Source organism: Streptomyces sp. NPDC048018 (assembly GCF_043202995.1).
Classification (GTDB): domain Bacteria; phylum Actinomycetota; class Actinomycetes; order Streptomycetales; family Streptomycetaceae; genus Streptomyces.
Genome location: NZ_JBIDBK010000009.1, coordinates 225,423 through 272,057, shown reverse-complemented (window position 1 = coordinate 272,057; position 46,635 = coordinate 225,423). Strand labels below are relative to the sequence as shown.

General features: G+C 72.6%; 44 protein-coding genes (1 of these 44 cut by a window edge). 8 read left to right on the top strand and 36 right to left on the bottom strand.

Annotated elements, in window-relative coordinates; translation table 11 throughout:
* The 7 genes from ACGF1Z_RS30110 to ACGF1Z_RS30080 all read right to left on the bottom strand — a co-directional run.
* Positions 1-1,901 (bottom strand): homocysteine S-methyltransferase family protein (locus ACGF1Z_RS30110; protein ID WP_393009172.1); only part of this gene is annotated, 1,901 nt, incomplete at its 3' end.
* Entirely contained in the window at positions 1,898-2,935 is a 1,038-nt protein-coding gene (locus ACGF1Z_RS30105) for a carbohydrate kinase family protein (RefSeq protein WP_393009171.1), read from the bottom strand. The genes ACGF1Z_RS30110 and ACGF1Z_RS30105, both read right to left, overlap by 4 nt.
* 88 nt (positions 2,936-3,023) lie before the next feature.
* Complete coding sequence (metK, locus tag ACGF1Z_RS30100) at positions 3,024-4,247, bottom strand: methionine adenosyltransferase (protein WP_393009170.1); 1,224 nt, start codon at positions 4,245-4,247, stop codon at positions 3,024-3,026.
* A gap of 70 nt (positions 4,248-4,317) precedes the next feature.
* On the bottom strand, positions 4,318-4,560 hold the full coding sequence (locus tag ACGF1Z_RS30095; RefSeq protein ID WP_393009169.1) for a hypothetical protein: 243 nt from the start codon (positions 4,558-4,560) through the stop codon (positions 4,318-4,320).
* Positions 4,561-4,618: 58 nt separating this feature from the next.
* Positions 4,619-5,551, bottom strand: a complete 933-nt coding sequence (locus ACGF1Z_RS30090) for an alpha/beta hydrolase (protein ID WP_393009168.1) — start codon at positions 5,549-5,551, stop codon at positions 4,619-4,621.
* A 267-nt stretch (positions 5,552-5,818) separates the two neighbouring features.
* Entirely contained in the window at positions 5,819-6,115 is a 297-nt protein-coding gene (locus ACGF1Z_RS30085; protein ID WP_393009167.1) for an acyl-CoA carboxylase epsilon subunit, read from the bottom strand.
* A 172-nt stretch (positions 6,116-6,287) separates the two neighbouring features.
* Complete coding sequence (locus ACGF1Z_RS30080) at positions 6,288-7,385, bottom strand: NAD(P)/FAD-dependent oxidoreductase (protein WP_393009166.1); 1,098 nt, start codon at positions 7,383-7,385, stop codon at positions 6,288-6,290.
* A gap of 193 nt (positions 7,386-7,578) precedes the next feature.
* Here ACGF1Z_RS30080 and ACGF1Z_RS30075 point away from each other — a divergent pair, with 193 nt between their 5' ends.
* A complete protein-coding gene (locus ACGF1Z_RS30075) occupies positions 7,579-8,034 on the top strand; it encodes a MarR family winged helix-turn-helix transcriptional regulator (RefSeq protein ID WP_393009187.1) in 456 nt (151 codons plus the stop codon).
* 196 nt (positions 8,035-8,230) lie between these two features.
* Here the strand turns inward: ACGF1Z_RS30075 and ACGF1Z_RS30070 are convergent, their stop codons facing one another.
* The 23 genes from ACGF1Z_RS30070 to ACGF1Z_RS29960 all read right to left on the bottom strand — a co-directional run bounded on the left by ACGF1Z_RS30070 (position 8,231) and on the right by ACGF1Z_RS29960 (position 30,893).
* A complete protein-coding gene (locus ACGF1Z_RS30070) occupies positions 8,231-9,364 on the bottom strand; it encodes an acyl-CoA dehydrogenase family protein (protein WP_393009165.1) in 1,134 nt (377 codons plus the stop codon).
* Positions 9,361-9,993, bottom strand: coding sequence for an antibiotic biosynthesis monooxygenase (locus ACGF1Z_RS30065; protein ID WP_393009164.1), 633 nt, complete (start codon positions 9,991-9,993; stop codon positions 9,361-9,363). The genes ACGF1Z_RS30070 and ACGF1Z_RS30065 overlap by 4 nt, the downstream gene beginning before the upstream one ends.
* Before the next feature lie 14 nt (positions 9,994-10,007).
* Positions 10,008-10,589, bottom strand: a complete 582-nt coding sequence (locus ACGF1Z_RS30060; RefSeq protein ID WP_365350543.1) for an NAD(P)H-dependent oxidoreductase — start codon at positions 10,587-10,589, stop codon at positions 10,008-10,010.
* Between the two features lie 100 nt (positions 10,590-10,689).
* Complete coding sequence (locus tag ACGF1Z_RS30055; protein ID WP_393009163.1) at positions 10,690-11,478, bottom strand: SDR family oxidoreductase; 789 nt, start codon at positions 11,476-11,478, stop codon at positions 10,690-10,692.
* A 1-nt stretch (position 11,479) separates the two neighbouring features.
* Positions 11,480-12,160 (bottom strand): antibiotic biosynthesis monooxygenase, encoded by a 681-nt coding sequence (locus tag ACGF1Z_RS30050; protein ID WP_393009162.1) that lies wholly within the window; start codon positions 12,158-12,160, stop codon positions 11,480-11,482.
* A 12-nt stretch (positions 12,161-12,172) separates the two neighbouring features.
* A complete protein-coding gene (locus ACGF1Z_RS30045; RefSeq protein ID WP_393009161.1) occupies positions 12,173-12,943 on the bottom strand; it encodes an SDR family NAD(P)-dependent oxidoreductase in 771 nt (256 codons plus the stop codon).
* Positions 12,944-13,003: 60 nt separating this feature from the next.
* Positions 13,004-13,945, bottom strand: a complete 942-nt coding sequence (locus tag ACGF1Z_RS30040) for an LLM class flavin-dependent oxidoreductase (protein ID WP_393009160.1) — start codon at positions 13,943-13,945, stop codon at positions 13,004-13,006.
* A 42-nt stretch (positions 13,946-13,987) separates the two neighbouring features.
* On the bottom strand, positions 13,988-14,662 hold the full coding sequence (locus ACGF1Z_RS30035) for a hypothetical protein (RefSeq protein ID WP_393009159.1): 675 nt from the start codon (positions 14,660-14,662) through the stop codon (positions 13,988-13,990).
* 31 nt (positions 14,663-14,693) lie between these two features.
* The gene (locus tag ACGF1Z_RS30030; RefSeq protein ID WP_393009158.1) at positions 14,694-15,719 is read right to left on the bottom strand and encodes a methyltransferase; all 1,026 of its coding nucleotides are present in this window, start codon (positions 15,717-15,719) and stop codon (positions 14,694-14,696) included.
* A 65-nt stretch (positions 15,720-15,784) separates the two neighbouring features.
* Positions 15,785-16,993 (bottom strand): MFS transporter, encoded by a 1,209-nt coding sequence (locus tag ACGF1Z_RS30025; protein WP_393009157.1) that lies wholly within the window; start codon positions 16,991-16,993, stop codon positions 15,785-15,787.
* The gene (locus ACGF1Z_RS30020; protein ID WP_393009156.1) at positions 16,990-17,757 is read right to left on the bottom strand and encodes an SDR family oxidoreductase; all 768 of its coding nucleotides are present in this window, start codon (positions 17,755-17,757) and stop codon (positions 16,990-16,992) included. The genes ACGF1Z_RS30025 and ACGF1Z_RS30020 overlap by 4 nt, the downstream gene beginning before the upstream one ends.
* Before the next feature lie 48 nt (positions 17,758-17,805).
* A complete protein-coding gene (locus ACGF1Z_RS30015; protein WP_393009155.1) occupies positions 17,806-19,791 on the bottom strand; it encodes an SDR family oxidoreductase in 1,986 nt (661 codons plus the stop codon).
* Entirely contained in the window at positions 19,788-21,266 is a 1,479-nt protein-coding gene (locus ACGF1Z_RS30010) for an FAD-dependent monooxygenase (protein WP_393009154.1), read from the bottom strand. The genes ACGF1Z_RS30015 and ACGF1Z_RS30010 overlap by 4 nt, the downstream gene beginning before the upstream one ends.
* On the bottom strand, positions 21,221-22,102 hold the full coding sequence (locus tag ACGF1Z_RS30005) for a 4'-phosphopantetheinyl transferase family protein (protein WP_393009153.1): 882 nt from the start codon (positions 22,100-22,102) through the stop codon (positions 21,221-21,223). Before ACGF1Z_RS30005 ends, ACGF1Z_RS30010 begins: the two co-directional genes overlap by 46 nt.
* Positions 22,083-23,024: an aromatase/cyclase gene (locus tag ACGF1Z_RS30000; RefSeq protein WP_393009152.1), complete on the bottom strand. Its 942-nt coding sequence runs from the start codon at positions 23,022-23,024 to the stop codon at positions 22,083-22,085. Before ACGF1Z_RS30000 ends, ACGF1Z_RS30005 begins: the two co-directional genes overlap by 20 nt.
* Positions 23,025-23,044: 20 nt before the next feature.
* Positions 23,045-23,830, bottom strand: a complete 786-nt coding sequence (gene fabG, locus ACGF1Z_RS29995; RefSeq protein ID WP_393009151.1) for a 3-oxoacyl-ACP reductase FabG — start codon at positions 23,828-23,830, stop codon at positions 23,045-23,047.
* Positions 23,831-23,939: 109 nt separating this feature from the next.
* Positions 23,940-24,203, bottom strand: coding sequence for an acyl carrier protein (locus ACGF1Z_RS29990; RefSeq protein WP_345487417.1), 264 nt, complete (start codon positions 24,201-24,203; stop codon positions 23,940-23,942).
* Between the two features lie 50 nt (positions 24,204-24,253).
* A complete protein-coding gene (locus tag ACGF1Z_RS29985) occupies positions 24,254-25,468 on the bottom strand; it encodes a ketosynthase chain-length factor (RefSeq protein WP_393009150.1) in 1,215 nt (404 codons plus the stop codon).
* Positions 25,465-26,736: a beta-ketoacyl-[acyl-carrier-protein] synthase family protein gene (locus ACGF1Z_RS29980; RefSeq protein WP_393009149.1), complete on the bottom strand. Its 1,272-nt coding sequence runs from the start codon at positions 26,734-26,736 to the stop codon at positions 25,465-25,467. Before ACGF1Z_RS29980 ends, ACGF1Z_RS29985 begins: the two co-directional genes overlap by 4 nt.
* Positions 26,733-27,062, bottom strand: coding sequence for a TcmI family type II polyketide cyclase (locus tag ACGF1Z_RS29975; RefSeq protein WP_376638411.1), 330 nt, complete (start codon positions 27,060-27,062; stop codon positions 26,733-26,735). The genes ACGF1Z_RS29980 and ACGF1Z_RS29975 overlap by 4 nt, the downstream gene beginning before the upstream one ends.
* A 263-nt stretch (positions 27,063-27,325) precedes the next feature.
* Positions 27,326-28,900 (bottom strand): acyl-CoA carboxylase subunit beta, encoded by a 1,575-nt coding sequence (locus ACGF1Z_RS29970; RefSeq protein WP_393009148.1) that lies wholly within the window; start codon positions 28,898-28,900, stop codon positions 27,326-27,328.
* Positions 28,901-28,972: 72 nt separating this feature from the next.
* Entirely contained in the window at positions 28,973-29,632 is a 660-nt protein-coding gene (locus tag ACGF1Z_RS29965; RefSeq protein WP_393009147.1) for a TetR/AcrR family transcriptional regulator, read from the bottom strand.
* Positions 29,535-30,893 carry an MFS transporter gene (locus tag ACGF1Z_RS29960; RefSeq protein ID WP_393009146.1) on the bottom strand — a complete coding sequence of 453 codons (1,359 nt, stop codon included), beginning with the start codon at positions 30,891-30,893 and terminating at the stop codon, positions 29,535-29,537. The genes ACGF1Z_RS29965 and ACGF1Z_RS29960 overlap by 98 nt, the downstream gene beginning before the upstream one ends.
* 317 nt (positions 30,894-31,210) lie before the next feature.
* Here ACGF1Z_RS29960 and ACGF1Z_RS29955 point away from each other — a divergent pair, with 317 nt between their 5' ends.
* Complete coding sequence (locus tag ACGF1Z_RS29955) at positions 31,211-32,110, top strand: hypothetical protein (protein WP_393009145.1); 900 nt, start codon at positions 31,211-31,213, stop codon at positions 32,108-32,110.
* Between the two features lie 72 nt (positions 32,111-32,182).
* Here the strand turns inward: ACGF1Z_RS29955 and ACGF1Z_RS29950 are convergent, their stop codons facing one another.
* The 4 genes from ACGF1Z_RS29950 to ACGF1Z_RS29935 form a co-directional block, all read right to left on the bottom strand.
* Positions 32,183-33,937, bottom strand: a complete 1,755-nt coding sequence (locus ACGF1Z_RS29950) for an acetyl/propionyl/methylcrotonyl-CoA carboxylase subunit alpha (RefSeq protein ID WP_393009144.1) — start codon at positions 33,935-33,937, stop codon at positions 32,183-32,185.
* A gap of 166 nt (positions 33,938-34,103) precedes the next feature.
* A complete protein-coding gene (locus ACGF1Z_RS29945) occupies positions 34,104-35,096 on the bottom strand; it encodes an aldo/keto reductase (RefSeq protein WP_393009143.1) in 993 nt (330 codons plus the stop codon).
* 116 nt (positions 35,097-35,212) lie between these two features.
* Complete coding sequence (locus tag ACGF1Z_RS29940) at positions 35,213-36,145, bottom strand: NAD-dependent epimerase/dehydratase family protein (protein ID WP_393009142.1); 933 nt, start codon at positions 36,143-36,145, stop codon at positions 35,213-35,215.
* A 31-nt stretch (positions 36,146-36,176) separates the two neighbouring features.
* Complete coding sequence (locus ACGF1Z_RS29935) at positions 36,177-37,100, bottom strand: ScbA/BarX family gamma-butyrolactone biosynthesis protein (protein WP_393009141.1); 924 nt, start codon at positions 37,098-37,100, stop codon at positions 36,177-36,179.
* Between the two features lie 457 nt (positions 37,101-37,557).
* Here ACGF1Z_RS29935 and ACGF1Z_RS29930 point away from each other — a divergent pair, with 457 nt between their 5' ends.
* On the top strand, positions 37,558-38,328 hold the full coding sequence (locus ACGF1Z_RS29930; RefSeq protein WP_393009140.1) for a response regulator transcription factor: 771 nt from the start codon (positions 37,558-37,560) through the stop codon (positions 38,326-38,328).
* A gap of 173 nt (positions 38,329-38,501) precedes the next feature.
* Positions 38,502-39,188 (top strand): ScbR family autoregulator-binding transcription factor, encoded by a 687-nt coding sequence (locus ACGF1Z_RS29925; RefSeq protein ID WP_393009139.1) that lies wholly within the window; start codon positions 38,502-38,504, stop codon positions 39,186-39,188.
* 291 nt (positions 39,189-39,479) lie between these two features.
* On the opposite strand, the gene ACGF1Z_RS29920 is transcribed toward ACGF1Z_RS29925, so the two are convergent.
* Both ACGF1Z_RS29920 and ACGF1Z_RS29915 read right to left on the bottom strand, forming a co-directional pair.
* Positions 39,480-39,983, bottom strand: a complete 504-nt coding sequence (locus ACGF1Z_RS29920; RefSeq protein WP_393009138.1) for a TetR family transcriptional regulator — start codon at positions 39,981-39,983, stop codon at positions 39,480-39,482.
* Positions 39,984-40,302: 319 nt separating this feature from the next.
* A complete protein-coding gene (locus ACGF1Z_RS29915) occupies positions 40,303-42,135 on the bottom strand; it encodes an acyl-CoA dehydrogenase (protein ID WP_393009137.1) in 1,833 nt (610 codons plus the stop codon).
* A 289-nt stretch (positions 42,136-42,424) separates the two neighbouring features.
* Between ACGF1Z_RS29915 and ACGF1Z_RS29910 the strand changes: the two genes are divergently transcribed.
* From ACGF1Z_RS29910 to ACGF1Z_RS29895, 4 genes are all read left to right on the top strand, one after another.
* A complete protein-coding gene (locus tag ACGF1Z_RS29910) occupies positions 42,425-43,111 on the top strand; it encodes a ScbR family autoregulator-binding transcription factor (RefSeq protein ID WP_393009136.1) in 687 nt (228 codons plus the stop codon).
* Positions 43,112-43,223: 112 nt separating this feature from the next.
* Positions 43,224-44,468, top strand: a complete 1,245-nt coding sequence (locus ACGF1Z_RS29905) for a cytochrome P450 (RefSeq protein WP_393009135.1) — start codon at positions 43,224-43,226, stop codon at positions 44,466-44,468.
* A 90-nt stretch (positions 44,469-44,558) separates the two neighbouring features.
* Positions 44,559-45,239 (top strand): ScbR family autoregulator-binding transcription factor, encoded by a 681-nt coding sequence (locus ACGF1Z_RS29900; RefSeq protein WP_393009134.1) that lies wholly within the window; start codon positions 44,559-44,561, stop codon positions 45,237-45,239.
* Positions 45,240-45,333: 94 nt separating this feature from the next.
* Positions 45,334-46,635, top strand: partial view of a class I adenylate-forming enzyme family protein gene (locus tag ACGF1Z_RS29895; RefSeq protein WP_393009133.1) — the 5' portion only. Its footprint extends 336 nt past the window's final position; the window shows 1,302 of its 1,638 coding nt (coding positions 1-1,302); it begins with the start codon at positions 45,334-45,336; its stop codon lies off the right edge, out of view.

Sequence of the window (46,635 nt, the reverse complement as noted above, 5' to 3'; positions counted from 1 at the left end):
AGCGCGGCGAGCTCCTGCGCCTTGCCGGCCTTCAGCGACTTCGTCGTGGCGCCCTCGAACAGGGCCATCAGCTTCTGCAGCGGGTCATAACCCTCCGCCCGCCGGTCGTAGATCAGGTCGAGCGCCGTCCGCACCTGCTCCTCGTCGAACCGGGCGATCGGCAGGATCTTCGACGCGTGCACGATCGCCGAGTCCAGACCCGCCTTCACACACTCGTCCAGGAACACCGAGTTCAGCAGGATCCGGGCAGCCGGGTTCAGGCCGAAGGAGATGTTCGACAACCCCAGCGTCGTCTGCACCTGCGGGTGCCGGCGCTTCAGCTCGCGGATCGCCTCGATCGTCGCGATGCCGTCCTTGCGGGACTCCTCCTGACCCGTGCAGATCGTGAAGGTCAGGGTGTCGATGAGGATGTCGGACTCCAGGATGCCCCAGTTGCCCGTCAGATCCGCGATCAGCCGCTCGGCGATGGCGACCTTGTGCTCGACCGTCCGGGCCTGGCCCTCCTCGTCGATGGTCAGCGCGATCAGCGCCGCACCGTGCTCCCGGGCCAGCGCCGTGACCTTCGCGAACCGGGACTCCGGCCCGTCACCGTCCTCGTAGTTGACCGAGTTGATGACCGCCCGGCCACCCAGCTTCTCCAGACCGGCGCGGATGACCTCGACCTCGGTGGAGTCCAGGACGATCGGCAGCGTCGACGCGGTCGCGAACCGCCCCGCCAGCTCCTCCATGTCCGCCACACCGTCACGGCCCACGTAGTCCACACACAGGTCCAGCATGTGCGCGCCCTCACGGATCTGATCGCGCGCCATCTCCACACAGTCGTCCCAGCGCGCCTCCAGCATCGCCTCACGGAACTTCTTCGACCCGTTCGCGTTCGTCCGCTCACCGATCGCCAGGAACGCCGCATCCTGACGGAACGGCACATGGCCGTACAGGGACGCCGCGCCCGGCTCCGGACGGGGCTCCCGTGGCGGCGGGGCGATGCCGCGGACGCGCTCCACGATCCTGCCCAGGTGCTCCGGCGTCGTGCCGCAGCAGCCGCCCACGAGGCTCAGGCCGTACTCGGCCACGAACGTCTCGTGCGCGTCCGCCAACTCCCCCGCCGACAGCGGGTAGTGGGCGCCGTCGGAGGTGAGGACCGGCAGGCCCGCGTTGGGCATGCAGGACAGCGGGATGCGCGAGTGGCGGGCGAGGTAGCGCAGGTGCTCGCTCATCTCGGCCGGGCCGGTGGCGCAGTTCAGCCCGATCATGTCGATGCCGAGCGGCTCCAGCGCCGTCAGCGCCGCCCCGATCTCCGAACCCAGCAGCATCGTGCCCGTCGTCTCCACCGTGACCGAGCAGATCAGCGGCACGTTCACGCCCAGCGCGTCCATGGCCCGGCGGGCGCCGATGACCGACGCCTTCGTCTGCAGCAGGTCCTGCGTGGTCTCGACGAGCAGGGCGTCCGAGCCGCCGGCGAGCAGGCCCTCGGCGTTCTGCTGGTAGGCGTCCCGCAGGGCGGTGTACGGGGCGTGGCCCAGCGTGGGGAGCTTGGTGCCCGGGCCCATCGAGCCGAGGACCCAGCGCTGCTGCCCGGTGCTCGCGGTGAACTCGTCCGCGACCTCACGCGCGATCCGCGCACCGGCCTCGGACAGCTCGTGGACCCGCTCCGGGATGTCGTACTCACCCAGCGCGGCGAAGTTGGCGCCGAAGGTGTTGGTCTCCACACAGTCCACGCCGACCGCGAAGTAGGCCTCGTGGACCGAACGGACGATGTCGGGCCGGGTGACGTTCAGGATCTCGTTGCAGCCTTCCAGCTGCTGGAAGTCCTCGAGGGTGGGGTCCTGCGCCTGGAGCATGGTGCCCATGGCGCCGTCGGCGACGACGACTCGGGTGGCGAGTGCTTCGCGGAGGTCTGTCATGAGGTGCCGTCCAAGCCGTTCGGGGCGTCGAGGGGGTGCGGGGCGTCCGGGTCGAGCAGGGCGTCGAGCGCGGGGCCGAGCTCCGCGGCCGCGGCCGCGCCGTACGCGCGTTCCGCCGTTGCCAGGAGCTGCCGGCGGTCGAGGCGGTACGCCTGGGAGCCGACCGCGGCCAGGGCCGCCGAGGCGACCACGCAGCCCAGGCGGGCGGCGGCGGGCAGCGGCAGCGCGTGGCTGAGGGCCGCGAGGAAGCCGGCCCGGAAGGCGTCGCCCACCCCGGTGGGGTCGGTGACGGGCGCGTCGGGGACGGCGCCGACGACGATCGGGTCGTGGCCCGCGCGGTCGATGCGGACGCCGTCGCCGCCCAGGGTGGTGACCCAGGCGCCGACCCCGGCGAGGACCTCGTCGCGGTCCCGGCCGGTGCGTTCGAGGAGCAGCGCGGCCTCGTACTCGTTGGTGAAGAGCCAGCGGGCGCCGTCCACCAGCTCGCGCACCTGCGGGCCGTCGAGGCGGGCGAGCTGCTGGGAGGGGTCGGCGGCGAAGGGCAGGCCGAGGTCCCGGCACTCGCGGGTGTGCCGGAGCATCGCCTCGGGGTCGTTCGGGCCGACGAGGACCAGGTCGGGGCGCGGGCGCCCGTAGAGGGAGTGCGCCAGGTCGATGTCCCGGGCCTCCTGCATCGCGCCGGCGTAGAACGCGGCGATCTGGTTGGCGTCCTCGTCGGTGATGCACATGAAGCGGGCCGTGCCGCGCTCGGCGGAGACGTGGACGGCGCCGGTGTCGACGCCGTGCTCCTTGAGCCACACCTCGTACTCGGCGAAGTCGGCGCCCACGGCCCCGACGAGGAGGGGGTCGAGGCCGAGGCGGCCGAGGCCGAAGGCGATGTTGGCGGCGACGCCGCCGCGGCGCACCTCGAGGGCGTCGACCAGGAAGGACAGGGAGACGTGGGCGAGTTGGTCGGGGATGAGCTGGTCCGAGAACCGCCCGGGGAAGACCATCAGATGGTCCGTGGCAATGGATCCTGTCACCGCGATACGCACGTGAACTCCTGCACTCCTGTCGGTGGCCGGCGCCGGCCGGGCGGCCGGCCGGTCGCCCGGCCGCCCTGGGATCGGATTCCTGGGGTCGTCAGTGGGCCGCGGCGGCCTTGAGCGCCTCGGCGCGGTCGGTGCGCTCCCAGGTGAAGTCGGGCAGCTCGCGGCCGAAGTGCCCGTACGCGGCGGTCTGGGCGTAGATGGGCCGCTTCAGGTCCAGGTCGCGGATGATGGCGGCCGGGCGCAGGTCGAAGACCTGGGCGATGGCCTGCTCGATGCGCTCCTGGGAGACGGTCCCGGTGCCGAAGGTCTCGACGAAGAGGCCGACGGGCTCGGCCTTGCCGATGGCGTACGCGACCTGGACCTCGCAGCGGCGGGCGAGCCCGGCCGCGACGACGTTCTTGGCGACCCAGCGCATGGCGTAGGCGGCGGAGCGGTCGACCTTGGACGGGTCCTTGCCGGAGAAGGCGCCGCCGCCGTGGCGGGCGTAGCCGCCGTACGTGTCGATGATGATCTTGCGGCCGGTGAGACCGGCGTCGCCCATGGGGCCGCCGATCTCGAAGCGGCCGGTGGGGTTCACGAGGAGGCGGTAGCCCTCGGTCTCCAGCTTGATGCCGTCCTCGGCGAGCTGGGCCAGGACGTGCTCGACGACGTGCCGGCGCACGTCCGGGACGAGCAGGCCGTCCAGGTCGATGCCGGCGGCGTGCTGGGAGGAGACGACGACGGTGTCCAGGCGGACCGGGTGGCTGCCCAGGTACTCGATGGTGACCTGGGTCTTGCCGTCGGGGCGCAGGTACGGCACGGTGCCGTCCTTGCGGACCTCGGTGAGGCGGCGCGAGAGGCGGTGGGCCAGCTCGATCGGCAGCGGCATCAGGTTCGGGGTCTCGTCCGACGCGTAGCCGAACATGATGCCCTGGTCGCCGGCGCCCTGGGCGGACAGCTCGGCGTCCTCTCCCGTACGGGGCGCGCCCTCCACCCGGGCCTCGTAGGCCGTGTCGACGCCCTGCGCGATGTCCGGCGACTGGGCGCCGATGGAGACGGAGACGCCGCAGGAGGCGCCGTCGAAGCCCTTCGCCGAGGAGTCGTAGCCGATCTCGAGGATCTTGTCGCGGACGAGGGTGGCGATGTCCGCGTACGCGGCCGTCGTCACCTCGCCGGCGATGTGGACCTGGCCGGTGGTGATCAGGGTCTCCACGGCGACGCGCGAGGCCGGGTCCTGGGCGAGCAGGGCGTCCAGGACGGTGTCGCTGATCTGGTCGGCGATCTTGTCGGGGTGGCCCTCGGTCACGGATTCCGAGGTGAACAGGCGGCGGGACATGTCTCTCCAGGAAGGTGGGTGGTGACGGCGGATCGGTGGACGGGTGCGCGCGGCGCTGCGCGCGGTGGGGTCAGTCGGTGCCGCGGAAGATCCACGGGTCCGGGGCCTCGTGCTCCTCGCCGGCGAGCAGCGCCGGCCGTACGACGGCCGGGGGAGCGGGGGCGTCCGCGGCGGGCGCGGGGTGACCGCAGGCCGGGACGGCCGGGTGGGCGCACGAGGCGGCCTCGTGGTGCTCACGCGCCGGTACGACGAGGGGGCCGCGGGCCAGGACGTGCTCGGCGTTCTCACGAGTGTCCAGCGTGTCGATGCTCATCTCTGCCTGTCTCTCGGTGGCTTCGGCGGCTTCGGTGGCTCGTGTCTCCGATCGGGGTTCACGGCACGGGGACCGGCAGGCTCACGGGCGGCCGGGCGGCGGGCCGGGCCGGCGCCGCGTCCTTGGCGAGCAGGCAGTCCTCAAGGAAGCCGAGTGCCTTGAGGTGGTAGGTGCGCGCCGCCCAGCCGAGGCTCAGGTTGTGCCCGGCGTCCGGCTGGTGGGCGATCACGGTGGTGGGGGCGCCCAGGGGGCGTCGCAGTTCGGCCAGGGCCTCGTCGTCGAACAGCCACCACTGCTCCTGCTCGGCGAAGGTGAAGCGGACCGGGATCCGCACCCGTCGGGCGATCGCCGGGTACATGCCGGGCCACAAGGGCCCCTCCCGTGCCTCCGTCTCGGGCACCGGGGAGACCAGGTGCCGGCCCTGCCGGAAGGCGTCCGGCGGGTAGAGCCGCAGCGAGCCCCAGTGGCGGCGCCAGTCCCCGTGCCCGTTCTGCCCGGGGAGCTGGTCGGTGGCGACGGCGAGCCGGCTGCCGAGCCCGGAGATGTCCAGGCCGAGCAGGCCGTCCCCGCGTTCCTCGGCGGCCGCGGCCAGGGCGAGTTTGCCGCCGTTGGAGTGGGCGACGACGAAGACGCCGGCGCCGGTGTCATGGGCGGCGGCGAAGTCGGCGAGGCCGTCGTGCAGCGTCGCCGCCTGCCGCATCAGGGACTGGCCGCGCGGCAGCCAGGCGGCCGAGGCTCCGTAGCCGGGGCGGTCGACGGCGAGGACCGTGTAGCCGAGGTCGGCGCCGAGGGCGAGCAGCGAGAGTCCGGGGCGGGCCCGGCTGTCGAAGTAGCCCGCGCGCATGCCGCCGCCGTGCACCGCGACCACGAGGGCCCTCGGGCGCCCGTCCCGCGGCTCGGCGAGCAGCCCCGAGAGGGGGATGCCGGCGGCGTCGAGGGTGATCTCGCGGGTCCCGGACGGAGCGGCATCGGTGTTCAGCGGGTCTGGCATGGGGTCAACTCCGGGCGGTAGGTGTTCTCCGGGTGCTCCCGGTGCCCCGGGTGCTCCGCGCGTCCCGGGTGCCGCCCTCGGTGCGCGTGCCGCCTCATTTCCTGACCGTGGCCAGGCACCGGGTGAGGCGGCGGCGTACCAGGCGGCGCACCAGGTGGTGGACGGGGACGCCGGGCTCACCCGGGTACGGCGGCGCGGTGCGCGCCGCGGTGCCCCGGGGTGCGCTCATGACGCCGGGCGCGGGTGCGCCCGCGCCGTACGCGCGCATCAGCGGCGCGTGTCGTCGCGCCAGCTGCGCGGCGTGCCGGCGCGGGTGCGGCGTTCCAGCCGCCGCCAGCGGGCGGTGCGGCGAGAGCGCGGGTCCGGGCCCTCCCCCGGCGCGGCGCCGGCCTCGGCGCCCGGACCGGACAGGGCGGCCGTGCGGGCGAGCAGCACGGCGGTGAGCGCGGCGAGTTCGGTGGCGTCCGGGTTGCCCTTCTCGATGCGCAGGAAGGTGTCGGCGGGGCCGGCCGCGGGTGCGCCGGCCGCGGGTGCGCCGGGCGTGGTGTCGGCGGATGCCGTCATGGGCGTCGTCTCCGTGGTCGTAGGAACGGATCGGGAAACGCGAACGCCGCGCGTGCTCGCCGGTCCGTGGCGGGGGATCCAGGTGGACCGGCGAGCTCGCGCGGCGAGCTCGGGTGGTGCGGTGGTGCTATGGGGTTGTGGTGTGGAGCGCCGGCCGGGGTCCGGCCGGGTGTCAGCCGGCCGTGGGGCCCAGGGTGCCGACGAAGCGGCCGGTGAAGAGGTCCTGGCCCTTGTACTGGGAGACCATCTCGGCCGGGGCGACGAACGGGCCCTCGGGCGAGGGCAGCTGGCCGACGCCGCCCTTGGTGCCGAGCGGCAGGAGGATCATCGGGAAGCCGAGCGGCTGGTAGGTCTCGGTCGGCTCCTCGCCCTTGAGCTGGGCGATGATGTTCTTGGCGACGACCTCGGCGTGCTGCATCGCGTAGCCGGCCATCTTGGCCTCGGCGACGTCGGTGATGTCGCCGACCGCGTAGACGTGGTCGTGACCCTTGACGTTCAGCTTCTCGGTCACCTCGACCTGGCCCTGCGCGGTGAGGGCGGTGAGCTTGCCGTCCGCGAGGTAGTCGTTGTTGATCGTGGTGCCGAAGGCGCGGTACCAGACGTCGGCGGAGATCTCGTCGCCGGCGGTGGTGGTGACCGTGAAGGCGCCGGCCTGGCCGGACTGGGTGCCGGGCTCGGCGGTCAGGGCGGTGCCGAGGCGGACCTCGACGCCCAGCTCGGCGAGCTGCTTGTGCAGCTCCTCGACGACCTCCGGCTTGAAGCCGGGGAGCAGCTCGGTGGCCGGGTCGACGATGGTGACGTGCTTGTCCGGCCAGACCTCCTTGATCTCACCGGCGAGCTCGAGGCCGACCGGGCCGGCGCCGAGGATCAGCACCTTGCCGGCCTGGAGGAGCTCCTTGTGCGAGGTGCGGAAGTCCTCCAGCGCCTCGCTGGTGTTGGGCGCGGCCGGGTTGGCCGGGTAGGCGTAGTTCGAGCCGGTGGCCAGGACCACGTAGTCGGCGTCGACGCGCTTGCCGGAGGCCAGGGTGACGCCGGCCGGGTCGACCGAGACGGCGCGGTCCTGGATGACCGTGCCCTTCGTGACCAGGGTCTTGAACGGGAAGAACATGTTGGGCGCCCACTCGGGCTGGGCCAGCGCACGCAGCGAGCCCGCCACGTTGGCGAAGGCGTCACGCGGGTCGATCAGGACGACCTCGGCCTCGGTCTCGAGGGCCTTGGCCACCGCGGCGCCCCCGTAGCCTCCACCCACAACGGCGACAGTACGACTCATGATTCACACTCCACAAACCTATGAAATTGCGTCGGGTTCTGATGAAAGACGCTAGTGGTTCGCACTGCGAACCACAACACATGAGAACTTCAAGAACTACAGATCTTTGTTAAGAACTGGAAGTTCCTGCTACGAACTTTCGATATTCGCGTGCTACGCTGTGCGCGTGGCCAAGCATGAAGACGACGGCAGGATGGGGCTCGCGGCCGCACTGGTGCGGTCCTCGTTCCTCGTGAACGCCGTGTATGCCCAGGCGGGCCGTGAGCACGGCCTCACGCCGCAGCAGGGCCAATTGCTGTGCGTATTGATGGCGCAGCCGTACGGCATGGGCGCATTGTGCTCGATGCTCGGGCTCGCCAAATCGAGTCTCACCGGACTCGTGGACCGCACCGAGAACAACGGCCTCGTGCGTCGTGAACCGGACCCGCACGACAGCCGGGCGGTCCGGGTGGCGCTCACCTCGCGGGGCGCCCGGCTCGCCGACCGGTTCTACACCGACGCCTGCCGGCGCATCGAGGAACTCCCGGCCGGCCTCGACCCGGCGGAGCGCGACGCGCTCACCGGCCTGCTCGCCCGGGTCGTCCTGGACAACGACGGCCCCGTGGTCTTCGTGGAACCGGACCACGGGGCTGCCGCCGCCCGCGGCTGACGGGCCCGCACGCCCTCACCGCCGCACGTCCCCGGGACCCGCACGCCCCGGGGACCGTCCCACCGCGCCGTCACGCGGCCACCCGCCGCGAGCCGCCGCCCGGCCGCTCACGCCTCCGCGCCGCCACCGCCGTCAAGGCCGCGACGGGCCGCGCTCAGGCCCCGACGGGCCCAGGCCGCGACGGGCCGCGACGGGCTCAGGCCGCGACGAGGCGCTGCGTGAACGCGAGCGCGGCCGGTTCGAACTGGAGGGCCGCGTGCGAGCCCGCCGCGTGGACGTCCCGCCAGATCCGCTGCATCGGGGAGGTCGTCGCCTGCCCCCGGGTGCCGCTCACCTTGAACAGCCGGTCCACCGCGCCGACCAGGATCTCCACGGCGAGCGTGGCGTCCCGGTGGCTGCGGAAGGCCGCGCCGTCCTCGGCCAGCCCGCCCAGGTCGGCGGTCTCCGCGACCCGCGCGAGCAGCAGCGCCGCCGCGTCGATCTCGCCCGCCGCGCGGGTGTACGCGATCCGGGCCGAGTCCCGCGACGCCGCCCGGGCGCCGCTCGGCGGGGTGGCCAGCTGCTCCTCGACCAGCCGCAGGGCCGCGCGGGCGGCGCCGAGGATGGGCGCCGCGAAGGTGAGCCCGTTCACCGCGAACAGCGGCGCGCCGTGCACGGCGGAACCGGTCTCCGAGGGCAGGACGCCCTGCCGCATGTCGTCCCAGACGAACGAGCGGTACTCCGGCACGAAGGCCCGCTCGACGAGCAGGGTGTGGCTGCCCGTGGCGCGCATGCCGAGCGTCGCCCAGGACACCTCGTGCGTGAACGAGTCCTTCGGCACGGCGAACACCCGGATGGAGCGGTCGCCCTCGCGCGGCGGCGCCGAGCTGAGCAGCGCCCAGTCGGCGAACTCGACCCCGCTGACGTAGAGCCACCTGCCGGACAGCTCCCAGCCGCCCTCCGCCGGCTCCGCCCGGACACCGGCCGCGACCATCGAGCTGACCACGCGGGTGTCGGGGCCCTTCGCCCAGACCTCCTGGCGTCCCTCGTCCGGCAGGAATCCGGTGAAGCGCCCGTTGTACGCCCACAGGGAGGCGAGCCAGGCGGCGGACGTGCAGCCCTCCCCGATCGCGGCGACCGCCTGGGTCACGGCGCCGAAGGTGGCGGTCGTGGCGCTCGTGCCGTCCGGGCGGACCGGCGCGAACGCGCTGGTGAACCCGGCCGCGGCCAGCGCCTCCACGGTTCCCTCGGCGAGCCGTCCGGCCGTGTCCGCGCCGTGGGCGCAGTGGCCCGCGGTGCCGGCCGCCGTCTCCAGCGCCTCGGCGTCCTGCCATGTCCCGTCGCGGCTCACACGCGCTCCCTGATGTACTCGATCTCGCTGAAGTAGAGCTCGACGGTGACGCCGTCGAGCCCGTCGAGCCCGGACGGCCCCTTCGGCCGCGCGAGGAAGGCGCGGAAGCTCTCCTCGTCCTCCCACTGCGCGTACTTGACGACGTGCTCCCCGGACAGACCGCGGTGCACGGCGTGGGACACGTAGCCCGGCGTGCTCGCCAGCTCCGGCGGGTCGTAGGTCATCTCCTTGAGCACCTCGGCCTGGTCCTCCGGCCTCGACCCGACCACGATGACCACGGTGAAGCGGGGCTCGGCGAGGGAGATGCTGGGCTCGGGGTGCCAGGTGTGGACCACCTCGCACGGGATGTTGTCCAGGCGGGAGACGTTCAGGGCGCTGCCGAGCCGGCCCTTCGTGGCGCGCTCGCTCATGAAGGCGTCGTACGCCTCCCGGCTCTCCCACTGCGCGTAGTTGACGACGGACCGGCCGTCCAGGCCCCGGTGGAAGTTGCCCGAGACCAGGCCGGGCTGCACGTTCGCCGGCGGCAGGCTCCGCCACTGGTCGAACAGCACCTGCTGCCCCGCCGGGTCCTCGGTGTGGAAGATGTTGAACAGCGTGAAGTAGCCGTCCTTCACCCTGATGGAACTCATGGCACTCCCTGGTCTCAGGCGGCGTACGGGCGGGCGGTGCGGGCGTCCTTGAGGGCGGACGCCCACCACTGGAGCTTTTCGAGCATGACCTTCGCCGGCACCGCGGCGTCCGGCGCGCGCAGCACGCCGTCCTCGCCGATGTGCTGCCACACGCCGTGGAAGCTGACCGTGTCCCGGATGGTGGCGGCGTGCAGCTCGGCGAAGACCAGGCGCAGCTGCTCGACGGCCCGCAGTCCGCCGGACAGCCCGCCGTAGGAGACGAAGCCGATCGGCTTGGCCGACCACTCGGCGCGGTGCCAGTCGATCAGGTTCTTCATCGGGGCGGTGAAGCTGTGGTTGTACTCGGGGGTGATCACGACGAACGCGTCCGCCGAGTCGAGCCGTTCGGCGACGGAGGCGAGCAGCACGGCCGATTCGGCCCCGGGCTCCTGCGTCAGCGACAACGGCAGTTCCACGTCGGCCAGATCGAGCACGTCGACGTCGAACATCGCGCAGGACTCGGCCTCTTCGACGAACCAGCGCGCGACGGCCGGACCGGTGCGGCCCACGCGGGACGAACCGATGATCACGGCAAGGCGCAGTGTTTCCTCGGACATGTTTTTCCTTCCTGTGAGCCAGTACCGGGCACGGCGAGGGGAACGGGGGACGGGTGCGGGGCGCGCGGGGGCGGCGCCCCGCACCCGGGGGGACGCTCCGTCAGGGACGGGCGCCGTGCCGGATCGCCTGCATCTGGCCCACCCACACGTCGGCGTCGGCGGCCCGCTGCCGGAAGGACTCGGCCGAGCCCTGGTGCGTGAACACGTGGATCCGGTTCTCCTCGATGGCCTCAACGGCGGCCTTGGCCACCTGCTCGGGCTCCAGGACCTCGGAGACCTCCTTCAGCTTCGCCAGCTGCTCGTTGCTGCTGACGCTGGCGGCCAGCATCGGGGTGTTGACCGCCTGGGGCATCAGGCACGAGACGCCGAGCCCGCGGTGGCCGTACTCGACGGCGAGGTACTCGGCGAAGGCGACGGCGCCCATCTTGGCGACGGAGTACGGCGCCGCGCCGAACGCGGTGAGCACGCCGCAGGCCGCGATCGTCTGCACCAGGTGCCCCCGGCCGGCCTCCAGCATGGCCGGCACCACGGCACGGGCCGCCCACACGTGGGACATCATGTTGACGTCCAGGGCGCGCTTCCACTCCTCGTCCGAGGCCTCGTAGCTGCCCGTGACGGTGAGGCCCGCGTTGGACACGAAGATGTCGACCGAGCCGAAGCGTTCCCGGGTCCGGTCCACGAGCGCGCGGATCGACGCCTCGTCGGCGACGTCCGCCTGCACCGCGAGCGCCTTGGCCCCGATGCCGGCCGCCACCTGCTCGGCGCCGGCGGCGTCGATGTCGGAGACGACGACACCCCGGGCGCCGGCGGCGACCAGGGCTTCCGCGATGGCCTTGCCGATGCCGCTGGCGGCACCGGTGACCACGGCGACACTGCCTTCGACCTTCATGTCACAGACTCCCGAACGGGTTGGTGATCACGTAACGCCACTCGCCACGGGCGTTCTTCTTGAGGACGTCGAGACCGCGGCCGGTGCCGGTCATCTCGGGCATCGAGGGGACCTCGATGCTCCAGTCGATGACGAGCGCGGCGGTGTCGCCGACGATGTAGCGCTCGGCGACCTTCGCCGACAGGCGGGGCTCCAGCTTCAGGAACTCGACGACGGCGGCACGGTGCTCGGCGCCGCTGACGGCCTTGCCGGGCTCCCACACGGCCGCCGCGCCGGGCGCGTAGACGCCCATGATCGCGTCGATGTCGCGGGCGGCGTAGGCGTCCAGGTACCGCTGGTTCATCTCGGCCGGGTCGGCCGGCTCCGACACGGCGCCGGGGACGGATCCGGTCAGCGTCAGCTGCCGCACCTCCAGCTCCTTCGCCAGGTAGGCCTCGCGGCCCGCCAGGAACTCCTGCATGTACGCCTGCGCGAGGTGCCGGTCCAGGTCCTCGCGGGTCGCCCAGATCTCGTAGAACACGAAGAGGGCCGGGTCCTGCGCGTCCTGGTTGATCCAACTGCCGATGCAGCCGGGCTCGTTGCGGGAGCGCTCGGCGAAGGAGACGAGCAGCGCGCCCAGTTCCTCCGCCTTCTCCGGCTTGGCGTGGGCGAAGCCCACCGCCGACTGGATCTCGTTCTGCATGGTGGGGGCTCCTCAGCCGAGAAGGGTGCCGCCGGTGGCGTCGACGAACGAACCGGTCATCCAGCGGGCCTCGTCGGAAGAGACGAACGCGACGATGTCGGCGACCTCGTCCACCGTGCCGACCCGGTTGAAGGCCGACAGCGCGGACATCTGCTTCAGCGCCTCGGGGTCCTGGAACACCGGGTCGCCGTTGTCGGTGACGCCCGGGGCGACCGTGTTGATGGTGATGTTGCGCGGGGCCAGGACCGGGGCCATGTGCAGGGTGATCTGCTCCAGGGCGCCCTTGCTCATCGCGTACGCGATCTGGATCGGGAACGCGGAGTGGGTCACGCCGGAGGAGACGTTGACGATGTGGCCGCCGTCCGGGATCAGCTCCAGCGCCTTCTGGATGAGCAGGAACGGCGCCTTGGCGTTGATGTTGTAGCAGTTGTCGAGGATCTCCTCGGTGACCGAGGCCGGGCCCGCGCCGGCGAAGCCGGTGGCCGCGGCGTTGTTCACCAGGATGTCGAGCCGGTCCGAGCCGGTGAGCTCGACCAGGCCGGCCCTGGTGCCGTCGAGCAGCTGCTCGATCGCGCCGGGCTGCCCCAGGCTCGCCTGCACGGTGAAGGCGCGGCCGCCGGCCTCCTCGATGAGCGCCACGGTCTCCTTGGCGGCGGTCTCGTTGCCCGAGTAGTTCACGGCGACGACGGCACCGTCCTGTGCGAGGCGCAGGGCGATGGCGCGACCGATGCCCCGGCTGGCGCCGGTGACGAGCGCCGTCTTGTTCTCAAGCCTGTTGCTCATGGAAGAACCCTTCGAATGGGAAAGTCTGCGGAAACGCGGTGGGGCGGAGGACGGGCCGGGTCAGCCGGCGTGCTTCGCGACGGCCTCGCGCACGGCCGGCGCGATCTGACCGGCCCAGCGGCCGAGGGACGCCAGGTCGGGGGTCCCGCCCCGGGGGGAGAAGAGCATGAAGCCGGACGCGCCGTGCTCGACGACGGCGCCGGTCAGTTCCTCGACCCACTGGTCGACGTCGCCGCCGAGCCAGCGCCCGTCCCGGTCGCGGGTCGCGGCCAGCGGGCGGTCGGTGATCTGACCGGGGAAGTTGAAGATGGTGCGCACCTCGCGCGGGTCGCGGCCCACGGAGCGGGCGGCCTCGTCGACGACCGGCCGGGACGCGCGGTAGCGGGGGCTGAGCCAGTCCGCCGCGTGCCCCGGGATCCAGCCGTCGGCCACCCGGCCGGTGGCGGCCAGGGACTTGGGGCCGACCGAGCCGGTCCACACCGGCGGGGCGGGGACCGGCGCCGGGTCGATCTGGTTGACCCGGTAGTGGCGGCCCTGGAAGGTGACCGGCGGACCCCCGCCGGACAGCCTCTTCGTGAGGACGATCGCCTCCTCGAAGGCCTCCACGGCCTCGGCCGGGGAGAGCGGCTCGACGCCCATGTCGGCGATCCGCTCCCACAGCCCGCCGGCGCCCATGCCGAGCACGACCCGGCCGCCGGAGAGCGCGGACAGCGTCGTCACGGTGCGCGCCAGCATGGCGGGCGGCCGCGTCGGCAGGTTGCTGACGTTGGCGAATCCCGCGAGGTGCTGGGTGCGGCCGATGACGAAGCCGACGGTGGCGTACGCGTCCAGGCGCTGCCCCACGTAGGGGTGGTCCGACAGGGAGAAGAGGTCGAGCTTCTCCCGGTCCGCGAGGTGGGCCATCTCGAGCAGCGCCGGGGTGTCGCCGATGACGCTGTGGGCGCCGAAGCCGAAGACGACGTCGCGCGAGGTGGGTGCGGACCAGGTTGACGGTGTTGCCAAGGGGAATCGCCCTTCACTTCTGTACGGCCCGGGCCGTACGGGTCACTTGGTGCGGGTGGTGTGGAACTCGTAGCGGCGGCCCGCCCCGGCCTCGGCCTGCCCCATGTACTCCAGGAGCGGCTCGATCTCGGCCTTGATGTGGACGAGGGCCTCCGCCTCGGACGCCCACTCGGACAGCAGGAAGATCCCGTCGTCGGCCGTGGAGACGTGGAAGTTGGCGGCGATCGCCCCCGGGTAGGAGCGGTCCTCGCCGACGGTCTCCTCCTCCTGCCCGAGGAGGCCGTCGACCCAGGCGCGCGCGGTCTCGCCGGGACGCATGGCGAAGAACGCGGCCGGGTAGCAGCCGACCTCGGGGAGCGGGTCGGGCAGCACGGTGGGCTGCACGCGGCGGTAGAGCGCGAAGGCGGCCGGCTCGCCCGGCTCGTAGCCGAGGGCGCGCCAGTCCGGACGCAGGGCGTCGAAGGCCGTGACGACGGCCTCCTCGTCCCCGGCGTCCGCCGCCCACTGGGCGTAGGTCAGCAGCGACGTACCGTCGGTGCCGTAGAACAGGGACAGGGTCTCCAGGCCCCGGGGCCACTCGGTGGACTCCCACCGTGCGACGACCGCGGCGCCCGCCTCCCGCAGGCGCCCGGGGTCGCCGGCGGTGACCTCCTCGACCAGGGCGATGGTGATGTCCGGGCGGCCTATCTCGGGCCGGACGTCCGACGTGCTCGGCATCGTCGACTCCTCACGTTTCCTCGGGCCGGGGTCAGCCGCGCTTGCGGCCGATGACCAGGACGTCCTCGTGCAGCCCCTCGACCTCGACGGTCTCGGGCTGGAAGCCGGCCTCGCGCAGCCAGCCGTGCAGCTCGTCGGCGGAGTACTCGTGGCCGCCGCGCGACCAGACGAGCATGGTGAGACCGGCCAGGGCGCCGTGCATCGACGGCTGCTCGCCGCCCGCCATCGGGTCGTAGACGAAGACGGCGCCGCCCGGCTCCAGCGCGTCGTAGGCGCGCTTAAGAAGGGCGATGCGGTCCTCGACGCCCCAGTTGTGCAGGACGTGACCGAAGACGAGGACGTCGGCCTTGGGCAGGTCGTCCTTGAAGAAGTCGCCGCCGTGGAAGGTGAGGTCGGAGTCGCCGAGCCGGGCCATGTGCCGGTCGAAGGCGGACCGCAGCGGCGGCAGGTCGAAGACCGCCCCCTTCAGGTGCGGGTTGTGCTGGACGACCTCGTGGGCGAAGTTGCCGCGGGCGCCGCCGACGTCGACGAAGGAGGTGTAGCCGCTCCAGTCGACGCGGCTCAGGGCCTGCGCGATCGGCGCGCTGAGCAGGTCCATGCTGTCGAGGAAGCCGTCGGTGGCGTCGGCGTCCGCGTACAGGCTGTCGTACGGGTTGCCGGCGACCGCGGCCTGGTTCTGCGGCTTGCCGGTGCGCAGCGAGTCGGCGAGGCCGTTCCATGCGGGGTTGAGCTCCTGCTCGCAGAAGTGCAGGTAGCCGCCGAGGTAGGCGGGGCGGCCCTTGACCAGGAACGCGTCGCTGACCGGGGCGTTGGTGAAGTGTCCGTCGGCCGTCTCCAGCAGGCCGAGGTGGACGAGACCGGCGAGCAGGTCGTTGGTGCCGCGCTCGACCAGGCCGAGCCGTTCGGCCAGCTCGGCGGTGGTCGCCGGGCCCTTGGACAGTTCGGTGAAGAGGTCGTACTCGACGGCCGCGAGCAGGATCCGCGACTGCCAGGAGCCGAGGATCAGGCCCATGATCGGGCCGGGGTTCACGGAGCTGTCGGGAGTGTCGACTGCCATGGCGGAGAGCCTCCTTGAGGTGATGACACGAGGGGTGGAGCGGATGGGTGCGGCGGGTCGCCGGATCAGGGAGCGGTACGGGCCGGCCGGCGCGCGAGCGCGGCGACGAGGCCGAGCGCCCCGACCGCGGTGACGAGCGCCGCCGCCGGGCGCGGTCCGCCGTAGGTGAGCAGCAGGGCGACCAGCGGCAGCAGCACCGCGGCGCCGAGCTGGACGGCCGCCTGGTAGAGCGACACGGCCGGGCCGCGGTCGGCCGGGTCGAGTCCGACCGTCGCCCGGGCGTTCAGGGCGACGAACGCGCAGCAGAAGCCGGCCTCGACGAGCAGCAGGACCGGCAGCGTCCCGAGGGCGTACGAGCCGCTGCCGGGGCGGGCCAGGTAGAGCGCGTAGCCGAGGAGCGGGAAGAGCGCGCCGAGCGTGACGAGCCGGCGGGCCCCGTAGCGGGCGATGAACCGGCCCGCGAAGGGCACGCTCAGCGCCAGCGGCACGCAGGCGGGCAGCAGCGCGAGCGCCGACTGCCAGGGCGACCAGCCGAAGCCCCCGGACAGCTGGAAGACGACCAGGACGAGCAGCGCCTGGTAGGTGCCGTTGAGAGAGGCGGCGCCCAGCGCGGACCGGGGCAGGGCGCCCCGCTTCAGCAGGCCGGGCCGGGGCAGCCGGGCCGGGCCGCCGTCCTGCCCGCGCGGCAGCACGTAGGCGCCCGCGACGAGCAGCACCAGGGCCACCGGCGCCGGGAAGACGAAGACCCAGCGCCAGTCGGCCTCCAGCAGGCCGCCCGCGAGGAGCAGTCCGGCGGTGAAGCCGGCCGCGCCGAACAGCGAGTACACCGACAGGGCCCGGCGCCGCTCGGGGCCCTCCGGGAACAGGTCGTTGATGATGGCCAGGCCGGTCGGCGCGGTCAGGGCCGCGCAGCAGCCCTTGACGAAGCGGACCGCGATCAGCAGCGCCGGCCCGCCGGCGAGTCCGCCCGCGAGGGAGGCCAGGCCGAACAGCAGCATCGCGCCCAGGTAGGCCCGGCGGCGCCCGATGCGGGCGCACAGCACGGGCCCGAGCAGCAGCAGGGCGGCGAAGCCGATCGCGAAGCCGCTCATCAGCCACTGCGCGCCCCACGGCGTCAGGTCGAACCGCGCGGCCAGCGTGGGCAGGGCGATGAGGATGACGGACACCTCGATCGCGTCCAGCAGCATGTTGCCGGAGAGCACGAGGAGCCGGGACCACTGGCGGGCGTCCCAGCTCACCCTCGCCTCCGGCACGGGGACGGCGGTCGCGGTCACCAGTCCAGCACCTGGCCCTCGGGCGTGCCGTCCTCGCCGAGGAACAGGGCGGTGGGCCCGTCGTCGGGCAGGGTGGCGAGCAGCACCGGGACGTGCGCGCCCTGCTCGGTGGTGAGCCGGCCGTGGTGCCCGTTGATGTCGGTGGCCACGAAGCCGGGGGAGGCCGCGTTGACGAGGATGCCGGTGCCGCGCAGCTCGTTCGCGTACGCGAGGGTGACCGCGTTCAGTGCGGTCTTGGACGACGCGTACGAGAGCAGCATGACCGGGAACTCGCCGGGCGGGTGCTCCCCGGTCTGGTCGTGGTTCTCGGCGGCCGACTTCAGCGAGCCGATGGCGCTGCTGACGTTGACGATCCGCGCCGAGGGGGCCTTGCGCAGCAGCGGGAGCAGGGCGTTGGTGACGGTGACGACGCCGAAGACGTTCGTCTCGTAGACCGTGCGGATCTGCTCCGCGGGCGTCTCGCTGGGGAGCTGCATGGGCCCGCCGACGCCGGCGTTGTTGACCAGGACGTGCAGGACGCCCGCCTCCTCCGCAAGGCGCGTCGCGGCGGCCGCGACGGAGGTCTCGTCCGTGACGTCGAGCTGCAGGAAACGCACGTCGAGGCCGTCGGCGGACAGGGCGGCGGCGGTCTCGCGGCCGCGCCGCTCGTCCCGGGCCCCCAGGTAGACGGTGTGGCCGCGCTCGGCGAGCTGCCGGGCGATCTCGCGGCCGATCCCCTTGTTGGCTCCGGTGACGACGGCGACGCGCGCGGGGTGGGCGGACATGGCTTGCCTCTCACATGGGTGGACGGTGGTGGGCGCGGGCGGTGCTGCTCAGCCGAGGAGGGTGCCGCCGGTCGCGTCGATGAAGGCGCCGGTGATCCAGCGGGCCTCGTCGGTGGTGAGGAAGGTGATGACGTCGGCGACGTCGCCGGCGTCGCCGACCCGGTTGAAGGCGGAGAACTTCGACATCGCCTCGACCGCCTGCGCGTTGTCGAAGATCGCGCCGCCGTTGTTGGTGATGCCGGGGGCGACGCTGTTGATGGTGATGCCGCGCGGCGCGAGGATCCGGGCCAGCTGGAAGGTCAGCTGCTCGATCGCGCCCTTGGTCATCGCGTAGGCGACCTGGTCGGGCACGGAGGTGCGGGTGACGCCGGTGGTGAGGTTGATGATCCGGCCGCCGCTGGGCATCTGGCCGACGGCCCGCTGGACGAGGAAGTACGGGGCCTTCGCGTTGACGGCGAAGTAGCGGTCGAACTCCTCGGGCGTGAGGTCCTCGGGTGCCGAACCCGTCGACGTGACGGCCGCGTTGTTGACCAGGATGTCGAGACGGGTGTCGCCGGTGCGCTCCTTCAGGCCGCGCTCCAGGCCGAGGAACAGCTCGTGCACGTCGCCGGGCACGCCGAGTTCGGCGCGCACGGTGAAGGCGCTGCCGCCCTCCTTCTCGATGAGCTCGACGGTGTCGTTCGCCGCCTGCTCGTTGGAGGCGTAGTGCACGGCCACGAGCGCGCCCTCGCGGGCGAGCCGGATCGCGGTCGCCCTTCCGATGCCGCGACTCGAACCGGTCACGAGGGCCGTCTTGTCGGTGAGCCTGTCCACGGTTGACCTTCCGGGTTGGTGGGTGTGCGAGCGGTGCGGCGCGGATCGCGCCGGCCGCGGGGCCCGGGCGGGGGCCTCGGGGCGGGGCCGTTCCGTCACGTCGAGGGCGCTGATCATGCGGGCCACATGACGCCGGGCGGGGGCCAGTTCGAGCAGTTCGCCGAAGACGTCGCGCAGCGCGAGGACCTCGTCCGTGCCGAACAGCAGCCGGGCCTGCGCCTCGATGTTGGCCAGGGTGCGCGCCCCGGCCGGGTGCCGCTCGGCGTGGTAGGTGTCGAGCAGCTCCGGCCGGTCCGCGCCGGTGACGACCCGGGCCAGCTTCCAGCCCAGGTTCGCCGCGTCCTGCAGGCCGAGGTTGACGGCCTGGCCGCCGACCGGCATCTGGCTGTGCGCGGCGTCGCCGGCCAGCAGCAGCCGGCCCCGGACGTATGCGGTGGCCTGCCGGGAGACGGTGCCGAAGCGGTTGAGCCAGCGCGGTTCGCCGTGCCCGATGTCCTCGCCGGTCACGGCGGCCCAGGCGGACACCACCTGCGCGAAGGTCACCTCGCCGGCGGGCTGTTCGCCGAACCGGTGGACCATGAGGCGGGTGGTGCCGTCGGGCCTGCGGTAGGCGGTGGCGATCCCGCCGGGGAAGCGCTGCAGCCGCCGGTTGTCGATCTCGATGCCGGCCACGTCGGCGCGGAGCATCACCTTGTCGGCGTCGTGCCCGGCGAAGGTGAAGCCGCCGAGCTCCCGCACGGTGCTGTGCTCGCCGTCGCAGCCGACGACGTAGTCCGCCTCGACGGTGTACGGGTCGCCGCCGGGCCCGCGGACCTCGACGCCGACCCGGGCGCCGGTCTCCGACAGCCCGGTCACCGTGTGACCGCGCCGGACCTCGGCGCCCAGCTCGAGCGCGTACGCCTCAAGCTCGGTCTCCAGGTGGTGCTGGAGGCACTCCCACTGCCCGGCGTACGGGTGGTCCGGATCGGCCTCGGCGAGGTCCAGGCGCAGACCGCCGAAGTGTCCGGGGCCGACCGGGGGAAGCTCGCCGAGGCGGGGCAGGAAGCCCCGGTCGGCGAAGATCTCCATGGTCCGCGCGTGCAGGATCGAGGCCCGCGACTCGCCGGTGGGCTCCGTCAGGCGCTCCAGGACGATCACGTCGGCGCCGCCCGCCCGCAGCTCGGCCGCGAGGAACAGACCGACCGGCCCGGCGCCGACGACGAGCACGTCGGTGCGGGTCATCGGCGTCCGAGCCCCGGTCCGAACCAGCGGGCCAGCGAGCCGGCCAGATCGCGGTGGCTGCCGGGCGCGGCCCAGGCGACGTAGCCGTCGGGGCGCAGCAGCACCGCGGCGACGCCCGCGAGCGGGCTGCCGGCGGGCACGGCGTCGGCGGTCGCCGTGACGACGTCGACGCGGTCGCGCCACGGCTGGGCGCGGCGGCGCAGCACGGCGTTGTCGTCGAGGTCGAGGAGGATCCCGCGGCCCGTGCGCAGCAGCTCGGTGCTGCTGGTGCGCCGGCCGTCGGCCGTCACCGTCAGGTGCGGGAGCCGCCGGCCGAGCAGCGGGCTGGACCCGCCGCCGACCTCGTAACGGATGTCGAGACCGCTGACCTTGGCGGCCAGGTGCCGGTCGACCCCGGGGATCCGGACCAGCTCGGCCAGGACGTCCCGCAGCGGCACCGACTCCTCGCCGCCGAGGATCAGCAGGCTCTGCGCGCGGGTGTTGGCGAGCAGTCCGCGGCCCACCTCGTGACGCTCGGAGTGGTAGGTGTCGAGCAGTTCCTCGGGGGCGTCGCCGCGCAGCACCGCCGCCAGCTTCCAGCCCAGGTTGTGGGAGTCCTGGACGCTGGTGTTCATGCCCTGGCCGCCCGCGGGCAGGTGCACGTGGGCGGAGTCGCCGGCCAGCAGCACCCGGCCCCGCCGGTACTCGCTGACCTGCCGGGAGGCGTTGCCGAAGGCACTGACCCACACCGGCTCGGCGTGCGAGACGTCGATGCCCGTGAGCCGCTTCCACACGTCGGCGACCTCGGCGAACTCCGGCGGGCCGGTCCGCTTGCGCGGGGGCACGCCGTGTTCGCCGACGATGATCCGGTGGATCCCGCCGGGCAGCTTGGCGACCATCACGAAACCGCCGTCGATGTGCTCGCCGGTCATCCGCGGCTCCAGGTCGACCCCGCGCAGGTCGGCCAGCAGCATCTCGGTCGTGGCGGCCGTGCCGGGGAAGTCGAACCCGGCCGCCTTGCGGACCGCGCTGCGCCCGCCGTCACAACCGACGAGGTAGCGGGCGCGGAGGGTGTCCTCGCCGTCCGCGTGGCGCACGGTGACGGTGACGCCCTCGCCCTCCTCCTCGTACGAGACGAACTCGTGCCCGCGGCGGATGTCCGCGCCGAGCTCGCCGGCCCAGGCCTCCAGGGCCTCCTCGGTCACCGACTGGGGCACCGTCTTGGCCGCCTCGTGGAAGGCGCCGAGGACGCTCATGTCCAGCGGGATGCCACCGAAGTGGCCCATGCCGCTGGTCTCGAAGTCCCCGAGCCGGCGCAGCAGTCCGCGCTGGTCGAAGACCTCCATCGTGCCGATGGTCAGACCGATGCCACGGGACTCGCCGGTACGTCCGGGGTGCCGTTCCAGCACCGTGACGTCGATCCCGGCCAGTCGCAGTTCCCCGGCGAGCATCAGCCCGGCGGGTCCCGCTCCAACAACGACCACCGAAGCGTCCATGAACCTCTCCTTCTCAAAGCCATTAGCGGAGCCGCGGACAGCGGCAGGCCCGCCGTGCCGTCGAACAGGCAGGCCGCGGGCAGCGAACGCAGCGTGACGACCGGCTCCGCGGGGACGGCCAGCGCGGCGGCGGCGGCGTGGTGCGGCCCGGCCGGCAGGTTCCGCACGATCCAGCCGGGCGGACCGGGTGGGGCGTCGGCGTCCGTGCCGAGGCCCAGGTAGTCGAGGGCGGGGCTGCGGCCGAGCCCCGTGCCCAGACCCTTCAGATACGCCTCTTTCCGGGTCCACAACCGGGCGAACGCGTCGGGGCGGCCGGCCTCGGGCAGGGCGCGCAGCTCCCGCCACTCCGCCGGGTGCAGCGCCGGTCCGCAGACCTCCACCGCCCCGGGCGTCGGCGTGCGCTGCACGTCCACGCCGACGACCGTCGCCGCCGTGCCGATGAGCACCAGGCCGTGACTGTGCGAGAGCGAGAAGTGGACCGGCAGCGGCGGGTGGCGCAGCACCGGCCGGGTCGTGCGGTGCGGGCGCGCGGGACCGGGCTCCCGGCCCAGGCGCAGCCGCTCGGGCGGACAGCCCGTGGCGTCGCTGAGGATCCGGCGCAGCGCGATGTGCGCCGACAGGTACTGCACCCGGTCGGTGGGCCGCACGAACAGCTCCGCCCGCCGCAGCTCCGCGGCCTCCAGCTCGCGCACCGCGAGCCGCGCCGCCGCCGGACTGTCCGCCGGCGGCGGGCGCAGCAGCCACAGCGAGAGCCGCGGTGGCTCGCCGGGGCCCGGGTTCAGCGGCTGCCCGGACTCACGGGGTGGACCGCCGGTCTCAGCGCCGGGCCTCGGCATAGGCCTTGGCGTGGCCCAGCGTGGCCTTGCTGTTGGTGCTCAGCGCGGTGTGCACGTACGCGCGGGCGTCGGCGAGGGTGGCGTCCGCGCCGAGGATGCGGGCGATGTTCTCGGTGTTGATGGTCACCGTGTGCTGCGAGGACGCCGTGACACCGGAGTCGGTCTCGGCGAACGTCCAGTAGCCGGTGTGCAGGGTCATCAGCGCCGGCAGGGTGACCTGCTTGTAGGCGATCTTGGCGTGCGGGAAGGTCACCCGGTACGACTTCGTGGTGTGCACGGAGCCGTCCTTGGCGCGGGTGTCCATCTCCAGCGTCTGCAGCCCCGGGGCGTCCTCGTCGAGGCGGACGGTCGCCACGTGCGGCAGCCGCTCGGACCACAGGTTCGCCTCGTTGATGAAGTCGTAGACGTCCTTGGCGGAGCCCGCGATCTCGACCGAGTCCTCGAAGGAGAAGGTCAGGTCGGCCTCCGTCTCGGCGTGGACGCGCTCGACGTTGGTGCGCAGCGCCGCCAGCTCGGAGCGCGAGTTGCGGTCGACGGCCTCGTCGATCCACTTCAGGCTCTCCGGGTCGTCGTCGATGGCCCGGTAGTCGTGCAGCAGGCGGATCCGCGACTCGGTCGCGGAGACCGGCTCGATGATCCAGGTGCCGCCCATGGACGCGACCGGCGGCGTGGACACCTCCTGGCGGAAGGTGATGCGCAGGTTCTCCGGGTCCAGGGTGCGGTGCGACGTCCAGTTCTTGGGCTCGCCGTTGGCGGTGGCCCAGATCTGGATGCGCTCCTCGCGCTCGCCGCGCTCGACGTGCTCGACGTGGATGGTGGGCGGGAAGATCCGCGGCCAGTTCTCCACTTCGGCGATCAGCCGGAACACCGTCTCGGCCGGCGCGGCCGCGGTGATCTCGTGCTCGACCTCACGGATGGTCATGGTCAGCTCTCCTTGGACCTTTAGAAGTTGCCGAGTCCGCCGCAGACGTTGAGCGCCTGCGCGGTGATGGACGCCGCCGTGTCGGAGGCCAGGTAGCCGACCAGTCCCGCGACCTCCTCCGGCGTCGAGTAGCGGCCGAGCGGGATCTTGGCCTGGAACTTCTCGAGGATGGCGTCCTCGGAGGTGTCGTACGCGGCGGCGTAGCCCTGGCGCACGCGCTGGGCCATCGGGGTCTCGACATAGCCCGGGCAGACCGCGTTGACGGTGATGCCGGTGGGGGCGAGCTCGTTGCCGAGGGCCTTGGTGAAGCCGACGACGCCGTGCTTGGAGGCCGAGTACGGGGCGCCGAGGACGACGCCCTGCTTGCCCGCGGTGGAGGCGATGTTGATGATGCGGCCGCGGTCCTTGTGGCGCATGCCGCCGGTGTTGAGCACCTCGCGGGTCAGCCGGAAGACGCTGTTGAGGTTGGTGTCGATGACGTCGTCCCACAGCTCGTCGGCGATGTCGGCGGTGACACCGCCACCGCTGCGGCCGGCGTTGTTGACCAGGACGTCGACGGTCCCGAAGGTGTCGACGGCGGCCTGCACGAAGTTCCGCACGTCGTCCGTGGAACGCACGTCGAGGGTGGTGCCGTCCACCTCCAGGCCCTCGGCCTGGAGCTCCTTCACGGTCGCGGCGACGTTGTCGGCGCTGCGCGCGCCGATGAACACCCGGTGGCCCTGCTCGGCCAGGAGCCGGGCGGCCGCCAGGCCGATGCCGCTGGTCGCTCCGGTGACCAGGGCGACCCGCTTCTGCTGATCTGACATGAGTGACTTCTCCATAGGGGAGGGAAAAGGAGCCCGCCGGGCGGTGCGCGAGGCACCACCCGGCGGGGAGTGGGGATGTGGGGGGCGAGGTGCGGAGGGGAGCGGCGGGTCAGACCAGCGCGGCGAGACCGCTGTTGACGGCGTCGATCAGCATGCGCGGGGTGTTCGCGATGCTCAGGATGTCCTCGTCGAGCGATATGCCGTACTCGCGCTCGATGCGGCCACCGGTCTCCAGGAGGGCCAGGGACTCGTAGCCCAGCTCCTCGAAGTCGGTGTCGAGGATGTCGCCGTCGAGGTTGTAGGAGTCGTCGGCGCCCGCGGCCTCGATCAGGATGCGGCGGAGGTCGTCGAAGGTGAAAGCCTGCTCGGCCATGGATGGTTCCTTTCCGGTTCTGCCGGGTCGGTGGAGTGGCGGTGCGGGTGTCAGTCGGCGGAGCGGACCACGAGGGCGGAGTTGAAGCCGCCGAGGCCGCGGGCGAGCACCAGCGCGGTGCGCACCTCGTGCGTCCGCGGGTGGCCGACGACGAGGTCCAGGCCGTAGGTCTCGGCCGGGTCGGTGTTCATGGTGGGCGGGATCAGCCCCTCCTCCATGGCGAGGAAGACCGTCGCGAGGTCCAGGGCGCCCGCGGCCGAGTACAGGGCGCCGGTCGTCGTCTTGGGGACGGTGACCGGCACCTGCTCACGGCCGAAGACCGCGTTCAGCGCCTCGGCCTCGATGCGGTCGAGCTCGGGGACGGCCGCGCCGTCGGCGAAGACCACGTCGACGTCGCGGGCGCTGACGCCGGCGTCGGCCAGGGCGGTCTCGATCGCCTGGCGCAGGGCCGGCGGGCGGCCGCTGCCCGGCTTGGGGTCGAAGGTCGCGCCGTATCCCGCGATCTCGCCGTACACCTTGGCGCCGCGGGCCCGGGCGACGTCCTCGCGCTCCATGATGAGGATGGCGCCGCCCTCGCCCGGGACGTGGCCCGAGGCACGCTGGTCGAAGGGCAGGAAGGCGGTGGCCGGGTCGGCCTGGGTGGTGACCCGGCCGCTGGTCAGCTGCGCGACCCAGCCCCAGGGGCACAGGGAGGCGTCGACCGAGCCGGAGACCACCAGCGGGGTGCCCTTGCGGACCTGGCGCCGGGCCTGCGCGACGGAGTCGAGACCGCCGGCCTGCTCGCTGACGACGACGCCGCTGGGGCCCTTCATGCCGTGCCGGATGGAGATCTGGCCGCTGTTGACGGCGTAGAACCAGGCGAAGGACTGGTAGGCGCTGACGTACTCGCTACCCTGGCTCCACAGCCGCTCCAGCTCGCGCTGGCCGAACTCGAAGCCGCCGGAGGCGCTGGAGGTGACCACGCCCATGTCGAAGGCGGGCAGTTCCCCGGGGACGACCCCGGCGTCCTCCAGGGCCCAGTCCGCGGCGACGAGCGCGAGGCGCGTCATGCGGTCGGTCTGCGGCAGCAGCTTGCTCGGCAGGTGCTCCGAGGCCTCGAAGCCGTGGATCTCGCCGGCGAGCTGGGCCGGGTACTGGCTCGGGTCGAAGCGGGTGATGCGGCCGATGCCGCTCTTGCCGACGCGGGCGGCCTGCCAGTACTCCTGGGCGCCGAGCCCGTTGGGCGCGACGACTCCGAGACCGGTCACCACTACGGAGGCGTTCATGCGGCGGTCCTTTCCGGACGGGCGAGCACCATCGCGCTCTGGAAGCCTCCGAAGCCACTGCCGACGGTCAGCACGGCGTCCGTCCGGTGCTCCCGCGCGGTGACGGGCACATAGTCGAGATCGCATTCGGGGTCGGGGGTGGTCAGGTTCGCCGTGGGCGGCACCACGTTGTGCGTCATGGCGAGGGTCGACGCGGCGATCTCGATGGCGCCGATGGCGCCGAGGGAGTGCCCGACCATGGACTTGATGGAGCTGACCGGCGTCGCGTAGGCGTGGTCGCCGAGGCTCTTCTTGAACGCGGCGGTCTCGTGGCGGTCGTTCTGCTTGGTGCCGGAGCCGTGGGCGTTGATGTAGTCGATCCGGTCGCCGTTCATCTGCGCCTCGTCGAGCGCGACGCGGATGGCCTCGGCCATCTCGGCGCCGTCGGGGCGCAGGCCGGTCATGTGGTACGCGTTGGAGCGGGTCGCGTAGCCGGCGATCTCGGCGTAGATGCGGGCGCCGCGACGACGGGCGCTCTCCAGCTCCTCCAGGACGAAGAAGGCGGTGCCCTCGCCGAGGACGAAGCCGTTGCGGGTGCCGTCGAACGGGCGCGAGGCGCGCTCCGGCTCGTCGTGCCGCGGGGTGGTGGCGCGGATCGCGTCGAAGCACGCCATCGTGATCGGCGAGATCGGGGCGTCGGTGGCGCCGGCGACCAGCACGTCGAGGGAGCCCTCGCGGATCAGCTCGACGGCGTAGCCGATGGAGTCGATGCCGGACGTGCAGCCGGTGGACACCACGGCGTTGGCGCCCTCGGCGCCGACCGCCCAGGCCACCTCGGCGGCGAAGGAGCTCGGCACCAGGTGGTTGTAGAGGTGCGGGACGGCGTACTTGTGGTCGACCAGGTTGAGCCGGCCGCCGTCGCTGACGACCCGGTACTCCTGGTCGAGGCCCATCGTCGCGCCGACCGCCGTGCCGACGGTGACGCCGACGCGGTGCGGGGCGTGCGCGGCGAGGTCGATGCCGCTGTCCTCCACGGCGCCGCGGGCGGCGACCACGGCGAACTGCCCGGCCCGGTCCATGCGCCGGATCTCCTGCGGGCTGAGCCCGTGGGCCTCGGCGTCGAAGTCGATCTCGGCGGCGACCCGGGAACGGAACGGCGACGGGTCGAAGAAGGTGATGCCGCGGGTGGCCGTGCGGCCCTCGCTCAGCAGCGACCAGAAGGCGTCGCGGCCCACGCCGCCGGGGGCGAGGACCTCGAGGCCCGTGATGACTACGCGTCGGGCGCTCACTGGGAGGCCTCCCAGTGGTAGAAGCGGGTGGCCATGGCGTCCGCCGGGGACCGCCAGGTCGCCGGGTCGTAGGCCTCGATGAACGGCTTCAGGTCTTCGCTGATCTGCACGAAGCGCGGGTCGGTCTTGGCCTCCTCGATCTGCCGGCCACCGTTGTCGGTGTCGAAGTCCTGGAGGTGGAAGTAGAGACCGCGGTAGTGGAAGAGCTCACGCCGACGCGTGCCCATCCGGTGCGGCATCTCGGTGGCGTCGAACGCGCGGAAGAGGTCGGCGACGTTGCCGCTCATTCCGGGCTCCATCCGGGCCACGATCAGATTGCTGTGCATGCGTTTTGTCTCCAAGCGGAAAGCCGTACGGCGGACTGGAGTTTCACGTCACGTCGACGGTTCGACAGCAAGAGGGCCGGAACCGGACGGAGTTACAGGGTGATCGAGAGGAAAGAGTGCGCTTCTCGGGCCATCGGATTCGGTGACCGGATTCGGTGACCGGGTGCGGTGACAAAGCGCCGGACTCTGACATCTATGTTCTTCGCCGACTGCCCCTCTTTCAAGGGGTGTTAGTACAGATCCCGGTAGGGAAAGTACAAGATCTACTGCGGGGCGTTGCCGTGCTTCCGCGACGGCAGGTCCGCGTGCTTGGCGCGCAGCATCGCGAGGGAGCGGATCAGCACCGACCGGGTCTCCCGCGGGTCGATGACGTCGTCGATGAGTCCGCGCTCGGCCGCGTAGTACGGGTGCATGAGCTCGTTCTTGTACTCGTCGATGCGCTGCCGGCGTACGGCCTCCGGGTCCTCGGCGGCGTTGATCTCCCGCCGGAAGATGACGTTGGCCGCGCCCTCGGCGCCCATCACCGCGATCTCGTTGGTCGGCCAGGCCAGTGCCAGGTCGGCACCGATCGAGCGCGAGTCCATGACGATGTACGCGCCGCCGTAGGCCTTGCGCAGCACCAGCGAGATGCGCGGCACCGTGGCGTTGCAGTACGCGTAGAGCAGCTTGGCGCCGCGCCGGATGATGCCGTTGTGCTCCTGGTCCACGCCGGGCAGGAAGCCGGGCACGTCGACCAGGGTGATCAGCGGGATGTTGAACGCGTCGCAGAACTGGACGAAGCGCGCCCCCTTCTCCGAGGCGTTGATGTCCAGGACGCCGGCCATCGAGGCCGGCTGGTTCGCGACGATGCCGACGACGTGCCCGTCGAGCCGGGCGAAGGCGCAGACGATGTTCGTCGCCCAGGCCGGGTGCACCTCGAAGTGGTCGCCGTCGTCGACGACCTCCTCGATCACCTTGCGGATGTCGTACGCCTGCCCGGCGCCGGCCGGCACCAGGTCGAGCAGCGCGTCGTTGATCCGGTCGGCGGGGTCGCCGGAGTGCTCCACGGGCGACAGCTCGCGGTTGTTCGCGGGCAGCAGCGAGAGCAGGTAGCGCACGTCCTCGATGCACTCCTCCTCGGTGTCGTACGCGAAGTGCGAGACGCCCGAGGTGGCCGAGTGCACGTCGGCGCCGCCCAGCCCGTTCTGCGAGATCTCCTCGCCGGTGACCGCCTTGACGACGTCCGGGCCGGTGATGAACATCTGCGAGGTCTCGCGGACCATGAACACGAAGTCCGTGAGCGCGGGGGAGTAGGCGGCGCCGCCCGCGCACGGGCCCAGCATCACCGAGATCTGCGGGATCACGCCCGAGGAGCGGGTGTTGCGCTGGAAGATGCCGCCGTAGCCGGCGAGGGCGGTGACGCCCTCCTGGATGCGGGCGCCGGCGCCGTCGTTGAGCGAGACGAGCGGGGCGCCCGCGGCCTCGGCCAGGTCCATGATCTTGTGGATCTTCTGGGCGTGGGCCTCGCCCAGCGCGCCGCCGAAGATCCGGAAGTCGTGCGCGTAGACGAAGACGGTCCGGCCGTGGACGGTGCCCCAGCCGGTCACCACGCCGTCGCTGTACGGCTTCTTGTTCTCCAGCCCGAAGCCGCTGGCGCGGTGCCGCCGCAGCGGCTCCACCTCGTTGAAGGATCCCTTGTCCAGGAGCAGCGAGATGCGCTCCTGGGCGGTCAGCTTGCCCTTGCCGTGCTGGCGCTCGGTGGCCGCCGGGTCGGGGCCCTGCCGCGCGGACTCCTTGATCTCGGCCAGCTCGTCGATCCGGGCCTGGATCGAGTCGTGCGGTGTGGCTGGTGTGGCCATGGTGTTCCCCACCTCCATGGGTCGCGGGTCGTGGGTGGACGTGCGTGGGTGGTACGGCGCGGGGCCGTCGGATCAGCGGCCGGCCCCGGGGCGGTACAGACGGACGAAGTCCGCGACGCCGGCGCGGATGACCGCGTCCCGCTCGAAGTCCGACAGGGGCAGGGCGCCGTGGAAGGAGCGCTGGACGACGCCGCCCGCCACCAGCTGGATGAAGCGCTCGGCGGCGTGCTCGGGGTCCTCGAAGGACAGCAGCCCCTGGTCGGCGACGCGGGCGAGCCGGCGGGCCAGCTCGCGGTTGGCCTGCCGGGGGCCCGCGGTGCGCCACATCTCGACCACCCCGGCCGGCCACGTGGCGATCTCGGCGCCGAGGTGCCGGACGATCGCGAAGTGCTCGGGGAAGGCGGCCAGCGGGGTCAGCCAGGCGCGGCCCAGCTCGGTCAGGTCCTTCTCCAGGTCGGTGATCTCGGAGAGGTGCTCCTCCGCGATGACGGTCAGCGAGGCGGCCACCGAGGCCGCGCCCTCCAGCAGGACGGCGAGCAGCAGGCGCTCCTTGTCCTTGAAGTAGTGGGTGACCGTGGCCTCGTCGAGGCCGCACTCCACGGCGATGTCCGTGACGTTCGTGTGGGTCCAGCCCTCACGGGCGAAGACGGCGCGCGCCGCCTGGACGACGTCCCTGCGCTCCTCGGCCGAGCCGGCCTGGACGGGAGCGGTCGTTGCCTGCTGGATGGTCATCGGGTGTTCCTCCGTGTGAGGTGCGGATCTTGTCGGGCGTACGGGACCGGGGGCGCTCGGTGCAGAGCTGGACGAGGAGCACGGCGACGGCGGCGAGGAGCGTGGCCGCGCCGCCCGCCACGAGCCCGGAGCGTGCGCCGTAGCGTTCGCTGAGGGCGCCGATCATGAGGGCGCCGACGGGGGTGGTCCCCTGGAAGACGAGCGTGTACAGAGCCATGACCCGGCCCCGGTAGGCGGGATCGGTGCCCAGCTGGATGCGGTGGTTGGTGGCCTGGGCGAAGTACAGGGAGCCGAATCCGGTGCACAGCAGCAGCACCGCGGCCCAGGTGAAGGTGGGCGCGAGTCCGGCCGCGCACTGCAGCGCCCCGGCCGCGAGGGCCGAGCCGACGACGAGCCGGGCCCGGGGCCGGCCGCGGCGGCGGGTGGTGACGAACGCGGCGAGCAGCGAGCCCACCGCGAAGGCGGTGGTGAGCAGGCCGAACGCGGAGGCGTCGGCGTGGAACTCGGTCTTGGCCAGCAGCGGCAGGGTGAGCTGGAAGTTGAAGCCCAGCATGCCGACGACGGCCACCAGGATCATCGGCAGCAGCAGGTCGCGGCGGTTCACCATGTGCCGGACCCCGTCCATGACGGGAGCCCGCGCGGGCCGGTTCCCGGCGCGGTGCAGCTCGCCGGGGCGCACCGCGCGCAGGGCGGCGACGGTCGCCAGGTAGCTGACCGCGTTCAGCAGCATCACGGTCCCGGGGCCGAGCCGGTCGATCAGCAGGCCCGCGAGCGCCGGGCCGGCCACCCGCGCCACGTTGAAGTACGCGGCGCTGAGCGCGGAGGCGTTGGGCAGCAGGTCGCCGCCGACGAGCTCGCTGACGAAGGACATCCGGGTGGGCACCTCGACGGCGTTGACGATGCCGAGCCCGAGGGCGAAGAGGCAGACGTGCCACAGTCCGGCCGAGCCGGTGAGCACGAGGAGGCCCAGGAGCAGCGCCAGGACGCCCGACACGAGGTTCGCCGCCATGAGCAGCCGGCGTTTGTCGTACCGGTCGGCCAGGCCGCCCGCGTAGAGGGTGAGGAACAGCAGGGGCGCGAACTGCAGGGCGGTGACGACGCCCAGGGCGGTCCCGGAGTCACCGGTCAGGGAGAGCACGACCCAGTCCTGGGCGACGACCATCATCCAGGTGCCGGCGACGGAGACGAGCTGCCCCGCCACGAACAGCCGGAAGTTGCGGACGGCGAGGGACTGGAACGTGCCGGCGAGTGGTGATCTCATCTCATCCTTGGGCGAGGAGAATACGGGCGCACGGCAGGGGAATCTGCCCTATAGCTTCTTCGCCCCGGGGCGTCCGGTCAAGAATTCTCGTGTCAGATCCCGGTCAAGGCGTGTCAGGAATGGCCGGTTCCGTAGCGGGGCGTGAATTCGTGTCAGGGCAAGGAAAACACAGTCGCCGAATTCTTCGAATTGCGTCACGTACTACAGGGCTCATTCCGCCGGTCTTGCGGCTCCGATAATCACGGAAATACCGTTCCCGGAACGGTGGGCGACTCCGACCGGAGGTCGCCGAGACTCAGGGGGTAAACCGCATGTCCGTGGTGACGACAGTCTGTGCCGGAACGAGCTGTGTCCGGCGCGAGGGCGCCGGCCGGGCCAGGCGCCCGGCCGCACCCGCGAGCCGCCTGTGCCTGGACTGCCACGAGCGCCTGGTACGGGATCTGAACCGGCTGCCGGAGCTGTACGAGGAGTGCGCGCGCCACCTCGACGGCAGCGGCGGCGACCGTGCCGTGGAGCGCACGTCCGGCGGACCGCTGCCCGGCATGCCCTTCAACCTGCGCGCGGCGGACGTGCGGACCCAGATCCTGGCGGTGCTGAGCGCCTGGGCGAGCCTGGTCCTGGAGGAGCGCCACCTGGCGGGTCCGCGCCGGGCCGTCGTCCCCCTGGTCAACTTCCTGACGCGGAACGGCACGTGGCTCGCCTCGCACGACGCGGCGGGCGAGGTCTCCGCCGAGATCGCGCAGCTGGTCCGTCGTGCGCTCGGGGTCATCGACCCGACGACGAACCGCCGCATCCCCGTGGGCGACTGCGTCGAGCCCGGCTGCTCCGGCGCGCTGACCGCGGTCGTCCAGACCCGCCGGCCGCAGCTGCCCGCCACGATCACCTGCGGTGCGGACGCCTCCCACCACTGGGTCGGCCACGAGTGGCTCCAGCTCAGCCGGCGCCTCGGCGCGAGCGCGGGGGCCGCGGCACCTCCGGCCGGCCGGGGCCGCCCCATGGCCGCCGTGCCCGCGCCGGCCGGTCCGACGACGGACCCGGAGGCGGAGGTGCGCTGGATGACGGCGGCCGACATCGCCCGCCTGTGGGACATGCCGCCGGGCAGCGTCTACCGCCACGCCAGCCTGCAGAAGTGGCGCCGCCGCAGCCGTTCGGGGCGGACCTACTACCACGCCGGGGACGTCTACGAGACGCTCCACGGACGGGACGCGGCCGCGTAGCGACACCGCGGCACCACGGGTGAGGGCTCCTGGCGATCCGCCAGGAGCCCTCACACGTGGGACGGTCGGGGATCAGTCCTTGATCTCGCAGATCGCGGCGCCGGAGGTGAGGGAGGCGCCGACCTCGGCGGTGAGGCCCCTGACGGTGCCGGAGCGGTGGGCGTTGAGGGGCTGTTCCATCTTCATGGCCTCCAGGACGACGACGAGGTCGCCCTCCTTGACCTCCTGGCCCTCCTCGACGGCGACCTTGACGATGGTGCCCTGCATCGGGGAGGCGAGGGTGTCGCCGGAGGCGGTCGGGCCCGACTTCTTGGCGGCGCGGCGCTTCGGCTTGGCGCCGGCGGCGAGGCCGGTGCGGGCCAGCGACATGCCGACCGAGTTCGGCAGCGACACCTCGAGCCGGCGCCCGCCGACCTCGACCACGATGGTCTCGCGGCCGGTCTCGTCCTCGTCGGCCTCGGCGCCGGCGGGGGCGAAGGGCTTGATCTCGTTGACGAACTCGGTCTCGATCCAGCGGGTGTGGACGCGGAAGGGGGCGGAGGTGAAGGCGTCGTCGGTGACGACGGCCTGGTGGAAGGGGATGGCGGTGGCCATGCCTTCGACCGTGAACTCGGCGAGCGCGCGGGCGGCGCGCTGGAGGGCCTGTTCGCGGGTGGCGCCGGTGACGATCAGCTTGGCCAGGAGGGAGTCCCAGGCGGGGCCGATGACGGAGCCGGATTCGACGCCGGCGTCGAGGCGGACGCCGGGGCCGGTGGGCGGGGTGAAGGTGGTCACGGTGCCGGGGGCGGGCAGGAAGTTGCGGCCGGGGTCCTCGCCGTTGATGCGGAACTCGAAGGAGTGGCCGCGGATCTCGGGGTCGGTGTAGCCGAGTTCCTCGCCGTCGGCGATGCGGAACATCTCGCGGACGAGGTCGAGGCCGGTGACCTCCTCGGTGACCGGGTGTTCGACCTGGAGGCGGGTGTTGACCTCCAGGAAGGAGATGGTGCCGTCCTGGCCGACGAGGAACTCGACGGTGCCGGCGCCGACGTAGCCGGCTTCCTTGAGGATGGCCTTGGAGGCGGCGTAGAGCTGGGCGTTCTGGGCATCGGAGAGGAAGGGGGCGGGGGCCTCCTCGACCAGCTTCTGGTGGCGGCGCTGGAGGGAGCAGTCGCGGGTGGAGACGACGACGACGTTGCCATGGGTGTCGGCGAGGCACTGGGTCTCGACGTGGCGGGGCTTGTCGAGGTAGCGCTCGACGAAGCACTCGCCGCGGCCGAAGGCGGCGACGGCCTCGCGGACGGCGGAGTCGTAGAGCTCGGGGACCTCTTCGAGGGTGCGGGCGACCTTCAGGCCGCGGCCGCCGCCGCCGAAGGCGGCCTTGATGGCGATCGGCAGGCCGTGCTGCTCGGCGAAGGCGACGACCTCGTCGGCGCCGGAGACCGGGTCGGGGGTGCCGGCCACGAGCGGCGCGCCGGCGCGCTGGGCGATGTGGCGGGCGGCGACCTTGTCGCCGAGGTCGCGGATCGCGTGCGGTGGCGGGCCGATCCAGGTCAGACCGGCGTCCAGCACCGCCTGCGCGAACTCGGCGTTCTCGGACAGGAAGCCGTAACCGGGGTGGACCGCGTCCGCCCCCGAGTCCTTGGCCGCCGACAGCACCTTGTCGAAGTCCAGATAGCTGGTGGCCGGGGTGTCGCCACCCAGCGCGAACGCCTCGTCCGCGGCCCGGACGTGCAGCGCGTCCCGGTCCGGGTCCGCGTAGACGGCCACACTGGCGATCCCGGCATCCCGGCAAGCACGGGCCACCCGGACAGCGATCTCGCCACGGTTGGCGATGAGCACCTTGCGCACGATGCCTTCCTTCTGCTGAAAGTCTCTGCTGAGAGTACGGATACATCCGGCCCGCCGCGCTTCTGGCGAGGCTCCCGGCCGGTCCTGCGGGACGGGTGCCGCCCCGGAGACACGCACCACCGCACGGGTGGGTGTCTCCGGGGCGACGGTCAGCACGGACGCGTGCTCACCAGGCGTAGGCCTCGGGAGCCGGCTTGGCCCCGTTCGGGCCGGGCGGCGGGAACAGCTGGTCCAGCTTCGCGAGCACGGTCGCGTCGAGCCGGATCGTCAGGGCGCGCAGCGAGCCGTCGAGCTGCTCGGCGGTGCGCGGTCCGATGATGGGACCGGTCACGCCCTCCTGGGCGAGCAGCCAGGCCAGGCCGACGTGCGCCGGGTCCTCGCCGATCTCGGCGCACAGCTTCTCGTACGCCTCGACGGTGTCGCGGTGCTGGGCGAGCAGTCCGGCGGAGTGCCCGGAGGTGCCGCGCGCGGCGCCGCCCTCCTTCATCTTGCGCAGGACGCCGCCGAGGACACCGCCGTTGAGCGGGCCCCACGGGATCAGCCCGAGGCCGTAGTGCCGCGCCGCCGGCAGCACCTCCAGCTCGACCCAGCGGGTCATCAGGTTGTACCGGGACTGCTCGCTGACCAGACCGAGGAAGTGCCGTGCCTTCGCCGCCTCCTGGGCCTGGGCGATGTGCCACCCGGCGAAGTTGGACGAGCCGAAGTAGAGGACCTTGCCCTGCTGGCGCAGGACGCTGAAGGCCTCCCAGATCTCCTCCCAGGGCGTGTTCCGGTCGACGTGGTGCATCTGGTAGACGTCGATGTAGTCGGTGCCCAGGCGCTGGAGCGAGGCCTCGCAGGCGCGCCGGATGTTGAGCGCCGACAGGTACGACTCGTTGGGCCAGTTGCCGGTCGGGAGATAGACCTTGGTGGCCAGCACGGTCTTCTCGCGCCGCCCGTTGCCGCCGGCGAACCAGCGCCCGATGATCGGCTCGGTGGGCTGCTCGCCCGGCCGCGTGCCGTACACGTTGGCCGTGTCGAAGAAGTTGATGCCGCGGTCGTGCGCCCGGTCCATGATCGTGTGGCTGTCGGCTTCGGACGTCTGCGTCCCGAAGTTCATCGTGCCGAGCACGAGCCGGGACACGGACAGTCCGCTGCGGCCGAGGTTGGTGTATTCCACGTGAGTCCTTCAGTAGTGCTGGATCTCCGACCGCGCACCGGTACCGGGGCGATCGGGGTTGGGGGGTGCCGTACGGGGCCGGGCCGGGCCCCGTACGGCAGGGGAGCGGGACCGGGTCAGGCGGCGGCCGCCGCGTCCGGGTACCACTCCGCCATGCGCGCGAGGTCGGCCTCCCATCCGGCGCCCGGGGTGCGGCCGAGGTCGGCCCAGAGCGGGGTGCTGTCGAACCAGTGGTCGGTGGCCAGCATGTCCAGGGCGCGGGTGGCGGCCCCGTCCTCGGTCGGCAGGGCACGGGCGTGCGCGAGGCCGATGTTCCGCCGGGGCGGCGGGGGAGTCATGCGGCCGGCGACCGCCTGCAGCAGCGCGGAGGCGGTGACCGGCTCGGGATAGGCCGCGTGGTAGACGTCCGAGGTGAGGCGCTCGCGCGGGGCGAGGCCGACCGCCACGATCAGGGCGGCGAGTTCGGCGGCCGAGATGACCGAGAGCCGGGCGTCCCAGCCGGTGGGCGTGCCGGGGAGCGTCCGCAGCAGCCGGCCGAGCCCGGGGACGACCCAGGCGTCGCCGGGACCGTAGACCAGGTGAGGCCGTAGGACGACGCCCCCGGCGGCCAGGACGGCGTCCTCGGCCTCGGCCCGGGTCCGCGAGGTGGGCGACTGCGGCCGGCGCGGCAGCTGCTCGGGGCGGGCGCACCGGAAGATGCCGCGTCCGTAGACCGAGGCGGTGCTGAGGTGGACGATCCGGGAGACTCCGGCGCGCTGCGCGTCGGCGACGAGCGCGGCGGTGCCCCGGGCGTTGACGGCCTCGTTGGCCTCGGGTGTCCCGCCGATCCGCGAAGCGCAGTGCAGGAGGACGTCGACGCCGTCGCACAGTCCGTGCAGCGACTCCGGGTGGGCCAGGTCCGCCCGGACGATCCGGGCCCGGCCCGCGGCGGGCGGCCGCGGCGGTGTGCGGTGCGAGGTCAGGGTCAGCCGGGCGCCGGCGAGGGCGGCCTCGCGGGTGACGTGGGCGCCGATGAATCCGCCCGCTCCGGTGATCAGGATGTTCTGCACGTGGGAGCTCCGGTCGCGTGACGGTCGTGGGTCACCGGCTGCGGGTGCGCAGGGTGAGGTGGGTGACGTAGACGGACTCGCCGTTCTGGGTCCCGCGGACCCGGACGTGGACGTCGCCGGCCGGGTCGACCGCGGTCGGCTCCGCCTCGATGACACAGGCCGCGTCGAACTCGGCGTAGCGCTCGAAGGAGCTGGACATGTCGAGGACGACGGCGTCGGTCATGCCGGTCACGGCGTGCGCGGCCTGCCGTGCGGCCTCCAGGAGGACCATGCCGGGGACGTGGTCCACGGGGTGGTCGAAGAAGATCGGGTGGCCGCAGTCGACGCGGAGCTCCCACCGGTTGGCTCTGCCGCCCGGATCCTCGGAGAGCACCACGTGCTGCGGGTCGGTGCGGCCCACCCGGGCCGGGTCTATCGGCTGCCCCGGGCGGCGGTCGGTGCAGGTGGGCCGCTCACCGCGCAGGCGTCTGTAGACGGTCGGCCGGGTGCAGCTCAGGGAGGCGCCGGCGGTGGCCAGGGTCTCGCCGTCGACCTTCACGTTCACTTCGTAGCGCATGCCGCCGAGTTCCTTGCCGCGCCGGACGATGTCGTGGCACACGGTGTGCAGTTCGACCTCGGTCGGGGTGGGCGTGGCGACGAAGAGGTCCATCGTCGAGGCGAACGAGATGGAGTGCATCAGGAACTGGTGCCCGAAGCCGACCCCGAACTCGGCGTGGGCGAGCAACGCGCCGGTCTGGCGCACCGATTCGACCAGCAGCATCGGGTCCTGGTAGCCCCCGGACTGGGCGAAGAGGGAGTGGCCGCGCGGCCACTGGGCCCCCACCACGAAGGAGTCGGGCTCGTCGGTCCACCGCCAGCCGGTCAGCAGGACCTCGGAGACAGCGGCCCGGTGCACGTACTGGCGCGGGACGGTGGTGGTGAGAGCCGTGGGCGCGGAATCGAGCATTGCGGTCATGGCTGGCGCTCCTGTCTGTTTTCGGGCAGGGCGGAGCTGCTGAGTGTGGCAACAGCCCCCGTTCGGTCCACACACCCAACAAAATACAGACAGGTCTGTTGGGTAAATCAAGTAAAAAGTTAGGGTCGGGCGTGTCGAAGAACGGAGTCCGAGACTCCGCCGCGCCTGCGCACAGCGAAGCAAGAGCATCACGGAAAGAGATCAAGGAACCGGCAGTTTTGCCGGTTCTTGGCCATCGTCCCACGGCGCCCGAGCTGGGCAAAGGGGCCCGCCGTGGGCGGTGTATATCCCCCCATTTTCCGTGTCTATGCAGGTCAGAGATGCCCTGACGGTCCCGACTCGGCGGCTCCAATACGCATTGACAATCAGACAAGTCTGTTTGGTATCTTCACCGAGCACCTGAACTTCAAGACGAGCATTTGGCAGTCGGTTGACGCCGGCGCTCCGGGAGGACCAGATGAACCAGCAGGTAGCAGACCTGACCGACGCCCACCCCGCGCGGCTCCACCCCGTGACCCAGCACGCCCACCCCGCCGCGCCGCGACTGCACGTCCCGGTCGAGCACCCTGCCCTGCGCATCCTGGTCGTCGAGAACGAGGAGCGTTCGGCCAAGGCCCTGGTCCAGGACCTGGTCCGGCGGGGGTACCGCGCCGACAGCGTGACCACCGGGAGCCAGGCCCTCCAGGTGCACCGCCAGGCCGACCTCATCCTGCTCGACCTCGACCTCACCGACCTGGACGGCCTGGAGGTCTGCCGGAGCATCCGCGCGATGAGCGACACCCCGATCATCGCGGTGACCGAGCGCGGCAGCGAGCTCGACCGCGTCCTCGGACTGCAGGCCGGCTCGGACGACTACATGGTCAAGCCCTACGGGTTCCATGAACTCCTGGCCCGCATAGGGGCGGTGATGCGCCGCGTGCGGCCTTCGCCGACGGCCCGGACCATCGAGCACGGCCCGCTCCGGATCGACGCCGACACCCGCAGGGTCACCCTGCACGGGCGCCCGGTGGACCTCACCCGCAAGGAGTTCGACCTGCTGCACATGCTCGCGATCCAGCCCGGCGCCGTCGTCTCGCGGCGGCAGCTGATGACCCAGGTCTGGGACGACGCGTGGTCGCACAAGGGGCGCACCATCGACACGCATGTGAGCAGCCTGCGCGGCAAGCTCGGATCCAGCCATTGGATCGTGACCGTCAGAGGCGTCGGTTTCCGTCTGGGCAACCCGTGAGGGCGCGTCGCGGCCGTCCGGTGCCGGAGGAGAGGACCCTCCGCACCCCGGCGCGCGACGGAAGTGCGCAGTCTGTCCGTTTCCGCTTGCGCGCCCCTGGCCAGCGGGGCACGGGCAAGTAGAATGCAGACTTGTCTGTTTCGTTTGTTGGCGAGTGGCGAGGATCCGGGGTAATGGCAAAGCAGGAACGCGGAACGCGATCAAGGCAAGCGATCCTGGAGGCCGCCGCCGAGGTCTTCGACCTCCGCGGCTACGACGCCGCGAGCACCAACGAGATCCTGGCACGCAGCGGTCTCACCCGTGGAGCCCTCTACCACCACTTCCCCTCCAAAGAGTCGATCGCCATGGCGCTGCTCGACGCGCACGGCGGTGCCCTGTTCGCTTCCGAGCGGACCACCAAGCTCCAGTCGGTCATCGACCTGACCTTCGCGTTCGCCGTCCAGCTGCAGTGCGATCCGGTGCTGCGGGCGAGCGTGCGCCTGGCCGTGGAGAAGACCTCCTTCCCCCGCCCCGTCGAGACGCCCTACGAGCAGTCGACCATCGCCATCGGCGAACTCCTGGCCGAGGCGCAGCAGCAGGGCGAGATCCTGCCGGGCCTGGACGTCGGCGACGCCGCCACCGTCATCATCGGCGCCTTCACCGGTCTCCAGGTGATGTCGCAGGTCTACACGAACCGCGAGGACCTGCCCCAGCGCGTCAGCGCCATGTGGCGCTTCCTGCTGCCGGGCATGGTCGCCCCCGGCCTGATCGGCAACCTGCGGGTCACCCCGCCGCCGGCCGACCTCGTCGCCGCCGACGAGGCGAGGGCCGAGGTCCTGACCGAGCAGGCCGCCGCCGCAGCAGCGGCAGCCCAGGCCTGAGACCCCAGGGGGACACGCCCCGGCCGACGGCTCCGCCGGACGGCCGGCGTGGCCGGAGTGGGCCGTCAGCAGTCCGCGCCTCCGCACCGGCCGTGCCGCACCGGACCGTCCGCCCGAGCGGGTCGTCCGCGCCGCACCGGGTGGTCCGCCCGAGCGGGTCGTCCGCGCCGTCCACCGTCCGAGCCGTCCACCGCCCGGGTCGTCCGCCCCGCACCGGCCGCACTGACCGTCGTCCGCGCCGCGCCGGCCGTCCGGCCGGCTGTCCGGGCTCGCCCGGGCGTTCGCACGGCCTCAGCCGGCGTCCTTGAACAGCGGCAGCAGCATGTCCCATATCCGTTCGGTGCTCTCCCGGCTCCACCAGGCGGTGTCGGTGTAGCCGAGGGACTCCAGGCCCGCGGTGACGACGACGGCCAGGTCCGCCAGGACCGTCCGGTCCGGGTGTTCGTGGGAGTCCGTGAGGACCTCGGCGCGCACCCGGTCCAGCATCGCCTCGCGCAGCCGGGGCGGGGTGTCGGTGCCGTCCGGCGCCAACCGCAGTCCCGCGCGCACCAGCTGATCGTCCGCCAGGGCCCTGCCCAGGGCCACGCTGAACCGCGCCGGCGCGTCGGCGCCCCCGTCCGCGAAGCTGTCGTCGGCGAGCGTCCGGACGCGGTCCTGGGCCTGCGTGTGGACCTCCGCCACCAGCTCCGCGATGGACGGGAAGTGGTGGTAGAGCGCACCACGGCTGACGCCGGCGGTGTTGCAGATGTTGACCAGTCCCGCGTCGGCGAGTCGACCGTTCGCGATGAGTTCCACGGTGGCACCCACGAGTGCCTGACGGGTCGTATGCGACCGTTTTTGCATCGCGCATGTCCCTTGCCCGGTACGACGGCTCTCACTGCGACAGCCCGAAGTGTGAGGAGACGTCGATGGCGCCTCCGCCAGCAAGAACCATACAGCTATGCCTGTTTCGAAGGACAGTCGCGGAAGGGTACGTATCTCAAATTCCACGCAAGACGGCCGGTTCCTGCTGGGAGGTGCCGTGCACGCGTCAAATCCTTTTCCTGAGGCTCTTGGCAAACATACCAGTCTGTATGTTTTGGCTCGACGTGCGCGACTCCGCCCGGACGGACGGTCAGGCCCCGAAGCGGTCCAGGTAGTCCGCATTCGCGAGCGGGGTCGCCGCCAGGTACTCCTCGGGCAGGTCGAAGGCGTCCACCAGGGCCGTCAGGTGGGGCGCGAGGTCCGCGACGGCGGTCTCGGTCGTGCCGTACAGCGCCTCCACCTGGGCCGCGCTGAGGTGCCCCGCGGCGAGCAGGTCGCCGGTGTGCGGCCGCAGTTCGTGAAGGAGGAAGAGCCGGGAGACGCCCTCCAGGAGGAAGCGGGTGCGCGGCGCGGTGGCGCGGGCGGTGGCGGCGAGCAGCGCGTCGGCGGCGCGCACCCGGGCGTGGGCGGCGACCATCTCCAGAGCGGCGCCGGAGGTCTCGTTCCAGCGGCCCACGGGGTCGCCGGAGGGGCCGCCGCGCAGGGCCGTGCGGGCGCGGTTCTGCCAGATGTGCTCGACGCAGGCGTGCAGGTCGCGCAGGAAGCCGGGGTCGCCGAGCTCGCCGCGCGGGGCTCGGGCGGGGCCGGCCTCGTGGGCGAAGACGAGCTCGGAGCCGGCCTTGACCCAGATGACCAGGTTGTCGCCCTCGGCGGTGACGCCGCCCTCGACGTTGAGCGGCAGCTCGGACAGGCCGTTCGCGGGGAACAGGCCCTGCGCGCCGCAGCGTTCGCGTGCCTCGATGGTGATGTCACGGGCCTGCCAGGTGATCCAGCCCTTGGCGACGGCGATCAGCCGCTCGACCTCCTCGCGCTCCGCCGCGTCGGCCGGGTCGTGACCGGCCCAGCGGTCGACGACCTCGCGGTGCAGGAAGGTCATCGCGTAGGCGGTCGCGACGGCCCGGAGCAGGCGGCCGTGGTGGCTGCGGTGGGCGGTGAGCGGCATTCGCTCGCCGGCCCTGGGGGCGCCTATCTTGCGGTGGTGGGAGTAGCGGACGGCGATGGCGAGCGCGGCGCGGGCCATGCCCAGGGTGCCGCCGCTCATGCACAGCTTGCCCATGGTGACCCGGCCGACGGAGCGCAGGAACCGCTTGCGCCGGTTGCCGAGGCTGCTGGTGAGCCGGCCGTCCCGGTCCAGCCGGCCGTGCGCCGCCTCCAGCATGGCCTCGCGGGGGAGCCGTACGTGGTGGAAGGAGGTGAGGCAGTGGTCGACGGGGGTGCCGGTGCGGTCCGGCAGGGGCTGCACCCGTATGCCGGGCAGATGCCCCTCGGCGTCGCTGAGCGGGGTGAGGAAGAGGAAGATGCCCTGGTCCTCGTCGTCGACGAGCAGGCGCGCGGCGACCACGGCGGTCTTGGGGCCGCCGGCGAGGCTGGTGTTGGGCATGAACTTGCACGCCCCGGGGTTGGGGGTGTGCAGGACGAAGCCGCCGGTCTCGGGGTCGTGGCGGGCGACGGTCTCCAGGGACGTGACGTCGTTGCCGTGGGCGAGCTCGGTGCACAGGAAGGTGCCCACCCGCTCCATGGCGGTGTACGGGGACAGGTCCCGCCGGTAGCCGTCGTGGTCGAGGAGGCTGCCGAGGAAGAGGTTGTAGTGGATGCTCGCGAGGGTGCACAGCCCGCCGTCGAGGAAGCCGGTCCACTCGTGCAGGGCGGCGAGCCGGTGGGCGTCGTAGCTGAGCGCCTCGGCCGCGGGGCCGGTGACGGTGTCGTTGACGAGCCGGAGGCGTTCGTAGGACAGGGCGATGCGCTCGGCGGGGGTGAGTCCGGGCCGGTGGGCGAAGGCCTCGCCGGAGATCAGGCGCCGCCATGTGCCGTGCACGTGCTCGCGGTCGTCCCCGTCGAAGAGGAGACGGGTGAGCTCGTCCGTGCCGCCTGGGGCGATGCCGTCTCCGGCCTGTCTGAGCGGTGCCTCCGCGTGCTGGAGCATCTCGGCTCGTCCCCCGAAGTGTGTTGACCGGTGAGGGTGGTCTGACCTGTCAAGAGTAAGATACGTACCATCCGGTTTTGTTTCAATAGGCTGTCAAACCTTGTCAAACCGGTTGGATGGTTTTATTCTCGAAATGTGGATGTGTGAAGAAACCGGGATCGCCGGGGCCCACCCTACGCGCGTCGTGAGTTCCTGCGGAGAAACCGGTCGCCGACGCATCACTCCATGTGAGCCGTTGGAATACCAGCCTCGCGGTTTGTTTCGGTTTCCGCGAGGTACGGAGGATGTAGTGGCGCAACAAGAACGGGCCATCCGTACACGTCAGAAGATCGTGCTCGCAGCGGCCGAACTCTTCGACGAGGTCGGCTACGAGGCGGCGACGATCTCCGAGGTCCTGAAGCGCTGCGGGGTGACCAAGGGCGCCCTGTACTTCCACTTCTCCTCCAAGGAGGAGCTCGCCCAGGAGGTGCTGGCCGGACAGGTCGGCGCCCTGCCGCCGGTGCCGCAGCGCGAACTCCACCTCCAGCAGCTCACCGACGAGGCGCTGGTCCTCGCCCATCTGCTGCGGGTCGGCGACCCCATGGTGCGCGGCAGCATCCGCCTCACCGTCGAGCAGGGCTCGCTGCAGGACGGCCTCGACCGCCAGGTCCCCATGCGCGGCTGGATCGACCACAACATCGACGTCCTCACGCACGCCAAGGCGGCCGGCGAACTGCTGCCGCACGTGGACATCACGTCCGCCGCGACGCTCTTCACCGGCAGTTTCACCGGGGTCCAGATGCTGTCCAAGATCATGACCCAGCACGCGGACATGGTGGACCGGGTCGCCGACCTCATGCGGACCCTGCTGAGCGCCATCGCCGTGCCGGGCGTCCTCGTCCGCCTCGACTTCGAGCCGTCCCGGGCGGAGCGGGCCTACGAGGAGGCGCTGCGGGCGCGCGACGGCGGCACCGCCGTCGCCTCGGCGGCGAGCTGACGGCGTCTCGGCGCAGGGGACGAGGGGGAGGGGGAGCCACGCTCTCCTCGGTTGCGTGTGCGGTGGGGGCACGCACGGAACGTACGGCCGAACCGAAACGGAGAACACACCCATGGACCCCATGGCACGGGCTTCCTGCCCCTATGTCCTCGACGTGACCGGACGCGACCTCGCGGGCGAGGCCGCCATGCTGCGGGACCAGGGCCCCGCCGTGCAGGTCGAGCTCCCCGGCGGCGTCAGGGCCTGGGCCGTCGTGCGCCAGGAGCAGGTCGAGGCGCTGCTCGTCGACCCCCGGGTCTCCAAGGACGCCCGGCGTCACTGGCCCGCCTTCGTCGAGGGCCGGATCACCCCGGAGTGGCCGCTCTACCCGTGGGTCGCCAACGAGAACATGCTCTTCGCGTACGGCGCCGAGCACGCCCGGCTGCGCCGCCTCGTCGCCGCCGCGTTCACCGCCCGCCGCTCCGCGGCCCTGCGGCCCCGGGTCGAGGAGATCGCGGCCGGGCTGCTCGACGGGCTCGCCGACCGGTTCGACGCCGGCGAGCCGGCCGAACTGCGCACCGGATACGCCGAGTCGCTGCCCCTCCAGGTCATCTGCGAGCTCATGGGCGTCGCGGAGGGGGCCGCCCGCGACGAGCTCACGGCGGCCCTGCGCACCGTGTTCAGTTCCAGTGTCTCCGCCGCGACCATGGAGGCCGCGCGCGGCACCGCCTTCCGGCTGCTCGCCGAGCTCGTCGCCGCCCGCCGCCGGGAGCCCGGCGACGACCTGACCTCCTCCCTGATCGCCGCCCGCGACGGAGCCGACGCCCTCACCGAGAGCGAACTCCTCGGCTCCCTCTTCCTGTTGATCGCCGCGGGCCAGGACACCACCGCCGCGCTCGTCGTCAACGCCACCGCCGCGCTGCTCACCCACCCCGAGCAGCTGGCCCACGTCCGGGCCGGCCGCGCCGGCTGGGACGACGTGGTCGCCGAGACCCTGCGCACCCACAGCCCGGCCGCCTACTCGCCGCTGCGCTTCGCCGTCGAGGACCTCGAACTCGACGGTCTGAAGATCGCCCAGGGGGACCCGATCCTGGTGAACTTCGCGGCGGGCGGCCTGGATCCGGCCCGCTACGGCGCGGACGCCGACCGCTTCGACGTGCTGCGTACCGACCGGGACACTCTCGGCCTCGGTCACGGCGCGCACCGCTGCCTGGGCGCCCCGCTCGCCACCCTGGAGGCGACCGTCGCCCTGGCCGCGCTCTTCGAGCGCTTCCCGGACCTGGAACTCGCCTGCCCGCCGGAGGAGTTGGCTCCCCTGCCCACCTTCCTGCTGAACGGCTACGGGGCGCTGCCCGTACGGATACCCGCGCGCGGCTGAGCCCTTCCGGGGGGAACCGGAAAACCGCTCAACCGGTTTGTTACTGTGGAGTGACACGTGTGACACCCACGGCGCAGTGACGGAGACCCCTTGGCCAAGCAGGAGCGGGCGATTCGGACGCGCAACGCCCTCGTCGAGTCGGCGGCCACCCTCTTCGACCGGGAGGGCTTCGAGGTCGCCTCCCTGGCGACGATCAGCGCGCGGGCCGGGGTCAGCAGCGGGGCCCTGCACTTCCACTTCCCCAGCAAGGCGGCGCTGGCCGAGGCGGTCGTCGCGGCGGCCGGCGACCGCCTCGTGCGGATCACCCGCGAACGCGAGGCGCTGCCCCTGCAGACCCTCATCGACGCCAGCCACGAGCTCGTCCAGGGGCTGCGCGTCGACCCGGTGCTGCGCGCGGGCTTCCTGCTGAGCGCCGGCGGGCCGGAGCGCACGCGGATGCCGCAGGACCTGCGGCGGACCTGGCGCGAGTGGGTCGAGTCCGTCGTGGCGCGCAGCGAGCGTGCGGGGCTGCTCGCCCCGGACGTGACGGGCTCGGACGTGGCCTCCGCCGTGGTGGCGGTGGCCGCCGGGCACGCGGCCCTGGGGCAGCAGGACCCACGCTGGCTGGAGCCGGCCCCGCTGACCCGGTTCTGGGCGTTCCTGCTGCCCCGTGTGGTCGGCGCCGCCCGCGTGGGCCTGTTCGTCGCCTCGGGCGCGGAGGAGGAGCCGTACGGGGGAGTCGGCGCCGGGGGCCACGGGGGCCCGGTGGTCGAGGCCGAGGCCCGTCCTTGACCGGTCCGCCGGGGCGCGCATAGCGTCGCCTGCCGGGCGCGTGAGCGAGCAGGCGCCGGGGACGCAGCCGGGACGACGGGAGAGGGGCCGCAGCGTGGTCGAGCCGCACACCGACCCGGTCGCCGCGCTGCTCACCGGGCCCGGCGCGCCCTTCGCCGTCGAGGACGGCGTCTACACCGGCGGCCCGCGCACCCTGCGCGAGTTCGTGGAGGCCACCTGGGGCTTCGGCGACCGCCCGTTCCTCGTCTCCGAGGACGGGGTGACCGGCTACCGCGCCTTCTTCGACGCCGCCTGCGGCCTCGCCCGCCGGCTCGTGGACGTGCACGGACTGCGCCCGGGCGACCGCGCGGTCGTCGCGATGCGCAACCACCCGGAATGGCACGTCGCGTTCTGGGCCGCCCAGCTCGCCGGACTCGTCGCCGTGCCGCTCAACGCCTGGTGGACCGAGGACGAGTTCGGTCACGCCCTCGACGACTGCCGGCCCCGGGTGCTGCTGGTGGACGGCGAGCGGGTCCCGCGCGTGGCCGCCTGGGCCCGCGCCCACGCCGTACCCGGCATCGTCTTCCACGGCGAGGCCGCCGAGGGCTTCGAGGCGTACGTCCCCGACACCGACCCGTTCGCCGGGCCGCCGGACGTCGACGTGCTGCCCGAGCACGACGCCACGATCATCTACACCTCCGGCACCACGGGCCGCCCCAAGGGCGCCGTCGCCACCCATCTCGCCCAGACGGGCGCCGCGATGAACCCCCGCTACTACGCGGCCGCCTCGGCCCTCGGGCGCGGCGAGCGGCCCGGCGCCGGCCCCGCGCCCGTCTCGCTCACCACCTTCCCCTTCTTCCACGTCGCCGCCTTCACGTCCTTCTACTCGGTGATGGCGGCCGGCGGCACCCTCGTCATGATGCGCAAGTGGGACCCGGCCAAGGCCCTGGAGCTGATCCGCGCCCACCGCGTCACGCACTACTCCGGCGTCCCCACCACCGCCCTCCAGCTGCTCGACCTGGCCGAGCGCACCGGCGACCCGCTGGACTCGCTCGTCCAGCTCAGCACCGGCGGAGCGGCCGCCCCGCCCGCGATCACCGCGCGCCTCAGCGCCGCGTACGGGGAGCGGATCGAGCCCCGCAACGGCTACGGCCTCACCGAGACCTGCGGCGGGGTGCTCGCCAACTTCGGGGCCGAGTACCGCGCCCACCCCGGCAGCGTCGGCCGGCCCACCCCGGCGACCGAGGTGCGGATCGACCGGCCCGACGCCGGGGGCGTCGGCGAGCTGTGGCTGCGCGGCCAGTCCCTGATCCGCGGCTACTGGGGGGACGAGGAGGCCACCCGGGCCGCCCTCACCCCGGACGGCTGGCTGCGCACCGGCGACCTCGCCCACCTCCGGGACGGACGGGTCACGGTG

Coding starts and splice junctions, on each gene's coding strand:
- fabG (WP_393009151.1), bottom strand. CDS start 23,830: ATGTCAGATCAGCAGAAGCGGGTCGCCCTGGTCACCGGAGCGACCAGC.
- ACGF1Z_RS30065 (WP_393009164.1), bottom strand. CDS start 9,993: ATGAGTTCCATCAGGGTGAAGGACGGCTACTTCACGCTGTTCAACATC.
- ACGF1Z_RS30090 (WP_393009168.1), bottom strand. CDS start 5,551: ATGCCAGACCCGCTGAACACCGATGCCGCTCCGTCCGGGACCCGCGAG.
- ACGF1Z_RS30095 (WP_393009169.1), bottom strand. CDS start 4,560: ATGAGCATCGACACGCTGGACACTCGTGAGAACGCCGAGCACGTCCTG.
- ACGF1Z_RS30030 (WP_393009158.1), bottom strand. CDS start 15,719: ATGGCAGTCGACACTCCCGACAGCTCCGTGAACCCCGGCCCGATCATG.
- ACGF1Z_RS29970 (WP_393009148.1), bottom strand. CDS start 28,900: ATGGCCACACCAGCCACACCGCACGACTCGATCCAGGCCCGGATCGAC.
- ACGF1Z_RS30085 (WP_393009167.1), bottom strand. CDS start 6,115: ATGACGGCATCCGCCGACACCACGCCCGGCGCACCCGCGGCCGGCGCA.
- ACGF1Z_RS30005 (WP_393009153.1), bottom strand. CDS start 22,102: ATGCCGAGGCCCGGCGCTGAGACCGGCGGTCCACCCCGTGAGTCCGGG.
- ACGF1Z_RS30055 (WP_393009163.1), bottom strand. CDS start 11,478: ATGAAGGTCGAAGGCAGTGTCGCCGTGGTCACCGGTGCCGCCAGCGGC.
- ACGF1Z_RS30000 (WP_393009152.1), bottom strand. CDS start 23,024: ATGACCATCCGTGAGGTCGAGCACGAGATCACCGCGGCCGCGCCGGCC.
- ACGF1Z_RS30045 (WP_393009161.1), bottom strand. CDS start 12,943: ATGAGCAACAGGCTTGAGAACAAGACGGCGCTCGTCACCGGCGCCAGC.
- ACGF1Z_RS30010 (WP_393009154.1), bottom strand. CDS start 21,266: ATGGACGCTTCGGTGGTCGTTGTTGGAGCGGGACCCGCCGGGCTGATG.
- ACGF1Z_RS30080 (WP_393009166.1), bottom strand. CDS start 7,385: ATGAGTCGTACTGTCGCCGTTGTGGGTGGAGGCTACGGGGGCGCCGCG.
- ACGF1Z_RS30060 (WP_365350543.1), bottom strand. CDS start 10,589: ATGTCCGAGGAAACACTGCGCCTTGCCGTGATCATCGGTTCGTCCCGC.
- ACGF1Z_RS30020 (WP_393009156.1), bottom strand. CDS start 17,757: ATGTCCGCCCACCCCGCGCGCGTCGCCGTCGTCACCGGAGCCAACAAG.
- ACGF1Z_RS29915 (WP_393009137.1), bottom strand. CDS start 42,135: ATGCTCCAGCACGCGGAGGCACCGCTCAGACAGGCCGGAGACGGCATC.
- ACGF1Z_RS29965 (WP_393009147.1), bottom strand. CDS start 29,632: ATGACCATCCAGCAGGCAACGACCGCTCCCGTCCAGGCCGGCTCGGCC.
- ACGF1Z_RS29905 (WP_393009135.1), top strand. CDS start 43,224: ATGGACCCCATGGCACGGGCTTCCTGCCCCTATGTCCTCGACGTGACC.
- ACGF1Z_RS30075 (WP_393009187.1), top strand. CDS start 7,579: ATGGGGCTCGCGGCCGCACTGGTGCGGTCCTCGTTCCTCGTGAACGCC.
- ACGF1Z_RS29930 (WP_393009140.1), top strand. CDS start 37,558: ATGAACCAGCAGGTAGCAGACCTGACCGACGCCCACCCCGCGCGGCTC.
- ACGF1Z_RS29990 (WP_345487417.1), bottom strand. CDS start 24,203: ATGGCCGAGCAGGCTTTCACCTTCGACGACCTCCGCCGCATCCTGATC.
- ACGF1Z_RS30050 (WP_393009162.1), bottom strand. CDS start 12,160: ATGCAGAACGAGATCCAGTCGGCGGTGGGCTTCGCCCACGCCAAGCCG.
- ACGF1Z_RS29975 (WP_376638411.1), bottom strand. CDS start 27,062: ATGCACAGCAATCTGATCGTGGCCCGGATGGAGCCCGGAATGAGCGGC.
- ACGF1Z_RS29935 (WP_393009141.1), bottom strand. CDS start 37,100: ATGACCGCAATGCTCGATTCCGCGCCCACGGCTCTCACCACCACCGTC.
- ACGF1Z_RS29960 (WP_393009146.1), bottom strand. CDS start 30,893: ATGAGATCACCACTCGCCGGCACGTTCCAGTCCCTCGCCGTCCGCAAC.
- ACGF1Z_RS29985 (WP_393009150.1), bottom strand. CDS start 25,468: ATGAACGCCTCCGTAGTGGTGACCGGTCTCGGAGTCGTCGCGCCCAAC.
- ACGF1Z_RS30035 (WP_393009159.1), bottom strand. CDS start 14,662: ATGCCGAGCACGTCGGACGTCCGGCCCGAGATAGGCCGCCCGGACATC.
- ACGF1Z_RS29925 (WP_393009139.1), top strand. CDS start 38,502: ATGGCAAAGCAGGAACGCGGAACGCGATCAAGGCAAGCGATCCTGGAG.
- metK (WP_393009170.1), bottom strand. CDS start 4,247: ATGTCCCGCCGCCTGTTCACCTCGGAATCCGTGACCGAGGGCCACCCC.
- ACGF1Z_RS30015 (WP_393009155.1), bottom strand. CDS start 19,791: ATGACCCGCACCGACGTGCTCGTCGTCGGCGCCGGGCCGGTCGGTCTG.